Source organism: Geodermatophilus poikilotrophus (genome assembly GCF_900111455.1).
Classification (GTDB): domain Bacteria; phylum Actinomycetota; class Actinomycetes; order Mycobacteriales; family Geodermatophilaceae; genus Geodermatophilus; species Geodermatophilus poikilotrophus.
In genome coordinates this window covers 583,131-640,801 of record NZ_FOIE01000002.1, presented here as the reverse complement: position 1 = coordinate 640,801, position 57,671 = coordinate 583,131, and the positions used below count along the sequence as shown (strand labels likewise).

General features: G+C 73.4%; 48 protein-coding genes (2 of these 48 cut by a window edge). 31 read left to right on the top strand and 17 right to left on the bottom strand.

Annotated features, from left to right (window positions below; translation table 11 throughout):
- From BMW27_RS07430 to BMW27_RS07365, 13 genes are all read left to right on the top strand, one after another.
- Positions 1 to 30: the 3' end of an ATP-binding cassette domain-containing protein gene (locus tag BMW27_RS07430; RefSeq protein ID WP_091441324.1), read on the top strand. 2,352 nt of this gene lie to the left of the window's left edge; 30 of the gene's 2,382 nt are visible here — the last part of the coding sequence; the start codon falls outside the window, past its left edge; the stop codon is at positions 28 to 30.
- Positions 31 to 259: 229 nt separating this feature from the next.
- The gene (locus BMW27_RS07425) at positions 260 to 1,615 is read left to right on the top strand and encodes a TrpB-like pyridoxal phosphate-dependent enzyme (protein WP_217638066.1); all 1,356 of its coding nucleotides are present in this window, start codon (positions 260 to 262) and stop codon (positions 1,613 to 1,615) included.
- 348 nt (positions 1,616 to 1,963) lie between these two features.
- The gene (locus tag BMW27_RS07420; RefSeq protein WP_091441321.1) at positions 1,964 to 3,430 is read left to right on the top strand and encodes an aldehyde dehydrogenase family protein; all 1,467 of its coding nucleotides are present in this window, start codon (positions 1,964 to 1,966) and stop codon (positions 3,428 to 3,430) included.
- Positions 3,431 to 3,465: 35 nt separating this feature from the next.
- On the top strand, positions 3,466 to 5,109 hold the full coding sequence (locus tag BMW27_RS07415; RefSeq protein WP_091441319.1) for an APC family permease: 1,644 nt from the start codon (positions 3,466 to 3,468) through the stop codon (positions 5,107 to 5,109).
- A 98-nt stretch (positions 5,110 to 5,207) separates the two neighbouring features.
- Positions 5,208 to 7,043, top strand: coding sequence for a putative nucleotidyltransferase substrate binding domain-containing protein (locus BMW27_RS07410; RefSeq protein ID WP_175486408.1), 1,836 nt, complete (start codon positions 5,208 to 5,210; stop codon positions 7,041 to 7,043).
- Positions 7,043 to 7,720: a 3'-5' exonuclease gene (locus tag BMW27_RS07405; protein WP_091441312.1), complete on the top strand. Its 678-nt coding sequence runs from the start codon at positions 7,043 to 7,045 to the stop codon at positions 7,718 to 7,720. The genes BMW27_RS07410 and BMW27_RS07405 overlap by 1 nt, the downstream gene beginning before the upstream one ends.
- Positions 7,721 to 7,964: 244 nt before the next feature.
- Positions 7,965 to 8,534 (top strand): dihydrofolate reductase family protein, encoded by a 570-nt coding sequence (locus tag BMW27_RS07400; RefSeq protein WP_091441308.1) that lies wholly within the window; start codon positions 7,965 to 7,967, stop codon positions 8,532 to 8,534.
- 705 nt (positions 8,535 to 9,239) lie between these two features.
- A complete protein-coding gene (locus tag BMW27_RS07390; RefSeq protein WP_091441300.1) occupies positions 9,240 to 10,181 on the top strand; it encodes a phosphoglycerate dehydrogenase in 942 nt (313 codons plus the stop codon).
- An 84-nt stretch (positions 10,182 to 10,265) separates the two neighbouring features.
- A complete protein-coding gene (locus BMW27_RS07385; RefSeq protein WP_175486407.1) occupies positions 10,266 to 10,925 on the top strand; it encodes a GntR family transcriptional regulator in 660 nt (219 codons plus the stop codon).
- Between the two features lie 542 nt (positions 10,926 to 11,467).
- Positions 11,468 to 12,934 (top strand): GntP family permease, encoded by a 1,467-nt coding sequence (locus BMW27_RS07380; RefSeq protein ID WP_091441296.1) that lies wholly within the window; start codon positions 11,468 to 11,470, stop codon positions 12,932 to 12,934.
- Between the two features lie 27 nt (positions 12,935 to 12,961).
- The gene (locus BMW27_RS07375) at positions 12,962 to 13,837 is read left to right on the top strand and encodes a transketolase (RefSeq protein ID WP_091441292.1); all 876 of its coding nucleotides are present in this window, start codon (positions 12,962 to 12,964) and stop codon (positions 13,835 to 13,837) included.
- Positions 13,834 to 14,904, top strand: coding sequence for a transketolase family protein (locus BMW27_RS07370; protein WP_175486406.1), 1,071 nt, complete (start codon positions 13,834 to 13,836; stop codon positions 14,902 to 14,904). Before BMW27_RS07375 ends, BMW27_RS07370 begins: the two co-directional genes overlap by 4 nt.
- Positions 14,905 to 14,921: 17 nt before the next feature.
- Positions 14,922 to 15,683, top strand: coding sequence for an SDR family NAD(P)-dependent oxidoreductase (locus BMW27_RS07365; protein WP_091441289.1), 762 nt, complete (start codon positions 14,922 to 14,924; stop codon positions 15,681 to 15,683).
- A 117-nt stretch (positions 15,684 to 15,800) separates the two neighbouring features.
- Here BMW27_RS07365 and BMW27_RS07360 read toward each other — a convergent pair whose 3' ends face one another.
- A complete protein-coding gene (locus BMW27_RS07360; protein WP_217638065.1) occupies positions 15,801 to 17,267 on the bottom strand; it encodes a sodium:solute symporter family protein in 1,467 nt (488 codons plus the stop codon).
- Positions 17,268 to 17,291: 24 nt separating this feature from the next.
- Positions 17,292 to 18,878 (bottom strand): thiamine pyrophosphate-binding protein, encoded by a 1,587-nt coding sequence (locus BMW27_RS07355; RefSeq protein ID WP_091441286.1) that lies wholly within the window; start codon positions 18,876 to 18,878, stop codon positions 17,292 to 17,294.
- Between the two features lie 249 nt (positions 18,879 to 19,127).
- Here BMW27_RS07355 and BMW27_RS07350 point away from each other — a divergent pair, with 249 nt between their 5' ends.
- From BMW27_RS07350 to BMW27_RS07340, 3 genes are all read left to right on the top strand, one after another.
- Positions 19,128 to 19,874 (top strand): SDR family oxidoreductase, encoded by a 747-nt coding sequence (locus BMW27_RS07350; RefSeq protein ID WP_245743351.1) that lies wholly within the window; start codon positions 19,128 to 19,130, stop codon positions 19,872 to 19,874.
- Between the two features lie 8 nt (positions 19,875 to 19,882).
- Positions 19,883 to 20,686, top strand: a complete 804-nt coding sequence (locus BMW27_RS07345) for a hydroxypyruvate isomerase family protein (RefSeq protein WP_217638064.1) — start codon at positions 19,883 to 19,885, stop codon at positions 20,684 to 20,686.
- Between the two features lie 135 nt (positions 20,687 to 20,821).
- The gene (locus tag BMW27_RS07340) at positions 20,822 to 22,255 is read left to right on the top strand and encodes an aldehyde dehydrogenase family protein (protein ID WP_091441279.1); all 1,434 of its coding nucleotides are present in this window, start codon (positions 20,822 to 20,824) and stop codon (positions 22,253 to 22,255) included.
- A gap of 191 nt (positions 22,256 to 22,446) precedes the next feature.
- On the opposite strand, the gene BMW27_RS07335 is transcribed toward BMW27_RS07340, so the two are convergent.
- Both BMW27_RS07335 and BMW27_RS07330 read right to left on the bottom strand, forming a co-directional pair.
- Positions 22,447 to 23,892, bottom strand: a complete 1,446-nt coding sequence (locus tag BMW27_RS07335) for a gamma-aminobutyraldehyde dehydrogenase (RefSeq protein WP_091441275.1) — start codon at positions 23,890 to 23,892, stop codon at positions 22,447 to 22,449.
- 112 nt (positions 23,893 to 24,004) lie between these two features.
- The gene (locus BMW27_RS07330; protein WP_091441271.1) at positions 24,005 to 25,513 is read right to left on the bottom strand and encodes a helix-turn-helix domain-containing protein; all 1,509 of its coding nucleotides are present in this window, start codon (positions 25,511 to 25,513) and stop codon (positions 24,005 to 24,007) included.
- Positions 25,514 to 25,653: 140 nt separating this feature from the next.
- Here BMW27_RS07330 and gabT point away from each other — a divergent pair, with 140 nt between their 5' ends.
- The 3 genes from gabT to BMW27_RS07315 all read left to right on the top strand — a co-directional run bounded on the left by gabT (position 25,654) and on the right by BMW27_RS07315 (position 30,730).
- A complete protein-coding gene (gene gabT / locus BMW27_RS07325; RefSeq protein WP_091441268.1) occupies positions 25,654 to 27,009 on the top strand; it encodes a 4-aminobutyrate--2-oxoglutarate transaminase in 1,356 nt (451 codons plus the stop codon).
- 68 nt (positions 27,010 to 27,077) lie between these two features.
- A complete protein-coding gene (locus BMW27_RS07320; RefSeq protein ID WP_091441265.1) occupies positions 27,078 to 30,140 on the top strand; it encodes an NAD-glutamate dehydrogenase domain-containing protein in 3,063 nt (1,020 codons plus the stop codon).
- A gap of 98 nt (positions 30,141 to 30,238) precedes the next feature.
- The gene (locus BMW27_RS07315) at positions 30,239 to 30,730 is read left to right on the top strand and encodes an Lrp/AsnC family transcriptional regulator (RefSeq protein WP_217638063.1); all 492 of its coding nucleotides are present in this window, start codon (positions 30,239 to 30,241) and stop codon (positions 30,728 to 30,730) included.
- Between the two features lie 113 nt (positions 30,731 to 30,843).
- On the opposite strand, the gene speB (BMW27_RS07310) is transcribed toward BMW27_RS07315, so the two are convergent.
- Positions 30,844 to 31,800, bottom strand: coding sequence for an agmatinase (gene speB, locus BMW27_RS07310; protein WP_091441262.1), 957 nt, complete (start codon positions 31,798 to 31,800; stop codon positions 30,844 to 30,846).
- Between the two features lie 136 nt (positions 31,801 to 31,936).
- Here speB (BMW27_RS07310) and BMW27_RS07305 point away from each other — a divergent pair, with 136 nt between their 5' ends.
- The 8 genes from BMW27_RS07305 to BMW27_RS07270 all read left to right on the top strand — a co-directional run bounded on the left by BMW27_RS07305 (position 31,937) and on the right by BMW27_RS07270 (position 38,886).
- The gene (locus BMW27_RS07305; protein ID WP_091441259.1) at positions 31,937 to 32,524 is read left to right on the top strand and encodes a helix-turn-helix domain-containing protein; all 588 of its coding nucleotides are present in this window, start codon (positions 31,937 to 31,939) and stop codon (positions 32,522 to 32,524) included.
- An 81-nt stretch (positions 32,525 to 32,605) separates the two neighbouring features.
- On the top strand, positions 32,606 to 34,075 hold the full coding sequence (locus BMW27_RS07300) for an amino acid permease (protein ID WP_217638062.1): 1,470 nt from the start codon (positions 32,606 to 32,608) through the stop codon (positions 34,073 to 34,075).
- 22 nt (positions 34,076 to 34,097) lie between these two features.
- Positions 34,098 to 34,895 carry a carbon-nitrogen hydrolase family protein gene (locus BMW27_RS07295; protein WP_091441780.1) on the top strand — a complete coding sequence of 266 codons (798 nt, stop codon included), beginning with the start codon at positions 34,098 to 34,100 and terminating at the stop codon, positions 34,893 to 34,895.
- Positions 34,892 to 36,592: a flavin monoamine oxidase family protein gene (locus tag BMW27_RS07290; RefSeq protein WP_091441253.1), complete on the top strand. Its 1,701-nt coding sequence runs from the start codon at positions 34,892 to 34,894 to the stop codon at positions 36,590 to 36,592. The genes BMW27_RS07295 and BMW27_RS07290 overlap by 4 nt, the downstream gene beginning before the upstream one ends.
- Positions 36,593 to 36,684: 92 nt before the next feature.
- Positions 36,685 to 37,263: a GNAT family N-acetyltransferase gene (locus BMW27_RS07285; RefSeq protein WP_091441778.1), complete on the top strand. Its 579-nt coding sequence runs from the start codon at positions 36,685 to 36,687 to the stop codon at positions 37,261 to 37,263.
- A 245-nt stretch (positions 37,264 to 37,508) separates the two neighbouring features.
- Positions 37,509 to 37,856, top strand: a complete 348-nt coding sequence (locus BMW27_RS07280) for an ArsR/SmtB family transcription factor (RefSeq protein ID WP_217638061.1) — start codon at positions 37,509 to 37,511, stop codon at positions 37,854 to 37,856.
- Complete coding sequence (locus BMW27_RS07275) at positions 37,853 to 38,293, top strand: SRPBCC family protein (RefSeq protein WP_175486405.1); 441 nt, start codon at positions 37,853 to 37,855, stop codon at positions 38,291 to 38,293. Before BMW27_RS07280 ends, BMW27_RS07275 begins: the two co-directional genes overlap by 4 nt.
- The gene (locus BMW27_RS07270) at positions 38,290 to 38,886 is read left to right on the top strand and encodes a maleylpyruvate isomerase family mycothiol-dependent enzyme (protein ID WP_091441247.1); all 597 of its coding nucleotides are present in this window, start codon (positions 38,290 to 38,292) and stop codon (positions 38,884 to 38,886) included. The genes BMW27_RS07275 and BMW27_RS07270 overlap by 4 nt, the downstream gene beginning before the upstream one ends.
- Before the next feature lie 309 nt (positions 38,887 to 39,195).
- Here the strand turns inward: BMW27_RS07270 and BMW27_RS07265 are convergent, their stop codons facing one another.
- Complete coding sequence (locus BMW27_RS07265; protein WP_139206843.1) at positions 39,196 to 39,855, bottom strand: hypothetical protein; 660 nt, start codon at positions 39,853 to 39,855, stop codon at positions 39,196 to 39,198.
- Positions 39,856 to 40,471: 616 nt separating this feature from the next.
- Here BMW27_RS07265 and BMW27_RS22840 point away from each other — a divergent pair.
- Both BMW27_RS22840 and BMW27_RS07255 read left to right on the top strand, forming a co-directional pair.
- Complete coding sequence (locus tag BMW27_RS22840; protein WP_139206842.1) at positions 40,472 to 41,485, top strand: hypothetical protein; 1,014 nt, start codon at positions 40,472 to 40,474, stop codon at positions 41,483 to 41,485.
- Between the two features lie 626 nt (positions 41,486 to 42,111).
- A complete protein-coding gene (locus BMW27_RS07255) occupies positions 42,112 to 43,023 on the top strand; it encodes an HNH endonuclease (RefSeq protein WP_217638060.1) in 912 nt (303 codons plus the stop codon).
- A 224-nt stretch (positions 43,024 to 43,247) separates the two neighbouring features.
- Here the strand turns inward: BMW27_RS07255 and BMW27_RS07250 are convergent, their stop codons facing one another.
- Both BMW27_RS07250 and BMW27_RS23275 read right to left on the bottom strand, forming a co-directional pair.
- Positions 43,248 to 44,417 (bottom strand): protein kinase family protein, encoded by a 1,170-nt coding sequence (locus tag BMW27_RS07250; protein ID WP_091441238.1) that lies wholly within the window; start codon positions 44,415 to 44,417, stop codon positions 43,248 to 43,250.
- Positions 44,418 to 44,465: 48 nt separating this feature from the next.
- Positions 44,466 to 44,621 carry a hypothetical protein gene (locus BMW27_RS23275; RefSeq protein ID WP_175486404.1) on the bottom strand — a complete coding sequence of 52 codons (156 nt, stop codon included), beginning with the start codon at positions 44,619 to 44,621 and terminating at the stop codon, positions 44,466 to 44,468.
- Positions 44,622 to 44,963: 342 nt separating this feature from the next.
- On the opposite strand from BMW27_RS23275, the gene BMW27_RS07245 reads away from it, so the two are divergent.
- A complete protein-coding gene (locus BMW27_RS07245) occupies positions 44,964 to 45,686 on the top strand; it encodes a GAF and ANTAR domain-containing protein (protein ID WP_091441233.1) in 723 nt (240 codons plus the stop codon).
- Positions 45,687 to 46,013: 327 nt separating this feature from the next.
- Here BMW27_RS07245 and BMW27_RS07240 read toward each other — a convergent pair whose 3' ends face one another.
- From BMW27_RS07240 to speB (BMW27_RS07215), 6 genes are all read right to left on the bottom strand, one after another.
- A complete protein-coding gene (locus BMW27_RS07240; RefSeq protein ID WP_091441230.1) occupies positions 46,014 to 46,742 on the bottom strand; it encodes an enoyl-CoA hydratase/isomerase family protein in 729 nt (242 codons plus the stop codon).
- A 69-nt stretch (positions 46,743 to 46,811) separates the two neighbouring features.
- The gene (locus tag BMW27_RS07235; protein ID WP_245743350.1) at positions 46,812 to 47,639 is read right to left on the bottom strand and encodes an alpha/beta fold hydrolase; all 828 of its coding nucleotides are present in this window, start codon (positions 47,637 to 47,639) and stop codon (positions 46,812 to 46,814) included.
- 97 nt (positions 47,640 to 47,736) lie between these two features.
- Positions 47,737 to 48,378, bottom strand: coding sequence for a dihydrofolate reductase family protein (locus BMW27_RS07230; RefSeq protein ID WP_091441226.1), 642 nt, complete (start codon positions 48,376 to 48,378; stop codon positions 47,737 to 47,739).
- Between the two features lie 79 nt (positions 48,379 to 48,457).
- A complete protein-coding gene (locus tag BMW27_RS07225; protein WP_091441223.1) occupies positions 48,458 to 48,997 on the bottom strand; it encodes a hypothetical protein in 540 nt (179 codons plus the stop codon).
- Between the two features lie 34 nt (positions 48,998 to 49,031).
- Positions 49,032 to 50,972 (bottom strand): primary-amine oxidase, encoded by a 1,941-nt coding sequence (locus BMW27_RS07220; RefSeq protein ID WP_091441220.1) that lies wholly within the window; start codon positions 50,970 to 50,972, stop codon positions 49,032 to 49,034.
- On the bottom strand, positions 50,969 to 52,009 hold the full coding sequence (speB, locus tag BMW27_RS07215) for an agmatinase (protein ID WP_091441217.1): 1,041 nt from the start codon (positions 52,007 to 52,009) through the stop codon (positions 50,969 to 50,971). Before speB (BMW27_RS07215) ends, BMW27_RS07220 begins: the two co-directional genes overlap by 4 nt.
- A 405-nt stretch (positions 52,010 to 52,414) precedes the next feature.
- Between speB (BMW27_RS07215) and BMW27_RS07210 the strand changes: the two genes are divergently transcribed.
- Positions 52,415 to 53,947 (top strand): APC family permease, encoded by a 1,533-nt coding sequence (locus BMW27_RS07210; protein ID WP_091441214.1) that lies wholly within the window; start codon positions 52,415 to 52,417, stop codon positions 53,945 to 53,947.
- A gap of 74 nt (positions 53,948 to 54,021) precedes the next feature.
- On the opposite strand, the gene BMW27_RS07205 is transcribed toward BMW27_RS07210, so the two are convergent.
- From BMW27_RS07205 to BMW27_RS07195, 3 genes are all read right to left on the bottom strand, one after another.
- The gene (locus BMW27_RS07205) at positions 54,022 to 56,202 is read right to left on the bottom strand and encodes an MMPL family transporter (protein ID WP_091441212.1); all 2,181 of its coding nucleotides are present in this window, start codon (positions 56,200 to 56,202) and stop codon (positions 54,022 to 54,024) included.
- Between the two features lie 6 nt (positions 56,203 to 56,208).
- Positions 56,209 to 56,796 carry a TetR/AcrR family transcriptional regulator gene (locus tag BMW27_RS07200; RefSeq protein WP_091441209.1) on the bottom strand — a complete coding sequence of 196 codons (588 nt, stop codon included), beginning with the start codon at positions 56,794 to 56,796 and terminating at the stop codon, positions 56,209 to 56,211.
- Positions 56,797 to 56,918: 122 nt separating this feature from the next.
- Positions 56,919 to 57,671: the 3' portion of a helix-turn-helix domain-containing protein gene (locus BMW27_RS07195; RefSeq protein WP_245743349.1), read on the bottom strand. It continues 738 nt past the right edge of the window; 753 of the gene's 1,491 nt are visible here — the last part of the coding sequence; its start codon lies off the right edge, out of view — the gene reads right to left on this strand; its stop codon occupies positions 56,919 to 56,921.

Below are 57,671 nucleotides of genomic sequence, written 5' to 3'. Positions count from 1 at the left end.
GAGCACCTGGCGGCCTACGTCGGCGGCTGATCGAGGCCCTTCCCGACGCCGCAGGAGGGGCGGTCCGGGTTCCCCCGGGACGCGGCTGCGGCACCTCGTCGCTAGGGTGGCGGGCGTGAACCGTCGCGCGCAGTGGTGGGCCTGGTCGTCGAGGACGACCCCGGCCCGCTGACGCGCGCTCGGACCGTCCCAGACCCACCGGACGGTCCGAGGGCTCCTCCCCGGACGGCCGATGGGCCACGATCCCGGAGGAGCAGGAGTGACGAGCACCGACGTCCCGACCCCCACGTCGGCGATGACCAAGGCCGTGCTGGACGAGGCGGACCTCCCCACGCACTGGTACAACCTGGCCGCCGACCTGCCCGCGCCGATGCCGCCCCACCTGCACCCGGGGACCGGCGAGCCGCTCGCGGCCGGTGACATGGCGCCGCTGTTCCCGGCGGCGCTGATCGAGCAGGAGATGACCGGCGAGCGGTTCGTGCCGATCCCGGAACCGGTCCGCGAGGTCTACCGGCTGTGGCGGCCCTCGCCGCTGTACCGGGCGCACCGCCTCGAGCGGGCGCTGGGGACGCCGGCGCGCATCTACTACAAGTACGAGGGCGTCAGCCCGGTCGGCAGCCACAAGCCGAACACCGCCGTGGCGCAGGCGTACTACAACGCGGCCGAGGGGGTGCGCCGGCTGACCACCGAGACCGGCGCCGGGCAGTGGGGCAGCGCGCTGTCGTTCGCCTCGGCGCTCTTCGGCCTGGAGTGCGAGGTGTGGCAGGTCCGGGCCTCCTACGACAGCAAGCCCTACCGGCGGATGCTGATGGAGACCTTCGGCGGCGTGGTCCACGCCAGCCCGTCGGAGCTGACCGCGGCCGGCCGTGGCTTCCTCGAGCGGTTCCCCGGCACCACGGGCAGCCTCGGGATGGCGGTCAGCGAGGCCGTGGAGTCGGCGGCGCCGGACCCGGAGGCGCGGTACGCGCTGGGCAGCGTGCTCAACCACGTGCTGCTGCACCAGACGGTGATCGGCGAGGAGGCGCTGCGCCAGCTCGAGGTGTTCGGCGAGACGGCGGTCGACGTCGTCTTCGGGTGCGCCGGTGGCGGGTCGAACCTGGCGGGGCTGTCCTTCCCGTTCCTGCGGGAGAAGCTGGCCGGGCGCACCGACACGCGGGTGGTGGCCGTGGAACCCGCCGCGTGCCCGTCGCTCACGCAGGGGCGCTACGAGTACGACCACGGCGACGTCGCCGGGCTGACCCCGCTGATGAAGATGCACACCCTCGGGCGCGACTTCGTGCCCGAGGCCATCCACGCCGGTGGGCTGCGCTACCACGGCATGGCCCCGATGGTCAGCCACGGCGTGGACCTGGGGCTGATCACCGCCCGGGCCGTCGAGCAGCGCGAGGCGTTCGACGCCGGACTGCTGTTCGCCCGCACCGAGGGACTGGTGCCGGCGCCGGAGTCCTGCCACGCCGTCGCCGGCGCGGTCGCCGAGGCCCGCCGCCGCGCGGACACCGGGGAGGCCGGCGTCCTCGTGGTGGGCCTGTCCGGCAACGGCCAGCTGGACCTGCCCGCCTATGCCGAGCACCTCACCGGAGCGCGCACCCCGGCGACGGGCGACCAGCCCTTCTGACGGCGGATGCCCGGCGGACGGGCCCCGGACAGGACCACCCACAGGGGCCCGTCCACCGCGGGGGACCGTCGGCGTGCCGTGCGAGGGGAACCCCTCCACCTCCGGAGCCGAGGTCGGCTGCCAGGGGGAGGCGGGCCCGGCCTGCGCGCCGGCGGCGGCCCGCCTCGCGGAGGCCTCGGCCGCACCAGAGCGTCCCCGGGTCGACCCCGCGGGCGGCGACCCGGCAGGCTGGTGGGCGGCAGGGGCGTGTGACGGGCCCGCACCCGACTGGACGTGACCCGGGTCACCGGCCAGGCTGTCCCGCCGACCACAACTGTCCTATAGCAGCCCAACGGACCACGGAGTGTCATGGCCAACCTCTTCATCGGCGGCACCTGGCGGCCGGGGGCCTCGTCGGACCAGCGCGAGGTCGTCAACCCCTTCGACCAGAGCGTCGTCGCGAAGGTGGACGAGGCGACGGTCGAGGACGTCGCCGCGGCCGTCGGAGCCGCCCGGACCGCCTTCGACGCGGGGGAGTGGCCGGGCACCCCGGCGGCCGAGCGGGGTGCCCTGCTGCGCCGCGTCGCCGACCTGCTGGCGCGCGACCGGGAGGACATCGCCCGGCTGGAGACCCTGGACACCGGCAAGACCGTCGGCGAGAGCCGGCAGGACGTCGACGACGTGGCCTCCGTCTTCCGCTACTACGCGGACCTGGCGGACAAGGACACCGGCCGCCTGGTCGACGCCGGACGTCCCGGCGTCATCAGCCGCGTCGTCCACGAGCCGGTCGGCGTGTGCTCGCTCATCACGCCGTGGAACTACCCGCTCCTGCAGGTGTCCTGGAAGGTCGCGCCGGCGCTCGCGGCCGGGAACACCGTCGTCGTCAAGCCGAGCGAGGTCACCCCGCTGACCACCATCCGGCTCACCGAGCTGCTGGCGGAGGCCGGCGCCCCGGCGGGCGTCGTCAACCTCGTCCTCGGGGGCCGGGACGTCGGGGCGGCGATGGTCGAGCACCCCGACGTGGACATGGTGTCGTTCACCGGCGGCCTCAGCACGGGGCAGTGGATCCTGCGGGCCGCCGCCGAGACGGTGAAGAAGGTGACCGTCGAGCTCGGCGGCAAGAACCCCAACGTCGTCTTCGCCGACGTCGACCTCGACACCGCAGTCGACAACGCGCTGACGGCGGTCTTCCTGCACTCCGGCCAGGTGTGCTCGGCGGGGACCCGGCTCATCGTGCAGGACGAGATCCACGACGAGTTCGTCGCGGCCCTGGTCGAGCGAGCCCGGCGCATCCGCCTCGGCAACGGGTTCGACCCGACGACCCAGAGCGGACCGCTGGTGTCCGAGGAGCACCGGGCGAGCGTGGAGGAGTACGTCGCGGTCGGCGTCGGCGAGGGCGCCCGGCTGGTCACCGGTGGCCGCCGTCCCGATGACCCGGAGCTGGCCGGCGGGTTCTTCTACCTGCCGACGGTGTTCACCGACTGCCGGCGGGACATGCGGATCGTGCAGGAGGAGTCGTTCGGGCCCGTCCTCACCGTGGAGCGGTTCGCCACGGAGGAGGAGGCGATCGCGCTCGGCAACGACACCGACTACGGCCTCGCCGGTGCGGTCTGGACCACCGACACCGCCCGCGCCGAGCGGGTCGCCCGCGCCCTCCGGCACGGGACGGTCTGGATCAACGACTTCGGTCCCTACCTCCCGCAGGCGGAGTGGGGCGGGTTCGGGCGGTCGGGCAACGGGCGCGAGCTCGGCCCGTCGGGCCTCGCCGAGTACCGCGAGGCCAAGCACATCTGGCACAACACCGCCCCGCAGCCGGCCGGCTGGTTCACGGGCTGATCGGCGCACCTCGACCCCTGACGGACGGACGGCCCATGAGCGCGCACCCCACGCAGGACGGCGACACCCACCTCGCCGAGTTCGGCTACAGGCAGGAGCTCGACCGCAGCATCGGCAGGTTCTCCAGCTTCGCGGCCGGAGTCAGCTACATCTCTATCCTGACCGGCACGTTCCAGCTGTTCTACTTCGGCTTCGGCGCCGGCGGCCCGGCCTACCTGTGGTCCTGGCCGATGGTCTTCCTCGGGCAGCTGATGGTGGCGCTGTGCTTCGCCGAGCTGGCCGCGAAGTACCCCGTGGCGGGGTCGCTCTACAACTGGACCAAGCGGCTGGGCAGCCGGACGACCTCGTGGATGACCGGCTGGATGATGCTCACGGCCTCGATCGTGACGCTGTCGGCGACCGTCCTCGCCTACCAGATCACGCTGCCCCAGCTGTGGTCGGGCTTCCAGGTCGTCGGGGACGGCACGGGCACCTACGACTTCGCGGTCAACGCCGTCATCCTCGGCAGCGTCCTCATCCTGTTCACCACCACGGTGAACGCCTACGGCGTGAAGCTGATGGCGCGGATCAACAGCGCGGGCGTCCTCATCGAGCTGGTCGCGGCCGTGCTGATCATCGTCATCCTGGCCGTGGCGATGACCCGCAGCCCGGTCGAGGTCCTCACGGACACCGCCGGGATGGGGGAGGGCCGGGACCTGGGCTACCTGGGCGCCTTCCTCGTCGCCTCGCTGGCGTCGGCCTACGTGATGTACGGCTTCGACACCGCCAGCTCGCTGGGCGAGGAGACGATCGACCCGCGGCGCACCGCGCCCAAGGCCATCATCCGGGCGGTCACCGCGTCCTTCCTCCTCGGCGGCCTGATCCTGCTCTTCGGCCTCATGGCGGTGCAGGACCTCGCCGACCCGCAGCTGTCGTCGAACACCGGCGGCCTGCAGTACGTGCTGCTCCAGGTGGCCGGCACCGGGCTCGGAAAGGTCTTCCTGGCTTGCATCGTGGTCGCCATCACCGTCTGCTGCCTGGCGGTGCACACCGCGACGATCCGCATGATGTTCGCGATGGCGCGGGACAACAACCTGCCGTTCAGCGCCCGGCTGGCCAAGGTCGACCCCAAGCGCAAGACGCCGGTGGTGCCCGCGGTCGTCATCGGCGTCCTGTCGATCAGCATCCTGCTCATCAACATCCGGCAGCCGCAGATCTTCACGGTGATCACCAGCATCGCGATCATCATGATCTACCTGGCGTACCTGCTGGTCACCGTGCCGATGCTGGTCAGCCGGCTCCGGGGTCGCTGGCCGGTCCCCGGTGAGCGCACTAACAGGGAGTACTTCTCGCTCGGCCGCTGGGGCCTGCCGGTCAACGTCCTGGCGGTGCTGTGGGGCGCGGGCATGGCGCTGAACCTGGCCTGGCCGCGGCAGGAGGTCTACAACGCCACCGAGCCGTACCACTGGTACCTGCAGTGGGGCGCCTTCGTCTTCATCGGCGCCATCGCGCTCGTCGGGCTGGCCTACTACCTGCTGCGGGCCCGGCACAACAGCGGCGTGCTGCCCGAGCACGCCGTCGACCCGGTGCCGGGTTCCCCTGCCTCGGCGGGCGTCGCGACGGAGCTCCCGGCTGCCCGTCTCGGCGGCACGGACGAGGACCCGGGGCGCGCCGACGTCCCGGTCGGTGGCATCCGCTGACGGAGGACCCCCTGCCCCCACCACTCGCGGGCTCGCGGCAGGGCCCTGCAGGAGGGCCGACCGGGGCGGCGGCCGGACGGGCAGAGGGAGTCCGGGTCGTGAGGGACGTGGCGGAGTTCCTGCGGAGCCGGCCACCGTTCGACGCCCTCTCCGCCGAGGACCTGCAGCGGGTCGCCGCGGCCGCCGAGGTCGAGCACCTCCCGGCCGGGACGGTGCTGATCGAGCAGGGGGAGGCGCCCGTGGAGCACCTGCGGGTCGTCCGCCGGGGCGCGCTGGACGTCGTGCACGACGGCCGGGTCCTGGACGAGCTGGGTGCCGGTGAGCTGTTCGGGCAGGCGTCGATGCTCTCCGGGCTGCCGGCCCGGTTCAGCGTGGTGGCCGCCGAGGACACGCTCTGCTACCGCATCCCCGCCGCGGCCGCGCGGCCGGTGTTCGCCCAGCCGGCCGGCCTGCGCTTCGCGGTCCGCTCGCTGCTCGCCGACCCCGTGCCGCGCCGGCACGAGGTCGAGCCGGTCGTGGACGCCGCCCACCGGCCGGTCGCCGACCTGCTGCGCACCGACCCCGTCGTCTGCGACCCCGGGACGCCGGTGCGGCAGGCCGCCGAGCGGATGACCGAGGCGGGCGCGACCGCGGCCGTCGTGGCGGTGCGCGGAGGAGAGCTCGGCATCGTGACCGACCGGGACCTGCGGGCCCGGGTCGTCGCCCGCGGCACCGCGACCGACACGCCGGTCGAGGAGGTCATGACCTTCCCGGCGCACACGGTCGCCGCCGACGGCAGGAGCGGCGAGGTGCTCCTGGACATGCTGGAGCGCGGGATCCGGCACCTGCCGGTGCTCAGCCCCGACGGCCGCGTGCTGGGCGTGCTGGAGGACGCCGACCTGCTGGCCGCCGCTCCGCGCAGCAGCTTCCACCTGCGGTCGGTGATCGCCCGGGCCCGCACGGTGCAGGACCTGGTCGCCGCGTCCGCGCAGCTGCGGCCTGCGGTGCTCGCCCTCCACGACGCCCGCGTGGCCGCCACGGACATCGCCGGCATCCACTCGGTGGTGTCCGACGCGCTGACCCGGCGGCTGGTCCAGCTGACCGTCGCCGAGGTCGGCGAGCCGTCGGTGCCGTTCACCTGGCTGGCGCTGGGGAGCCTCGCGCGCCGGGAGGCCGTGCCGTCGTCCGACGTCGACAGCGCGCTGGTCTGGTACGGGTCCGCCGACGAGGGGATGCAGGCGGAGCTGCGCGCCGTCGCCGAAGCCGTGGTGGCCGGCCTGGAGGCGTGCGGTTTCCCGGCGGACACCGAGGGGGCGGTCGCCGCCGCACCGCTGTTCATGCGGTCGTACGCGGGGTGGCGGGCGGCCGCGCAGAGCTGGCTCGCCGACCCGACCCAGGAGAAGGCGCTCGTGCTCGTCTCGCTGGTTGTCGACGGCCGGCCGGTGTGGGGGATCCGCAGCGGGCCGGCCCTGCCGGAGGTCTTCCGGGACGCCCGCCGCCACCCGGGGTTCCTCACGCTGCTCGCCCGCTTCGCGCTGGGCCACCGCCCGCCGACCGGCTTCCTGCGGGACTTCGTCGTCGAGCACGGCGGGGAGCACGCCGGGCGGCTGGACCTCAAGCGCGGCGGGCTGCAGCCGATCGTCGACCTGGCGCGGTGGGCCGGCATGGCCGCCGGCGTCACCAGCGCCTCCACCCCCGCCCGGCTGCGGGCGGCCGCGGACGCCGGCACGCTCCCGGCGGACGACGTCCGGACCCTCCGCGAGGCCTTCGACCTGGTGCTGGAGCTCCGGGTGGACCACCAGGTCGAGCAGCTGCGGGCCGGCCGGCGGCCCGACGACCACCTCGCCCCGGCCGATCTGGACCCGGTGACGCGGGGAGCGCTCAAGGAGGCCTTCCGCGCGGTCTCCGCCGTCCAGCGGCGGGTGGCCGGGCAGCTGCGGCAGGGGGTGGTGTGATGCTGCCGCTCCCGAGGCGGCCGGGCAGCGACGCGGCGCGGGCCTACCGGGACGCCGCGCGGGTCCCCGCCGGAACACCGTGGCGGGACGCGTCGTTCTGCGTCGTCGACCTCGAGCTCACCGGCCTGGACCCCCGGCACCACGAGATCGTGTCCTGGGGGGCGGTCTGCGTGGAGGGCGGCCGCGTCGTCTGCGGAACGGCCGCGGAGGGTCTGGCCCGGCCGGAGCGCGGGGTGCCCGCCGAGGCGGTGCGGATCCACGGGCTGCGTCCTGCCGACCTCGCCGACGCGCCGCCGCTGCCGGAGGCGCTCGACCGGCTGCTGCCGCTGATGACCGGGCGGGTCCTGGTCGCCCACGCGGCCTGGGTGGAGCGGGGCTTCCTCGGCCGCGCCCTGCGGGCCCGGGGGGTGCGACTGCGGACGCCGGTCCTCGACACCCGCGCGCTGGGCCGGCTGTGGCTGGCCGGCACCGGGGCGACCCCGCCGTCCACCCTGTCCCTGGAGGGCCTGGCGGGCGCCCTCGGGGTGCCCAGCTCCCGGCCGCACGAGGCCGGCGGCGACGCGTTCACGACCGCCCAGGTCTTCGTCGCGCTGGCCACGCTGCTGGAGGCCGGCGGCCCCGAGACGGTGGACACCCTCGCCGCGGCCTCCGCGCGACTGAGCGTCCAGCGCGTCTGATCGGGTGGCCCATCTCCTGGCGCCTCCGGCCCTGGGAGCCGGGTGCGCTGTCGAGCGAGATGCGGGTGTCGTACCAGTCGCTACCGCTCGGCCTGGTCGTCACGCGTGGACGTGCCGGAGCGGCACTTCCCGACTGCCCCGATCGGCGGAACGATCTGGACCGTGACAGCGCGCTGAGGTCTCGCAGACGTCGGCTCGGGCAAGGTCAGACGTGCGGTGGTGACCCAGGGATGGCGGTTGTGAGATGAGCGGCAAGGTCGTCGTGAACCGGTGCATGTCGCTGGACGGCTTCATCGCCGGCCCCGGCCACTCGATGGACTGGGGGAGTGATCGCGCTCTCGCCGACTTCGTGGCACCGGACGACCTCGCGGAGATCGCAGCGGCCACCGGCGCCATGCTCGTCGGCCGGCGGACGTGGGAGGTGGGCGACCGGATGCAGGCCGAGCAGCCGCGCCGCGTCGACTACCCCTTCTCCGGACCCATGTTCCTGCTCACCCACAGGCCGCTGGTGCCGCCGAATCCGAACGTCACGACCCTCACCGGCGACATCGGTGGAGCGGTCGCCACGGCACTGGACGCTGCCGGCAGCAAGGACCTCGAGATCCTCGGCGCCGACGTGGCCGGCCAGTGCCTGCAGCGGGGGCTCGTCGACGAGATCCTGGTGTACATACTGCCGGTCCTGCTCGGCGACGGCATCCGCTTCTCGTCCCCTGGCCTCGCGAGGACAGACCTGGAACCGATCAGCAGCACGCGGTCGGGCGACGCGACCATCCTCCGCTTCCGCGTCCGCAGGCAGTCCGACCGGACTGTCTGACTACGGCAGTCGCAGCCGAACAGGACACACCCAGTCAGGCGTGGCCGGCGGCCTCGCCGACCGACGCCGGCCGGTGCCGGTGGAGCGACCGCGGTCGTGGGCTGCAACGCAGTCGTCGGTCGGCCCCGCGGCGGACGACCGGGCTCCCTCCGCACCGACCCGTCCGACCGCCGGGGTGCTCCCGACCGCGCCCGACGCCCCCACGGAGGTGTCCGCCACGACCGCCACCGACCTGCCCGCGAGCCCCGTCTCCACGCTGTCGGGCCAGTACCACACCGATCCCGCCGTCTCCCCGCTCGGGCGGACGCGGGTCTCCGAGACCGCGTGGTCCTGCGCGGTGCGGTCGTCCGAGCACCGCATCGGCACCGTCCACGACCGGGTGACGCAGCGCCTGGCCGATCGAGCCCTCCGTCCAGGGGCCGGGGACGAGCGTCCTCGGGCCCGGGTCGCTCCCGACGAGCGCTCGTGGGGCGCGACCCGCACCAGATGCAACGAGGGGTTGCGTTCGTTGCCGGTCGCGGTAGCGTCGTGCCAGGTCCTGGAGCAGCAGACGGCGTCCGGGACCCAGGCTCCGGCTGGTCGAACAGGCGGCTGTTCGGAGCCGCCTGCTGCCACCGGTCCGACCGGGGGCCGCGAACCCCTCGGTGCGTGCCGGCCCCGGGCCCGTGGCGCGACAGGGAGTGGCCGCCGGGAGAGGCTGGGGCGGTGAAGATCCTGCTCCCCGACTCCCTGCCGCTCGCCCCCGCGCTGCCCGAGGGGGTCGAGGCGGTGCGCTACGACGTGGCCGCCCCGGTGCCCGAGGAGCACCTCGACGCCGAAGCCCTGGTGGTCTGGGGCAACGCGCCCGCCGACCTGCGCGCCGTGGCCGGCCGGATGCCCCGCCTGCGGTGGGTGCAGACGCTGGCGGCCGGGCCGGACGCCGTCCTCGGCGCCGGCTTCCCCGACGACGTCGTCGTCACCTCCGGCGTGGGCCTGCACGACCGGCCGGTCACCGAGCACGCGCTGGCCCTGGTGCTCGCGCTGCTGCGCCGCCTGCCGGCCGGGCTCGCGGCGCAGGCCGAGCACCGCTGGGCCGACGAGCTCGGCGGGCTGCAGCCGCTGCACCCCGAGGGCGCGGTCACCACGCTGCTCGACGCGCGGGTGCTCGTCTGGGGCTTCGGCAACATCGGTCAGAACCTCGCTCCGCTGCTGCAGGCCCTCGGCGCGCAGGTGCGCGGCGTCGGGCGCAGCGCGGGGGAGCGGGCCGGGTTCCCCGTCGTCGCCGAGGACCGGCTGGCGGCTGAACTCGAGCACGCCGACGTCCTGGTCATGATCCTGCCCGCCACCGAGGCCACGACCCACGCGCTGGACGCCGGCCGGCTGGCCGCGCTGCCGCGGCACGCGTTCGTCGTCAACGTCGGGCGAGGCTCGACCGTGGACGAGCCGGCGCTCGTCGCGGCGCTGACCGACGGCGGCATCGCGGGCGCGGCCCTCGACGTCACCGAGGTCGAGCCGCTGCCGGCGGACTCCCCGCTGTGGGACGCGCCGAACCTGCTGATCACCCCGCACGCCGCGGGGGGCCGGCCGGTCGGCGCCGACGAGCTCGTGGCCACCAACCTGGCGGCGCTGCTCGCCGGCCGCGAGCTGCGCAACGTCGTGGCGCGCTGACCCCCGTGGGGGAGCCACTGTCGACAGTCGTCACGTCCGGTCGGTGCGCGCGGCTAGCATGACGGTCGACGAGGAGGCTGGTCCGTGAGCGTTGAGTCACTGTCTGCCCTGGACCGGAGCACGCTGCGCGAGCGGTCCCTCGAGGCGCTCCGGTCGGCCATCCTCTCCGGTCGGTACCGGCCCGGGGACCACCTCGGCGAGGTGGAGCTGGCCGGATCGCTCGGGGTCAGCAGGGGCACGGTGCGCGAGGCCCTGCGGCACCTCCAGCAGGAGGGCCTGGTCACCGCCGGCAACCGCGGGATGCTGCGGGTCAACAGCCTGAGTCCCGCCGAGGTGCACGAGCTCTTCCGCGTCCGGGCGGCCCTCGAGGGGCTCGCCGTCCGGGAGGTCATCGCCTCGCCGCGGCGGGAGTCGGCCGCGGAGAAGTTGCGGGCGGCGGTGGAGCGGCTGTCCGACGAGGACGAGCCGGCCGTGCGGATGGAGGCCGACCTGGCCTTCCACCTGCTGCTGTGCCAGCTGTCGGGCAACTCGATGCTCGTCGAGGCGTGGCAGCGGCTGGAGGGCCGGATGCGGGTCGCCATCCTCAACGGCGCGTCCTGGCAGGCGCCGATGATGGCACGCGACCGGCACGTGCCCATCGTCGAGGCCATCGAGCAGGGGGATGTCGACGCGGCTGTGCGGGTCGTCGACGAGCACATGGCCGGCGCCGCGGAGCACTTCGCGCGGGCGACCGAGTCCGCGTAGCGGAGGACCTCTCCTCCTCGCCCCTCGCGAGCGGGCCGCGCTCCCCCCGCTCGTGGGAGGACCCCGTCCTCCCGTCACCCTGCTCGACCGCTCGGAAGCGGACCGCGTCCGGGTCCCGCCCCCCGCAGGCTCGGGGCGGGACCCGGACGGGTCGGCGGTGCCCTGGACGCGGTCGCCCTGCTCGCCCGCGTGATCGCGGCGGGCCCCCTGGGACAGCCCGCTCGTCGGGCTGCCCGCCCCGACCTGCAGCGATGCAGGTGCCCCGAAGTGACCCTTGACACGGTGATGCGCACCACTCACTCTAGTCATCAGTTGACTGTCAACAGTCAACGGATAGCGGGGACCTGACGCCCATCGCCCACCGGAGATCACCATGACCGAGCGGCACCCAGCAGTCCGCCATCTACACCCCGAGGAAGTCGCCCTCTGGCACCCGTTCGAGGGCTCCCCGACCGAGAAGAAGGTCGCCGTCGGGTGCTCCGTCGATGCGACGATCGAGACCCGCGGCTCCGCCGGCTCTCGCAGGCCGGAGGGGGACTGACATGGCCGATACCACGCTGCTCCTGCTGCACATCGCGATCACGGTGGCGATCGTCGTCGGGCTCATCGTCTTCGCGAAGATCAACCCGGTCATCTCGCTGGTGATCGGGGCCCTGTACCTCGGCATCGCCGCGGGGCTGGGCTACGAGGGGACGACGACCGCCGTCGTGACCGGCTTCGGCAACCTGATGGCCGAGGTGGGGCTGATCATCGGGTTCGGCGTGATGCTCGGGACCCTGTTGTCGGCCATGGGGACGCTCCACCGCGTCGTGGACGGCATGCTGCGGCTCGTCGGGGCCAAGCGCTCCCCCTACGTCCTCGGCCTGACTTCGGGGATCGTCTTCCCCGCGATCTACTTCGACGTCGCGCTGGTGATCCTGGGGCCCATGGCCCGGTCGATCGCCCTGCGGACCGGGCTCAGCATCGCGCCGCTGGCCGGCGCCCTGGCCATCGGCCTCGAGGTGGCGCTGCTGATGGTCCCGCCCGGTGCAGCCGCGCTGGCCATCGCGGCCGCTCTCGACATCCCGCTCGGCACGATGCTCCTGTGGGGGATCCCCTTCGGCATCGTGGTGATCATCGCCAGCGTGGCGCTGCACAGCCTGCTCATGCGCTTCACCTGGAATGACGAGAAGGACGACGACCCGCTGACCGACCCCGAGCACACCGGTGAGATCGCCGGTTACGGCGGCCCGCCCGCCGCCGGGCCCACCGATGGGCAGCCGACCGTCTCGGGTGGCCAGCCAGCCGGGGAGCCGGGCCGCGGCGGGGGAACGACGGCCGTCGCTCGCGATCCGCACACCAGCGACACCGAGACCCCGGGCAGGCAGCTGCCGCTGCTCGTCGCCCTGCTGCCGCTGCTGGTGCCGCTGGTGCTCATCGTGCTGGACACCACCACGAGTGCCTTCGGCACGGAGGTGGGCCTGCTCGGGTTCCTCGGCAACCCCGTGGTGGCCCTCCTCATCGGACTGCTCGTGGGCACCGCTCTCGCCGTGCCGTCACTGGGCCGGGCGGGCGTCGAGGAGGTGATCGTGCGGGCCGCTGAGACCAGCGGGGTCATCCTGCTGTTCACCGGCGTCGCGGGTTCACTGGGGCAGGTCATCGCGGAGACCGACGTCGACAACCTGGTGGCCGGCCTCTTCAGCGCCAACGCGGCCTATCCGCTGGTGCTGGCCTGGCTGGTCGCGGCGCTGCTGCGCCTGGCCCAGGGCTCCGGGTCCGTGGCCGCCATCACCGCGGCGGCCCTGCTGGCGCCGGTCGTCGGGAGCCTGGGGCTCAACCCGGTGCTGATCTGGCTGGCCGCCGCATCCGGGGCCGCCTTCGGCGGGCAGGTCACCGACAACACCTTCTGGATCTTCAAGACGCTGCTGGGCCTGTCCGTGCGCGGCACCTTCCAGGTGTACACGGTCGCCCAGGGGCTGTTGTCCTTCGTCGGCCTGGGCGCGGTCCTGGTGCTCGGCGTCTTCGCCTGACCGAATCGAACAAGGGAGGAACACGTCATGACCTCACTGAGCACACCGCAGGCCGCACCCCCAACCGGGGACCGAGCCGAGCGGATCGAGCGGATCCGCCAGGCGGCCTACCGGATCCGGCGCAACGCCCTCGACATGGGGGAGGTGCAGGGGCAGGGCTACATCGGGCAGGCGCTGGGCGTGGCCGACGTCCTGGCCACCGTCTACACCGACCAGCTCCGGTACCGACCGGAGGACCCGCACTGGCCCGACCGGGACCGGTTCCTGCTCTCCATCGGCCACTACGCCATCGCCCTCTACGCGGCGCTGGCCGAGGCCGGCACCATCCCGGCCGAGGAGCTGGAGACCTACGGCTCCGACGACTCGCGGCTGCCGATGTCGGCCATGGCCTCCTACACGCCAGGCGTCGAGATCTCCGGCGGGTCACTCGGTCACGGGCTGCCCGTGGCCACCGGGATGGCCCTCGGGCTGCGCCACCAGGGCAACGGGGCGCGGGTCTACAACCTCCTCTCCGACGGCGAGCTCGACGAGGGCTCGACCTGGGAAGCGGCGCTGGCCTGCGCGCACCACGGCCTGGACAACGTCACCGCGATCGTCGACGTCAACGCGCTGCAGGCCGACGGCCCCACCGCAGGTGTGCTGCGCACCGAGCCGGTGACGGACAAGTGGCGGGCCTTCGGCTGGCACGCACTGCGCGTCGACGGCAACGACGTCGCCGCGCTCGTCGACGCCCTCGACGAGCTCCGCGCGCACCGCGGCTCGCCGTCGGTGCTGATCTGCGACACCCGCATCGGCTGCGGGGTCCCGCTGCTCGAGAGCCGGGAGAAGGCCCACTTCATGCGGGTGGAGGAGCACGAGTGGCAGCTCGCCCGCGACCAGCTGCACGAAGGGACGACCCGATGACCAGCACCGCGCCCAAGAAGCGGCTCACCACCTCGGCGATGATCGCCTCGTTCGCCGACCCCGGTCAGCGCACGACCAGCGCTCCGTTCGGTCACGCGCTCAACCGGCTGGCCGAGCAGCGGCCCGAGATCGTCGGGCTGTCGGCGGACCTGGCCAAGTACACCGACATGCACGTCTTCCGCGACGCCCACCCCGACCGCTTCTTCCAGATGGGGATGGCCGAGCAGTCGCTGCTCGGGACGGCGGCCGGGCTGGCGGAGGTCGGGCTGGTGCCCTTCGCCTCCACCTACTCGGTGTTCGCCACCCGGCGGGCCTACGACTTCCTCTGCTTGGACATCGCCGAGCCGAACCTGAACGTCAACGTGGTCGGTGCGCTGCCCGGCCTGACCACCGGGTACGGGCCCAGCCACCAGGCCACCGAGGACCTCGCGATCCTCCGCGGCTGCCCGAACCTGACCATCGTCGACCCGTGCGACTCGGTCGACATCGAGCAGGCCGTGCCGGCGCTGGCGGACGCACCCGGGCCCACCTACCTCCGGCTGCTCCGTGGCGCGGTGCCGACCGTGCTCGACGAGTACGACTACCGGTTCGAGCTGGGCAAGGCCGCCGAGCTGCGCACCGGCCGGGACGTCGTCCTCATCTCCACCGGGCTGATGACCATGCGGGCGCTGCAGGCCGCGGCCCGGCTCGAGGCCGACTCCGTCGACGTCGCCGTCCTCCACGTGCCGACGATCAAGCCGCTGGACACCGAGGCGATCCTGCGGGCCGCCCGCACCGACCGGCTCGTGGTCACGCTGGAGAACCACACCGTCGTCGGCGGCCTCGCCGAGTCGGTGGCCTCCACCCTGGCCTTCGCCGGGGTGGGCACCCGCGTGGTGCCCATCGCCCTGCCCGACGAGTTCCTCGCCGCCGGCGCCCTGCCCACGCTGCACGACCGCTACGGCCTGTCGACCGACGCCGTCGTCGCCCGCGTGCGGGCCGAGCTCGGCGGCGACGCCGGGCGCCGCCCGCAGGCCTCCCCGCACGTTGCCGCAGCGCCCGCCGACCCCGCTCCCGCCACCGCCTGAACCCCCTGGAGGAACCCATGTCCGTCTCCGACAAGACCGTCGTCGTCACCGGCGCCGGCTCCAAGCGCGGCATCGGCCGCGCCACCGCCCACACCCTGGCCGCCGCCGGCTGGAACGTCGCGATCCTCGACCTGGACGAGGCCAGCGCCAAGGACGCCGCCACCGAGGTCGCCGAGCGGAACGGCGTGCAGGCCGTCGGCGTCGGCTGCGACATCACCGACGAGGCGTCCGTGGACAACGCGCTCAACGTCCTCGACGGCGCGCTGCCGCCGGTCGGGGCCCTGGTGAACAACGCCGGGATCACCTCGCCGACGCCCTTCCTCGCGGTCAGCGGCGAGGAGTGGGACCGCATCTTCGCCGTCAACGTGCGGGGCGCGTACAACGTCACCCGCCGCCTCGCGCCCGGCATGGCCGAGCGCGGCTTCGGCCGGATCGTCTTCCTGTCCTCGGTCTCGGCCGAGCGGGGCGGCGGCGTGTTCGGCGGGGTGGCCTACTCCGCGGCCAAGGCCGCGGAGCTCGGCTTCACCCGGGCGCTGGCCCGCGAGCTCGGCCCGCACGGCATCACCGTGAACGCCGTCGCCCCGGGGCTGATCGACACCGACATCACCGGCGGCGCCCTCGAAGGGGACCGCAAGGCGGAGCTGGTCGCCGGGATCCCGATGGGCCGCAACGGCCGGCCTGCCGACGTCGCCGACCTCATCACGTACCTGTGCCGCGAGGAGACCGGCTACATCACCGGCGCGACGTACGACGTCAACGGCGGGTCGCACATCCATTGACGGAAGGACCGCCCTTCCCCCCACGCCTCGCAGGCTCGGCGCGGGCCCCTGGAGGGCGGCCGTTCCAGCAGCTCACCAGCGCGGCCCGTCCCCTCGGGGGCGGGCCGCGCTGCGGTGTCAGGAGGTGACGCCCGCCGTCGGTGTCCGAGGCGCGTCCTGTCCGGTGAGCCGGCGGTCCCAGGTCGCCAGCACCCGCGGGTCCGTCGGCCGCGAGGCGAGGCTGCCGGCCAGGTAGCCGACCAGAGCTGCGGCCAGACCGAAGTAGATGGGCTCGTTGGCGTAGATGTCGCCGACGACGACCATCGTGGCGAGCGTGGCCAGCGTCCCGGCGGCCACCGGGACCAGCGCGCCGACGTTCGTCCCGCGCCGCCACACCAGCCCACCGAGGATGGCGACGAGCAGGCCGCCGACCAGGATGTCGTAGGCGATGGTGAGTGCGGCGACGACGTCCTGCAGCGCGCAGGCGATGCCGATCATCACCACGCCGAAGCCGGCGACGTACAACCGGTTGCTGCGGACGTGCTCGTGCTCGCTGCCCGCCTCGGGGTCGCGGCCCCGCAGCCGCGCGACGATGTCCTGGCTGAACACGGTGGCGGTGGCGATGAGCGCGCCGCTGGAGGTGGACATCACCGCGGCGAGGGCGGCGGCGAGCACCAGCCCGGCCAGCAGCGCCGGCATCGTGGCCTCCACGACAGCGGCGAACGCGTCGTCGCGGGCGTCGAGCCCGGGCAGGATCACGCGCGCGGCCATGCCGATCACCGCGCCGGCCACGCCGTAGGCCAGGCAGTAGACCCCGGCGGCGGTACCCGCCCACCGCGCGACACCGGGGCTGCGCGCGGTGAACACCCGCTGCCAGATGTCCTGCCCGATCAGCAGGCCGAAGGTGTAGATGACGAAGTAGGTGACGATCGTGCCGCCGCCGATGGTGGTGAGCGACAGGGCCTCCGCCGGCAGCGCGTCGGCCAGGCCGCCGAACCCGCCGGCCTCGACCACGACGACCGGCAGCAGGATCAGGAAGATCCCGACGGTCTTGATGACGAACTGGACGAAGTCGGTCAGGGTGATCGACCACATGCCGCCCAGCGTCGAGTAGAGGACGACGACGGCGCCGCCGATCACGATCGACGGCACCCGCCCCAGGTCCAGCAGGGCGCCGAAGATGGTCGCGTAGGCGATGGTCGAGGTGACCGAGAGCATCAGCGTGTAGCCGAACATCACCACGCCGGACAGCACGCTGGAGCCGGGGCCGTAGCGCAGCTCGAGCATCTGGCTGACGGTGTAGACGCCCAGGCGCTGGATGCGGCCGGCGAACAGCAGCGAGAGCGCCAGGATGCCGGTGCCGATGGCGACGACCAGCCACATCCCGGACAGGCCGTACTCGTAGCCCAGCCCGACGCCGCCGATCGTGGAGGCGCCGCCGAGCACGATGGCGGCCATCGTCCCGGAGTAGAGCAGCGGGCCCAGCCGCCGTCCGGCGACCAGGAAGTCGGACTGGGTGGTGGCGCGGCGCTTCCCCCAGAAGCCGAAGGCGATCATGGCGGCCAGGTAGAGGCCGACGACGGCCGTGTCCCAGTGGCTGTCCACGCGACTCCTCCTCGTTCGTGCGGGTCAGTGACGGGCGTCCAGGTGGACGAGGGTCGGGCGGTCGGCCGACAGCGCGTCGGCGACGAGGGCCGTGAGCGCGGCCGGGTCCGCGGTGCGCAACCCGTGCGCGCCCATCGCGGTGGCGATGGCCGCGAGGTCGGGGGTGGGCAGGTCCACCGCGGTGGGCGGGATCCCACGGGCGGCCTGCTGGTCGCGGATCTCGCGGTAGCCGCCGTTGTCGACGACGACCACCGGGACGGGCAGCCCCAGCTCGGTGAGGGTGGCCAGCTCCTGGAGGGAGAACATCAGCGCACCGTCGCCGAGCAGCACGGCGACGGGGTGGCCGGGCCGGGCGAGGGAGGCGCCGACCGCCGCGGGCAGGCCGTAGCCGAGGGTCGCGTAGCCGGGGGTGTAGCAGAACCGGCGTGGGGCGGGCAGGTCGAAGAAGTGCACCGAGCCGAAGTAGGTGACCTGGGAGCTGTCCCCGGCCAGGACGGCGTCGGCCGGCAGCCCGGCCCGGACGGCCGCGTTGACCTCCTCGTTCCCGCCGGCGTCGGCGCGGGCCTCCTCCCGGCAGGCCGCGCGCAGGTCCGCGGCGCGGCGGGTGCCGTCGCGCGGGTGGGCGGGCGGCGCGGCGGAGAGGGCGCGGACGGCGTCCGCCGCGTCGGCCTGCAGGGCGACCGTGGCCGGGCAGTTCTTGTGCAGCTGGCCCGCCTCGACGTCCACCCGTACCACGGCCCGCGCGCTGATCCGGCCCTCCCACAGGTCGGAGTCGCCGAGCTCGCTGCCGACGACCAGCAGCGCGTCGCCGGCGGCTGCCTCGCGCTGCAGCGCGCGCAGCCGCACCGACGCCCCGGCCGACAGCGGGTGGTCTTCGGCGACAACGCCCTTGCCGTTCACCGTCGTGGCGACCGGCGCGCCCAGCGCCTCGGCCAGGGCGGTCACCTCCGCGGCGGCGTCCACGGCGCCACCGCCGGCGACCACCAGCGGGCGCCGCGCACCGGCCAGCAGCTCGGCCGCGCGGCGGACGGCGCCGGGGTCCGGCGCGGGCGCGGCGACCGGCCCGGCCGTGCGCACCGTCCCGGTCCAGGCCTGCTCGAGCACGTCGACCGGGACCTCGACGTGGACCGGGCGCGGCCGTCCCGCGGTGAAGGAGGCGAAGGCGTCGGTGACCGCCTCGGCGGCCTCGTCGGCGCTGCGCACCCGGCGGCTCCACCGGACCAGCCGCTGCATCGCGCCGCTGGCGTCCTTGACCTCGTGCAGCAGGCCGAGGTCGGCGCCCTCGGTGCCGGTGGGCACGCCGGGGGAGAGGACGAGCACTGGTTGCGACTCAGCGTGGGCGGTGGCGGCGGCGGTCATCGCGTTGGTCAGTCCGGGGCCGCTGGTGGTCACCACGACGCCCGGCCGGCCCGAGACCCGCGCGTACGCCTCCGCGGCGTAGCCGGCGCCCTGCTCGTGGCGGGGCGTGACCGGGCGGATCCCGGCGGCGCGGAGGTGCCGGTACAGCTCCAGGTTGTGCGTGCCGGGGATGCCGAACACCGTGTCGACCCCGTGCGCGGCGAGGGACTCGACGACGGCCGCGCCGCCGTTGCGGTGGTCTGCAGGGCTCACGACCGCGGCTCCTCGGAACGGCGTCCTCCAGGTGCGCCGAGGGTGCCGTGCCGGGACCGGGTGGCGACAGTGGACGGTGTGGCGTGCCTCACCGGGCCGGGTTGCCGGATCGTCGAGGAGCCTGGCCGACCGGTGCGCATCGGACCGGCGGCGCGGGTTGGTCGCGGCGCGCAACGAGGACCACGATGAGCGCGTGGACGACCTCCCCAGCCCTGGGCATACAGCCGGTGCCGTCGTGCGGTGCTCGTCGTGAGCGGCGACCGCCGCACCGCGGTGGTGACCGGCGCCGGCTCCGGACTCGGCCGCGCCATCGCCCGGGCGCTGGTGGCCGACGGCTGGTCCGTGGCGCTGCTGGGGCGCACCCGTCCGTCGCTGGAGGAGACGGCCGAGGGCGGGGACGGCGTCCTCGTGCTGCCCACCGACGTCGCCGACGAGGAGCAGGTGGATGCGGCGTTCGACACCGTCCGGGACACCTGGGGCCGGCTCGACCTGCTGGTCAACAACGCCGGCACGTTCGGTCCGGCGGGCGAGGTGGACGAGGTCGCGGTCGCCGACTGGCGGGCGACCGTGGAGGTCAACGTCACGGGCGTCTTCCTCTGCGCCCGCGCCGCCGTCCGGCTGATGAAGGCGCAGGACCCACCGGGCGGGCGGATCGTCAACAACGGCTCGATCTCCGCGCACGTGCCGCGGCCCGGGAGCGTCGCCTACACCGCCACCAAGCACGCCGTCACCGGCCTGACCAAGGCGATCGCGCTGGACGGCCGAGCGCACCGGATCGTCTGCGGGCAGATCGACGTCGGCAACGCCGCCACCGAGATGACCGCCGGGATGGCGCACGGTGCTCGCCAGGCCGACGGCTCCGTCCGACCCGAGCCCACCTTCGACCCGGCGCACGTCGCCGACGCGGTGGTGCAGGTGGCCCGGCTGCCGCTCGAGGTCAGCGTCCCGTTCACCACGATGCTGGCCACCGGCATGCCCTACCTCGGGCGGGGCTGAGCGCTCCGGTGCGCTGGGCCGTCAACACCTCCCTGCTCTTCGGCGACCTGCCGCTGGAGCGCCGGCCGCAGGCCGCCCGGGACGCCGGGTTCACCGCGGTCGAGTCGTGGTGGCCGTTCGACTCCGTCACGCCCGCCGGCCGGGCGGTCGAGGCCTTCGTCCGGTCGGTCGAGGACGCCGGGGTGCAGCTGGTCGCGCTCAACTTCCCGGCCGGTGCGATGGCCGACGGCGAGCGCGGGCTGGTGTCGCTCCCCGGCCGGGAGGCGGAGTGGCGTGACGCGGTCGCCGCCACGGTCGGCATCGGCGAGCGGCTGGGCGTGCGGCTGTTCAACGCGCTGTACGGCAACCGGTCCGACGGCGCGGCCCCTGCCGCGCAGGACGCGCTCGCCGTCGAGCACCTGGCCCTGGCCGGTCGGGCGACGGCGCGGATCGGCGGCACGGTGCTCCTGGAGCCGCTCAGCGCCGCGCCCCGGTACCCGCTGCGGAGGGCGGAGGACGCGCTCGCCGTCGCCGACCGGGTGGCGGCGGAGACCGGGGTGGGCGCGATCGGCCTGCTCCTCGACCTCTACCACCTCGCGGTCAACGGCGATGACCTCGACCGGGTGGTCGCCGTGCACGGACCCCGGGCCGCGCACGTGCAGGTCGCCGACGCCCCCGGGCGGGGGGCGCCGGGCACCGGGGAGCTCGACCTCGTGCCGCGCCTGCGCGCGCTCGAGGACGGCGGTTACGCCGGCTGGACCGCCCTCGAGCACCTGCCGGGTGACGGCGACCCGTTCGCCTGGCTGCCGCGGGAGGACCGCGCCGGCGGCTGACCGGGGGAGCCACACCGCAGCGGTGTGCCAGGTCGGTGCGTGGGAGCCCCTGCGGGTGGACGGACCGGCACTGGCCGGGAGGCACCGGGTCTCGCAGATTCAGCGTCGACACCGCCCACGTCCCGAGGAGGACGCATGACCACCCCCTACTGGGTCGCCGGAGAGCCCCGGACCGGCACCGACGTCGTCGCCGTCCGCTCGCCGTTCGACGGCGCCGAGGCCGGCCGGACGACGAACGCCACCCCCGAGGACGTCGAGGTCGCGGTGTCGGCCGCCGCCGCGGCCCGCGCCGCCTGCGCGGCCCTCCCGGCCCACGCGCGGGCCGCTGCCCTCGACCACGTGTCCCGCCGGCTGGCCGAGCGCAGCGAGGAGGTCGCCGCGCTGATCACCGCCGAGTCCGGCAAGCCGCTGAAGTGGGCCCGCCTCGAGGTGACCCGCGCCGTGTCGACCTTCCGCTGGGGTGCCGAGGAGGCACGGCGCTGGTCGGGCAGCCTGCAGCGGCTGGACACCGACCCGGCCGCGGCCGGCCGGATGGCGCTGGTGCGTCGCGTCCCGCGGGGCCCGGTGCTGGGCATCGCGCCCTTCAACTTCCCGCTCAACCTGGTGGCCCACAAGGTCGCACCGGCGATCGCCGTCGGGGCGCCGATCGTGCTCAAGCCCGCGCCGGCCACGCCGCTGTCGGCACTGCTGCTCGGGGAGGTCCTGGCCGAGACCGACCTGCCGGCCGGCGCCTGGTCGGTGCTGCCGGTGCCCAACGAGGTCGCCGCGCGGCTGGTGCAGGACCCGCGGCTGCCGGTCGTCTCCTTCACCGGCTCGGTGCCGGTCGGCTGGTCGATCCGCGAGTCGGTGCCGCGCAAGCACGTGACCCTCGAGCTCGGCGGCAACGCCGCGGCCGTCGTCGCCCCCGACCAGGACGACGCGGCGCTGGACTGGGCGGCGTCCCGCATCGCGACCTTCGCGATGTACCAGGCCGGGCAGTCCTGCATCTCGGTGCAGCGGGTGTTCGCCCACCGCGCGGTCGCCGGCCCGCTCACCGACCGGGTGGTCGAGTCGGTGGACAAGCTGGGAACCGGCGACCCCACGGACGACGCGACCGACGTCGGCCCGCTGATCGACGAGCAGGCCGCCCGGCGGGTGGAGAGCTGGGTGGAGGAGGCGGTGGCCGCGGGCGCACGGGTCCTCACCGGCGGCACCCGGGACGGCGCCTCCTACGCGCCCACCGTGCTCACCGACGTCCCGGCCGACGTCAGGGTGTCCTGCGAGGAGGTCTTCGGTCCGGTCGTCGTCCTGGAGACCGTGGACTCCGTCGACGAGGCGTTCGCGCGGGTCAACGACAGCCGGTTCGGGCTGCAGGCCGGCGTCTTCACCCGGGACCTGCAGGTGGCCTTCCGCGCGGCGCAGGTGCTCGAGGTCGGGGGAGTGGTGGTCGGCGACGTGCCGAGCTTCCGCGCCGACCAGATGCCCTACGGCGGGGTGAAGGACTCCGGCACCGGCCGGGAGGGCGTGCACGCGGCGATGGAGGACCTCACCGAGGAGCGCGTCCTCGTCCTCACCGGCATCGACGTCTGACAGCCCTGGAGACCCCCGGCCGCCGCTGACGACCTCGAGGCGGCCGGGATGCAGCGAGGCCCCGGTCCGATCGGACCGGGGCCTCGTCGCGTCCCGGCGGCTCCCCGACCGGGACACGGGGAGGGGCTCCACGGCGGTCGGGGACGGGCTCCTCGCCGCGGTGTCGGCCGGTGGGCCGACGACGACTCAGCTCAGCTCTCCAGGTTGGCCATGACGTGCTTGACGCGGGTGTAGTCCTCGAACCCGTACATCGACAGGTCCTTGCCGTAGCCGGAGTGCTTGAACCCACCGTGCGGCATCTCGGCGACGAGCGGGATGTGCGTGTTGATCCAGACGCAGCCGAAGTCCAGCGCCTTGCTCATCCGCATCGCCCGGCCGAAGTCCTTCGTCCAGACGCTGGAGGCCAGCCCGTAGGGGACCCCGTTGGCCCAGGCGAGGGCCTGCGCCTCGTCGGAGAACCGCTGCACGGTGATGACCGGGCCGAAGACCTCGTTCTGCACCATCTCGTCGTCCTGCCGCAGCCCGGCCACGACGGTCGGCTCGACGAAGAAGCCGCGGTCGCCCAGCCGGCGGCCACCCGCGGTGATCTCGGCGTGGTCGGGCGCGCGGTCGAGGAAGCCGGTGACGTGCGCGAGCTGGTTGGCGTTGTTCACCGGCGGCACGAGCGCGTCCTCGTCGCCGGCACCACCCTCGTACGTCGTCCGGGTGCTCCTCGCCTGCTCGGTCAGCGCCGCGACGAAGTCGTCGTGGATGCCCGGCCCGGCCAGCACCCGGGTGGCGGCGGTGCAGTCCTGCCCGGCGTTGAAGTAGCCGGCCACCGCGATCGCCTCGGCGGCGGCCTCGAGGTCGGCGTCGTCGAAGACGACGACCGGGGCCTTGCCGCCCAGCTCCAGGTGCACCCGCTTGACGTCGCGCGCGGCCGTCTCGGCCACCGCCATGCCGGCCCGCACCGACCCGGTGATCGAGACCATCTGCGGCGTCCGGTGCTCCACGAGCGCCCGGCCGGTGTCCCGGTCGCCGCAGACGACGTTGAGGACGCCCGGCGGGAGGAACTCCGCGGCCAGCTCGGCCATCCGCAGCGTGGTCGCCGGGGTGGTGTCGCTGGGCTTGAGGACGACGGTGTTGCCGGCCGCGATCGCGGGCGCGAACTTCCAGACCGCCATCATCATCGGGTAGTTCCACGGCGTGACCTGCCCGATCACCCCGACCGGCTCGCGGCGGACCCACGAGGTGTGCCCGGCCAGGTACTCGGCGGCCGCCTTGCCCTCGAGGTTGCGGGCGGCGCCGGCGAAGAAGCGGATCTGGTCGACCATCGGCGGGATCTCCTCGCTCGCGGTCAGCCCGAGCGGCTTGCCGGTGTTGCGGCTCTCCAGCGCCACCAGCTCGTCGGCGTGCGCCTCGATGGCGTCGGCGATGCGGAGCAGTGCCAGGGAGCGCTCCGAGGGGGTGGCGTCCCGCCAGCCGGGGAACGCGCCCGCCGCCGCGGTGTAGGCCCGGTCGACGTCCTCGGCCGCCGACACCGGGGCCGAGGCGAACACCTCGCCGGTCGCCGGGTCGACCAGGTCCATCCGACGGCCGTCGGTGGCGTCGACGTGCTCTCCGCCGACGAAGTTGCGCAGCTCGAGCTTCTCGCTCACCGGGAGGTCCTCTCGTCGTGCATCCCGGAGTCGCCGGGACCGCTGATCCGGTGGTCATCGTCACTGTCAACCGCTGATCTGTCCAGTCTCCCAGGTCAGGACGACGGATTCCTCAGGTCGAGGGAGGGTGCAGGGCGAGCCAGAGCTCGGCGCGCACGCCGGGGGAGTCCAGGTCGCGGCCGATCAGCTCCTCCGCCCGCCGGATCCGCTTGCGCAGCGTGTGCCGGTGGACGCCGAGGCGGGCCGCGGCCGGCTCCCACTGCCCGTGCGCGGCCAGCCAGATCCGCAGCGACTCGACCAGGTCGCCGGGGCCGGCCCGGTCGGCGGCGACCAGGGGCGCCAGCGCGGCCTCGGCGAAGGCCGCGGTGGCCCCGGGGTCGAGCAGCGCGGACAGGCCCCGGCCGGCGAGGTCGGCGAAGGCGGTGACCGGCTGTCCGGCGGCCCGCCCGTGCCCGGCCGCCTGCCGGGCCTGCCGCACCCCGTCGGCCAGCCGGTCCCACGGCACCGGCGGTGCCGTCCCGAGGACGGTGCCGGGCACCCGCTCGGGCAGCACGGCCAGCCGCCCGGCCAGCGGGCCGTCGGCGGACACCAGGACGACGAGGGTGTCGTCGAGCTCGGCCGACAGCACCGGCTCGCGGGCGTGGGCAGCCGCGTCGGCGGCCACGTCGACGGCCGCGGCCCGCTGCTCGGCGGTGCCCAGCACGGCCAGCGCCAGCACCGGCTCGGCCGGCAGCCGCTCGCCCAGCGCCGCCACCACCGGGCCGGCCGCGGCGGTCTGGCCGGCGAGCAGCAGGTGCAGGATCGCGGCCCGCAGCGCCGCAGTGCCGCTGTCCAGGGCCCGGGACTGCTCCAGCCGCAGCGTGAGCAGCAGCGCCGCTGCGTTGACCACGTGCCGGTCGCCCGCGGGGAACGGCCCCGGCCGCCCGACGGCGAGGAAGCCACGCACCCGCGAGCCGGTGCCCAGCGACTGCAGCAGCACCGTCTCGCCGGGCTGGGTGAGCGCCGCCCCGGCCGGCGGCCGGGCCGTCCGCAGCCGGTCGACCGCCGCGGTGAGGTCGCCGGCGCGTCCCCGGGCGGACGACGGCGCGGCCTCCAGCGGCGTCCCGGCGGCGTCGACCAGCAGCGCCCAGCCGCCCAGGTGCCGGGCCAGCCGGTCGACGACGGTGCCCGGAGCCCCGGGGGCGACCGCGGCGCGGGTCAGCTCCCGCTGCACCGTCGAGGTCCGGGTGACCGCCGCGTACTCCTCGGCCGCCAGGGCGCTGGAGACCGCGCGGGACAGAGCGATGAACGGCGTCTGCCGCGGCACCTCGAGCACCGCCAGCCCGTGCTCGTCGGCCGCGGCCACCAGCCCGGCGGGCACCTCGGCGTGGCTGAGGCCGGTGCCGAGGCCCAGGCCCACCACCCCGGCCGCGGCCAGCCGGCGGACGTACCCACCGGTCCCCTCGGGTGCCAGGGCCAGGCCGGTGGTCAGCAGCAGCTCGCCGCCCTCGAGGAACGGCGTGGGGTCGGCCAGCTCGCTGACGTGCACCCAGGAGACGGCACGGTCGACCGGCGCGCTGCGGGTGTGCAGCGTCAGCTCGAGCGACGCGGTGCCGAGCAGGGTCGCGACGGTGACCGGCACGGGGAGGACCTCTCGACGATCTGGACACCCGGACGCCCCGGGAGTGCCGATCCGGACGGTACCGGGGGAGACGTGCGCCACGGACCCTGGACGCGAGGACCTCCCCCGTCGGGGGAGGCCGCCCCCACGAGGAGACCGTGATGACCGACCTGCTCACCGGCCCGCACACCGTCGCCCAGGAGCGGCGCCTGATCACCGAGCTGCCCGGCCCCCGCTCGCGCGAGCTGGCCGCCCGCCGGGCCGCCGCGGTCACCTCCGCCGTGGGCAGCGTCCTGCCGGTCTACGTCGAGCGCGCCGCGGGCGGCGTGGTGGTCGACGTCGACGGCAACTCCTTCATCGACCTGGGGTCGGGCATCGCCGTCACCAACGTCGGCCACGCCGCGCCCGAGGTGGTGGCCGCCGTCCAGGCGCAGGTCGCCGCCTTCACCCACACCTGCTTCATGGTCGGACCCTACGAGGGCTACGTCGCCGTCGCCGAGGAGCTCGACCGGCTCACCCCCGGCGACCACGAGAAGCGCACGGCGCTGTTCAACACCGGCGCCGAGGCCGTGGAGAACGCGGTCAAGGTGGCCCGGGTGGCCACCGGCCGCTCGGCGGTCGTCGTCTTCGACCACGCCTACCACGGGCGCACCAACCTCACGATGGCGCTGACGGCGAAGAACATGCCGTACAAGCACGGCTTCGGGCCGTTCGCCGGCGAGGTCTACCGGGTGCCGATGTCCTACCCGTACCGCGACGAGCCGGGGATGACCGGCGAGCAGGCGGCCGCGCGGGCCATCGACCTGATCGAGACGCAGATCGGCGCCGCCAACGTGGCCGCCGTGCTCATCGAGCCGATCCAGGGCGAGGGCGGCTTCGTCGTCCCGGCGCCGGGCTTCCTGCCGGCCCTGACCGACTGGTGCCGCCGCTCGGGTGCGGTCTTCATCGCCGACGAGGTGCAGACCGGCTTCTGCCGCACCGGCGCGTGGTTCGCCTCGGAGCACGAGGGCGTCGTCCCCGACCTGATCACCACGGCCAAGGGCATCGCCGGCGGCATGCCGCTGGCCGGGGTGACCGGCCGCGCCGAGCTGATGGACGCCGTGCACACCGGCGGGCTGGGCGGCACCTACGGCGGCAACCCGGTGTCCTGCGCCGCCGCGCTGGCCAGCATCCGCACGATGCGGGAACTCGACCTGAACGCCGCCGCGCGCGGGATCGAGGCCACCATGCTGCCGCGGTTGCGCGCGCTGCAGGAGCGCACCGGCGTGGTCGGCGACGTCCGCGGCCGCGGCGCGATGCTCGCCGTCGAGCTGGTCGAGCCGGGCACGAACGAGCCCGACGCCGCGCTGACCAACGCGATCTCCAAGGCCTGCCACGCGGAGGGCGTCATCACCCTGACCGCCGGCACGCACAGCAACGTGCTGCGCTTCCTGCCCCCGCTGGTCATCGGGCAGGACCTGCTCACCGAGGGGCTCGACGTCCTCGACGCCGCCTTCGACGCGCACGCGGGGAAGTGAGCGCCCCGGCCGCCGGTGGGCACCGCCGGCTGACCCTGACTCCGGAGGGCCCTGCGGGGAGCGGCCGGGTGGCCGGTCTGGTCACGTGGCCGGCCGCCCGGCCGCTGCTGGCCGACGTGGTGCCGGTCTTCGACCGGCTCGGTGTGCGGGTGGCCGACGCCGTCGCCGTCCCGGGGGACGACGACGCGCCGGCCACCCGGCTGGAGCTGCTGCTGCCGCAGGGGACGGCGCCGGCCACCGCGCTGCCCCGGCTGGAGCAGGCCCTGGCCGCGGCCTGGGCGGGGGAGACCGAGCTCGACGGCCTCTCCCGGCTGACCGTCGGGGCCGGCCTGCCGGTGCGCGACGTCGCCGTCCTCCGGGCCGCCTGCCGGTACCTCGCGCAGGTCGGGCTGGGCCTGTCCAGCGGCTACGTCGAGGAGACGGTGCTCGGCGCGCCGGAGTTCGCCCGCGCGCTGCTGGCGCACTTCGCCGCCCGGCACGACCCCGACGCGGCCGACCCCGCGGCCGCGGCGTCGGCTGCCGAGCACCTGGCCGAGCTGCTCACGCGGACGACCAGCCTGGACTCCGACCGCATCCTCCGCGGTCTGCGCGACGTGCTCGCCGCCGTCGTGCGCACCAACCGCTACCAGGTGGACGCCGCCGGGAGACCACGGCCGGCGCTGGCGCTGAAGATCGCCTCCGCGCAGCTGGACCTGCTGCCCAGGCCGCGGCCGGAGGTGGAGACCTTCGTGTGCTCGCCGCGCATGGAGGGGCTGCACCTGCGCGGTGCCCGGGTGGCCCGCGGCGGGCTGCGCTGGTCCGAGCGCCCGGAGGACTTCCGCACCGAGGTGCTCGGCCTGGTCAAGGCGCAGATGGTCAAGAACGCGGTGATCGTGCCGGCGGGGGCCAAGGGGGCCTTCGTCGTCCGCGACGACCTGCACGGCCTGGACCGCGCGGCGGTGCAGGAGCGGGTGGCCGGCGCCTACCGCACCTTCGTGGACGCGCTGCTGGACGTGACCGACGACCGCGACGGCGACCGCGTCGTCCACCCGGCCCGCACCGTGGTGCACGACGGGCCCGACCCCTACCTGGTGGTGGCCGCCGACAAGGGGACGGCGACCTTCTCCGACCTGGCCAACGAGGTGGCCGAGCGCCGCGGCTTCTGGCTCGGCGACGCGTTCGCCTCCGGCGGCTCGAGCGGCTACGACCACAAGGCCATGGGCATCACCGCCCGCGGCGCCTGGGTCTCGGTGCGCCGGCACCTGCGCGAGCTCGGTGTGGACCCCGACGGTCCGCTGACGGCGGTCGGGATCGGCGACATGTCCGGCGACGTCTTCGGCAACGGGATGCTGCTGTCCGACGAGCTGCGCCTGGTGGCCGCCTTCGACCACCGGCACGTCTTCCTCGACCCGGACCCCGACCCCGCCCGGTCCGCGGCCGAGCGCCGCCGGCTGTTCGCGCTGCCGGGCTCGTCGTGGGACGACTACGACCGCTCGGCGCTGTCCCCGGGTGGTGGCGTGCACCGCCGCGACGCCAAGAGCGTGCCGGTCCCGCCGCAGGTGCGGGCCCGCCTCGGGGTGGACGCCGAGGAGCTGTCGCCGGCCGAGCTGGTGCGGGCGGTGCTGCGGGCGCCGGTCGACCTGCTGTGGAACGGCGGCATCGGCACCTACGTCCGCGCCGCCGACGAGACCGACGCGCAGGTCGGCGACCGCGCCAACGACGCCGTCCGCGTGACCGCCGCGGAGCTGCGCTGCCGGGTGGTGGGGGAGGGCGGCAACCTGGGCCTGACCCAGCGCGCCCGGATCGAGGCGGCCCGGGCCGGGGTCGCGCTGAACACCGACTTCATCGACAACTCCGCCGGCGTGGACACCTCCGACCGCGAGGTCAACCTCAAGGTCCTGCTGGCCGGCGTGCCCCGCGCCGAGCGGGACGCGGTGCTGCGCGCGGTCGAGGACGAGGTGGCCGCCGCGGTGCTGGCCGACAACGCGCTGCAGGCCCGGGCGCTGTCGGTGTGCGCGGCCCAGGCACCGTTCCTGCTCGACCGGCACGCCCAGCTGATCGGCGACCTCGAGCGGCACGGCCTGGACCGGGACCTCGAGCAGCTGCCGTCCGAGGCGGAGGTCGAGCGGCTGCGCCAGGCCGGGGCCGGGCTCACCCGGCCCGAGGCCGCGGTCCTGCTCGCGCACTCCAAGAACCTGGTGCGCGAGGAGCTGCTGCGCAGCGACCTGCCCGACGACCCGTCGGTGGCCGGCGTGCTGGCCGCCTACTTCCCCCGGGCGGTGCGCGAGCGCTGGCCCGAGCGGGTGGCCGCCCACCCGCTCGCCCGGGAGATCACCGCCACCCAGCTGGCCAACGACCTGGTCAACCGGGTGGGCCCGGGCTTCCTGCTGCGGCTGGAGGAGCGCTCCGGCGTCCCCACCCCGGTGGCGGCCCACGCCTACACGGTGGCCACCCAGGTGCTGGACCTCGACGCCGTGTGGGCCCGGGTGGACGACGACGTGCCGCTGGCCGTCGAGCGACTGGCCCTGCCCGAGCTGCAGGCGGCCACCGAGCGGACGGCCGACCGGCTGCTGCGGGCCCACCCCGCCCCCGCGGCGCTGACCGCGGCGGCACCCGCCCTGGCCGCCGTCGTCGCCGAGCTGGAGCCGGCCGCGTGGCTGGACCGGCCCGGCGCCGCCGGGGACCGGGCCCGCGCGCTGCAGGCCGAGCTGACCGCCGCGGGCGCGGGTCCGGAGCTGGCCGCGCGGGTCGCCGTCCTCGGGAACCAGGCCGACCTCGTCGACCTGGCCGGCGTGGCCCGCGCGGCCGGGGTCGCCGTCGACCGGGTGGTCGGGGCCGACGCCGCCGTGGAGCGCCTGCTGGCGCTGCCGCGGGTGCAGGCCTGGACCGCGGAGCAGGCCGGCATCTCGCACTGGGTCGTCGCCGCCCGTGCGGCGCTGCGTGACGAGGTCGACCAGCTGCGGTGGGCCCTCGTGGCGGCGCTGCTGCGGGACGCCGACGGCGACGCGGACGCCTTCGCCGGCCGGCACGCGACCGCCCTGGCCCGCTTCACCGCCGTCCGCGAGCAGGCCGCGTCCGCCCGCGACGACGTCCTGGGCCGGGCGTGCGTGGTGGTGGCGGAGCTGCGCCGGCTGGTGCGGACCGTCGGCTGAGGCTCCCCCGGACGGAGGGCGCCGGGCTCCCGGGTGGTCGTTACCATCCGGGAGCCCGGAGCCGCCGGGTCAGTCGGAGCCGAGGCGGGAGGGCCGGGGTGACCATCCGTCGGCAGTTCGTGCTGGACGACGTCTCGCGGGCCATCATCGAGCAGCTGCAGGAGGACGGCCGCCGTCCCTACGCGCGCATCGCCGCGGCGGTCGGGCTGTCGGAGGCGGCCGTGCGGCAGCGCGTGCAGCGGCTGCTCGACGCCGGCGTCATGCAGATCGTCGGGGTCACCGACCCACTGCAGGTCGGCTTCTCGCGGCAGGCGATGGTCGGCGTGCGCACCAGCGGCGACGCCCGGGCCGCGGCCGACCGCATCGCCGCGTTCGGCGAGGTCGACTACGTCGTCATCACGGCCGGGTCGGTCGACCTGCTGGTCGAGGTGGTCTGCGAGGACGACGACCAGCTGCTCGACGTCGTCGCCCGCATCCGCGCGGTGGAGGGCGTGGAGTCCACCGAGACCCACCTCTACCTGGGGCTGGCCAAGCAGACCTACGCCTGGGGCACCCGCGGCCCGCAGGGCGCAGCCGACGCCGGTCTCTGAGGCCGGCGTCCGCGCCCGCGAGGCGTCTCCCGCCTCGGTGGGCTCGTGCTCCGCCCACAGCGGTGGGCAGGGCACGAGGACGTGCGGCACGGAGGTGGTCCGCGCCGCGCCGGTCAGGCCGGGGCGCGGTTGAGCGCGAGGACCGACAGCAGCTCGTAGCCCACGTGGGCCGCGGCGATGCCGGTCAGCTCCGCGTGGTCGTAGGGCGGGGACACCTCGACGATGTCGGCGCCGACGACGTCCAGCCCGACCAGCCCGCGCAGCGTGTTGAGCAGCTCCCGGCTGGTGAGCCCGCCGGCCTCCGGCGTGCCCGTGCCCGGCGCGTGCGCGGGGTCGAGCACGTCGATGTCGACCGACACGTAGACCGGGCCGCCGGCCAGCCGGGCGCGCATCCGCTCCACGATGCTGCGCACGCCGTCGACCTCGTAGTCGTCGGAGCGGATGACCTGGAAGCCGAGGACGGCGTCGTCCTCGAGGTCCTGCTTGCTGTACAGCGGGCCGCGGATGCCCGTGTGCAGCGAGCGCTCCAGGTCGATGAGCCCCTCCTCGCTGGCGCGGCGGAACGGCGTGCCGTGCGTGTAGGGGGCGCCGAAGTAGGTGTCCCAGGTGTCGAGGTGGGCGTCGAAGTGCAGGACGGCGACCGGTCCGTGGTCCCGCGCCAGCGAGCGCAGGATCGGCAGCGCGATGGTGTGGTCCCCGCCGATGGTGAGCAGCTGGGCGCCGTCGGCCCGCAGCGTGGTCACCTCGCGGTCGATGGTCTCGATCGCCTCGCCGAGGTCGAACGGGTTGACGCCGATGTCGCCGGCGTCGGCCACCTGCTGCGTGCCGAAGGGCGTGGCGTCGAGCGCCGGGTTGTAGGGCCGCAGCAGCTTGGAGCCCGCGCGCACGTGGCCGGGGCCGAAGCGGGCACCGGGCCGGTAGCTGACCCCGGAGTCGAAGGGCACCCCGAGGACGGCGACGTCGGCGCGCGACACCTCGTCGATCCGCGGCAGCCGGGCGAAGGTGGCCGGCCCGCCGTAGCGGGGGACACGGGTGGCGTCCACCGGGCCGATCGGGGTCTGCTCCTGCACGGGGTCTCCTGGAGGTCTGCGGGGACGGACGACGGCGTGGCGTCCCCCGTCCGGGTCGGCCGCCACTGTCAACTCGTGTTTCACATTTGTCAACGCCGGGCGAGGAACTACTGTCCGCGGGGACCGGGGAGGTGCGATGGAGGCGGTGTCCGAGGTGGAGGTGCCCCGCATCGGCGGGCGGCTCAAGGCGGTCCGGCAGGCGCGCCGGCTCACGCTCACCGACGTGGCCGAGGCCAGCGGGCTGACCAAGGGGTTCCTCAGCAAGCTCGAGCGGGACCAGGCCAGCGCCTCGGTGGCCGCCCTCGTCCGGGTGTGCGCGGCGCTCGGCATCTCGCCCGGGAGCCTCTTCGAGGCCGCGCCCGGCGGGGAGGCGGTCCGCGCGGGGAGCTACCCGCCCATCGCCTTCGGTGGCCGGGGGCTGTCCGAGTACCTGCTCACCCCGTCCGGGGAGCGGCGGCTGCAGGCCATCCTCTCCGAGGTCGCCCCGGGCGGCGGGAGCGGCGAGGAGACCTACGCCCTGCCGGCCGAGGTCGAGTTCGTCTTCGTGCTCGAGGGCGACCTCGAGGTCACCGTCGGCGGCGAGGTCACCGTCCTGGGCGCCGGTGACGCGTTCACCTTCTCGCCCGGCACCGAGCACGGCTTCCGCTCGCTGCGGACGGACGGGACCACGCGGGTGCTGTGGGTGTTCGCCCCGGCTCTGCCGGTCGGACGGGAACCGATCTAGGAAACGCTGGTTGACAATGAAGCAACTTGTGGTGATGCTCGCTGCGATCCAGACCACAGGCACAGCCGCAGAGGAGCTCCCGTGAGCCCAGTGAGCGCCGGCCCGGGCAGCGCAGCCCCGGCCCGCCGCAGTCAGTTGTTCCGGCTCAAGCCGGTCGACGTCATCGTCGCCCAGCACGAGGAGGTCGGCGGCTCCGGGCTGCGCCGGTCGATGGGCCTGCTCCAGCTCACCGCGCTGAGCATCGGCGCGACCCTGGGCACCGGCATCTTCGTCATCCTGGGGGAGGCCGTGCCGCTCGCCGGGCCGGCGATCGTGCTCGCCTTCGTCCTCGCCGCGGTGACCGCGCTGTTCTCGGCGCTGTCCTACGCCGAGCTGGCCGGCAGCATCCCGGTCTCGGGCTCCTCGTACAGCTACACCTACGCCACCATGGGCGAGCTCGTCGCCTGGGTGTGCGGCTGGCTGCTGATGCTCGAGTACGGGGTCTCGGTGGCCGCCGTCGCGGTGGGCTGGGGCGCCTACATCGACGACCTGGCCGCGAACACGGTCGGCGCGGTGCTGCCCGAGGCGCTGTCCGCCCCGCCGGGCGACGGCGGGGTGGTCAACGTGCCCGCGATCGTCGTCGTGCTGCTCGCCATGGCGCTGCTGCTGCGCGGCACCAGCGAGAGCGCGCGGGTCAACACCGCGATGGTGGTGCTCAAGGTCGGCGTCCTGCTGTTCTTCTGCGTGGTCGCGTTCACCGCCTTCCGCGCCGGCAACCTCGCACCCTTCGTGCCGATGGGCGTCGCCGGCATTACCGCCGCGGCCTCGCAGGCGTTCTTCTCCTACATCGGCTTCGACGCCGCCTCGACGGCCGGCGACGAGGCCCGCGATGCCCGCCGTGACCTCCCGCGGGCCATCGTGCTGTCGCTGCTGGTGGTCACCGTCGTCTACTGCCTGGTGGCCCTCGCCGCCGTCGGCGCGGTGCCGTGGCCGCAGATCAGCGGCTCGGAGGCGGCGCTCGCCGACGTCCTCACCCTGGCCACCGGCCAGACCTGGACGGCCGTGCTGCTCGCCATCGGCGCCGTCATCGCGATCGCCAGCGTCGTGCTGACCGTCCTCTACGGGCAGACCCGCATCCTCTACGCGATGTCCCGCGACGGCCTGGTGCCCCCGGTCTTCTCCCGGGTCAGCCGCCGCCGGCGGATCCCGGTCGCCAACACGGTCATCGTGAGCGTGGTCATCGCGCTGCTCGCCGGCCTCGTCCCGCTCGGCGAGCTGGCCAACGCCACGAGCATCGGCACGCTGTTCGCGTTCGCGCTGGTCAACGTGGGCGTCATCATCCTCCGCCGCAGCCGTCCGGACCTGCCGCGCACCTTCCGGACGCCGCTGTACCCGCTCACCCCGGTGCTCGGCGTGCTGTTCTGCCTGCTGCTGGTGGCCGGTCTGGGCTCGGCCACCTGGCTGGTGTTCCTGGCGTGGATGCTGGTGGGGCTGGCCGTCTACTTCGGCTACGGGTACCGGCACTCCGCGCTCCGGACGACGGCCGTCACCACCCCGCCCGCCGGTGCCTGAGCGCCGGCCCGAGGGGGAGCCCGTGCGCGTCGCGCTGCTGCAGGGCCCGGCCGAGACGCCGGACCCCGAGGCCGGGCTGGCGGCCGTCGCCGACGCCGCCGCCCGCGCGGCGGCGGCCGGCGCCCGGCTGCTGGTCACGCCGGAGATGTCGCTGACCGGGTACGCCATCGGCGCCGACCGGGTCGCCGAGCTCGCCGAGCCGGTGCCCGGGCCGCTGACCGACCGGGTGGCCGCCATCGCCGCCGAGCACGGTCTGGCGATCGCGGTCGGACTGCCGGTGCGCACCCCGGCCGGGGTGGCCAACACCGTCGTGGTCGTCGGCTCCGACGGCAGCCTGCTCGCCGGCTACGCCAAGGCGCACCTCTACGGCGACGTCGACCGCGACGCGTTCGTGCCCGGCGACGTCGGCGTCGTGCAGTTCCGGCTCGACGGCCTCGTCGTCGGGCTGCTGGTCTGCTACGACGTCGAGTTCCCCGAGGCGGTGCGGGCGCACGCCCTGGCCGGCACCGAGCTGCTCGTCGTCCCCACCGGGCTGATGGACCCCTACGGCCACGTCGGCACCGTCCTCGTGCCGGCCCGCGCCTACGAGAGCCAGGTGTTCCTCGCCTACGCCAACCGCACCGGTGCCGAGGGGGAGTTCGTCTACTGCGGCGCCAGCTGCGTCATCGTCCCCGACGGCACCGAGCTGGCCCGCGCCGGCCGGGGCGAGGAGCTGCTCGTCGCCGACGTCGACCCCGCCGTCCTCACCGCCTCCCGCCGGGTGAACACCCACCTGGCCGACCGCCGCCCCGAGCTCTACCCCACGGAGACCCCCGCATGACCTCCGCCATCCCCGTCGCCGCCCACGAGCCGGGCGAGGAGCGCCCGGCCCGGCCGCTGACCATGTTCGGCCCGGACTTCCCCTTCGCCTACGACGACTGGCTGGCCCACCCGGCCGGGCTCGGCGAGGTGCCCGAGGCCGAGCACGGCACCGAGGTCGCCGTCATCGGCGGCGGCCTGTCGGGCATCGTCACCGCCTACGAGCTGCTGAAGCTGGGCCTCAAGCCGGTCGTCTACGAGGCGCACGAGATCGGCGGCCGGCTGCGCTCGGTCGGTTTCGAGGGCCACCCCGGCGTGGTGGCCGAGATGGGCGCGATGCGCTTCCCGCCGTCGTCGACCGCCCTGTTCTCCTACGTGCGCGACCTCGGCCTGCGGACGACGCGCTTCCCGAACCCGCTCGACGTCGCCACCCCCAGCACCGTCGTCGACCTCAAGGGGGAGACGCACTACGCGCACACCCTCGACGACCTGCCCCCGCTCTACCGCGAGGTCGCCGACGCGTGGCACGAGACGCTGATCGGCGGCGCCCGCCTCGAGGAGATGCAGCGGGCGATCCGCGACCGCGACGTCAAGACGATCAAGGTGATCTGGGACGAGCTGGTCGAGCAGCTCGACGACACCACCTTCTACGGGTTCCTCGCCGCGTCGCCCGCGTTCCGGTCCTTCCGCCACCGCGAGGTCTTCGGGCAGGTCGGCTTCGGCACCGGCGGCTGGGACACCGACTACCCGAACTCGATGCTCGAGATCCTGCGGGTGGTCTACACCGCCGCCGACGACGACCACCTGTCGATCGTGGGCGGCTCCCAGCAGATCCCGGTCGGGCTGTGGCGCCGCGAGGTCGAGGCGCCGGTGCACTGGCCGGCGGGCACCAGCCTCGCGTCGCTGCACCCGGGCGGGCGGCCGCTGCCCGGGGTGACCCGGCTGCACCGGACCGCGCCGAACTGCCTGACCGTCACCGACGAGGCCGGCGGCATCCGGACGTACGGGGCGGCGGTGTTCACCGCGCAGAGCTGGAACCTGCTCTCCCGCATCGTCTGCGACGAGAGCCTGTTCCCCATCGACCACTGGACGGCGATCGAGCGCACCCACTACATGGGCTCGACGAAGCTGTTCTGCCTGGTCGACCGGCCGTTCTGGCAGGACGTCGACCCGCAGACCGGCCGGCACCGGATGAGCATGACGCTGTCGGACCGGATGACCCGCGGCACCTACCTGCTCGACCAGGGCGAGGGCAGGCCGGGGCTGATCTGCCTGAGCTACACCTGGGCCGACGACTCGCTGAAGTGGCTGCCGCTGTCGGCGACCGAGCGCATGGAGGTCATGCTGGCCTCGCTGCGCGAGATCTACCCCGACGTCGACCTGCGCCGGCACGTCATCGCCTCGCCGGTGACCGTGTCCTGGGAGTCCGAGCGCGACTTCATGGGCGCGTTCAAGGCCAACCTGCCCGGCCACTACCGCTACCAGCGGCGGCTGTTCACCCACTTCAAGCAGGACGAGCTGCCCGAGCAGTACCGCGGCCTGTTCCTCGCCGGCGACGACATCTCCTGGACCGCCGGCTGGGCCGAGGGCGCGGTGCAGACGGCGCTCAACGCGGTGTGGGGCGTCGTCCACCACCTCGGCGGGCGCAGCCACCCGGACAACCCCGGCCCGGGCGACCTGTTCGACGAGCTCGCGCCGGTGCGGCTGCCCGAGGACTGACCGCGGGGTGCCGGCCGGTGCTCCGCGGGTCGGCTCCCGGGCCGTCCCCGTGGGCGTGGTCGGCCACCGCCGCCGGCGCTAGCGTGGGCGAGGTGGGTGTCGAGATCGAGCCGGCGACGAGGGCGCGGTTCGACGACGTCGCGGTCGTGCTCGGCCCCAAGAACCCGACGTCCAGCGTCTGCTGGTGCCTCAGCCACCGACTCGACTCGAGGACCAACCGGGAACTCGTCGGACCGGCCCGCCGGAAGTACGTCCGCGAACTGACCGGCCGCCCGGTCGCCCCGGGGGTGCTCGCCTACGACGAGGGCGAGGTGGTCGGCTGGGCCGCGGTCGCTCCGCGGGCGGAGCTGCCGTTCGAGCGCTCCCGGAAGATCCCCCACGTCGACGACCTGCCCGTGTGGTCCCTGTGGTGCATCCGCGTGCGTCCGGGTCATCGCGGCCGGGGCATCGCGCACGCGCTCGTCCGCGGGGCGGTGGACTACGCCGCAGCCAACGGTGCCCCCGCCGTCGAGGGGTACCCGGCGGACAACGGGAGCCGGCGGGTCGACCCGACCATGGCCTTCGTCGGCACCCGGAGCCTGTTCGAGAAGGCCGGGTTCACCAAGGCCGCGGACACCGACGCCGTCGCAGGCGGGTTCCCCCGGGTGCTGATGCGCCGCCCCCTGCCCTGAGCTCGCGTCCCGCGTACGAGGGCCCTCGCCCGCCGGGTGCAGACCCGTCAGGAACACCTCGGCACGACGGACGAGGGTGGCGGATCCGGCCGGATCCGAGCACGCCCTCGTCCCGACTCGCGTGGTCGATCCGGCGCCGTCGGCGGTCGCCCCGACGACCTTCCCGTGCGTCGGAGCTCCCACCACGCTCGGCAGGCGGCGTCCTCAAGTTGCAGCTTGATAAAGCATCTGCTTGACTAAGTCTCGTGGAGGTCACAGTCGACGACGAGCGGCTCGACGCGATGTTCGCCGCGCTCGCCGACCGCACCCGGCGCGACATCGTGGCCCGGCTGAGCGAGGGCGAGGCGACGGTCGGAGAGCTCGCGGCCCCGTACGCCATGAGCCTCCAGGCGGTGTCGCAGCACATCGGGGTGCTCGAGCGGTGCGGCCTGGTCAGCCGCAGCCGGCACCGGCAGACCCGCCCGTGCCGACTGGAACCGCAGGCGCTGGAGGCCGCGGTGTCCTGGATCGAGGAGAGCCGGCGGGCGTGGGCCGACCGGGTGGACCGGCTCGAGGCGCACCTGGCCCGCCTGCAGGAGGGCTACCAGCGGTGAACGCCGACGAGCTGGTCCACCGGCGGGTCCTCCGCGCGCCGCGCGAGCTGGTGTGGCGGTGCCTGACCGAGCCCACGGAGCTCGCGCAGTTCTGGGGGCCGCGCGGGATGACCACCCCGCTGGACGGCATCGTCGTCGAGCTGCACGCCGGAGGCCGGTTCGAGACCCTGATGGTCGGCGACCACGGCAGCCACCGGATGGTCGCCAGGTTCACCGAGGTCGTGCCGCCGGAACGGCTCGCCTGGGCCGAGCCGGCCACTGGTGTGCACACGACCGGCACGCTCACCGACCTCGGCGACGGCTGCACCGAGCTCGTCGTCCACCAGCGGCACCTGCCCGAGCCGATGCGCTCGCCCGAGGCCCGCGCCGGCTTCCTCACCTCCCTCGACGAGCTCGAGGAACACCTCGCCCGCCTGATCCGAGAGGAGCGACCGTGACCGACCTGCAGTCCTGGGTGGCGCCGACCTGCGACGGCCTCGCCGACCTGCTCGCCTCGGCGCCCGCCGAGGCCTGGGACGCCCCGTCGCTGTGCGAGGAGTGGCAGGTCCGGCACGTGGTCGCGCACATGACGATGCCGGCACGGCTGACACCCGAGCAGTTCGGCGCCGAGATGGCGGCGGCCGGCGGGGACTTCACCGTGCTCTCCGACACCGTGGCCGCGCGCGACGCCGCCATGCCGCTCGCCGACCTGCTGGACGCGCTCCGCTCCCCGCTGCTGCACGCGTGGCAGCCGCCGGGCGGCGGCGCGGCCGGTGCGCTCAGCCACGCCGTCATCCACTCCCTCGACATCACCATCGCGCTCGACCGGCCGACGGTCGCGCCGAGAGGGGCCGTGGTCGCCGTCCTCGACCAGCTGGCCGCTGCCAACGGCGCACTGTTCGGCGTCGACCTGACCGGCGCCCGCCTCGAGGCCGCCGACACGGACTGGAGCTGGGGCAGCGGCGACGGCGTGCGCGCCGACAGCGGCCTCCTCGTGGCGCTCCTGAGCGGCCGCACCCTGCCCGACGGCCGGGCCCTGCCTCGAGGCTGAGCCACCCGACAGACCAGATGCTGGCCGAGAGAACCCGCGTCTCCAGCCGGTCCTCCCGCAGAGCGGCGTCCACGACGAAGGGCGCCCCTCGCGGTCGGCGTTCCAGCCGGACGCCATCATCCTCGCCCGCCGTACTCGGTAGCCCTCGAGCGATCCACGCCGGGAGGCGCTGGCCTTGCAGCGGGACACGAGGCGCGTCCCTGGAGTCACCCGTGTCCCTGAGCGGCCCATTCAGGGACACCGAGCGGTCTCCCGTAGAGCTCGCAACGTCGCCCTAAAGTCGATCATCTCGCGGTGGGCGCACTCGATTCACCGCGGAATTCTCGCTGCTCCGCCCATCGCCCCGGCCAGGGCCACACCCGCGAACAGCGGAGCCACTCCCAAGATGCCGGTGATGGACAAGAGGCCCGCAATCCCGGCGAGCGAGAATTCTTCAGGACCAGCCAACAGGGCCCACGACAGCGCGAACAACGGCAGAGTGACCACCCCGGTCCCCAGCCCTGCGGCCCATCCTGCGCGGCGCCCGCGACCACCGAAAAGCAAGCCAGCAAGGACGGCCGGGGTGAAGGTGAACAGCCAGTGGAAGATCGGGATGATTGCGCCAAAGACACGGTCCGACAGTGCGGACGCGTACAGCGCGTTCCACACCAGCGCCGCGGCAGCGACCACAACGACCGCGAGCCACGCCCAGAACACCGGGCTCCGAGCGCTAAGACCCGTCTCACGCCTCAGCAGGACCACGGCGGTCCCGAGACAGAGCGGAGCCGTGGAGAGCACGAGAACCCATAGCGGCCCGGGCACGTCGTCGACCAGCCAGGTGGTTCCCGGCACCAACAGCGGCTGCGGCCATGGCAGTAGTCCCACCATTATCGCGAGCAGACCCAGCACTACGGTCGCCGCCATCAACGTTCGCGGCAGGCCTGCGCGCGCCGGATCCGGAGGCGGCCTAGGGCCGCCGGCGGGGAACATGCACAACACTGTGTCCGCCCGGGCCCGCAACGTCGAGCGCAGGTCCCCGAACAGGTGACGGTCGCTGAAGCAGCTCGATCCCACTTCGAAGTGACGCCACCCGGGGGCCGCGGGCTGGCTCCTGACGCCAGTTCGTGTCCCTGAGCGGCCCACTTAGGGACAGCCTCCTGTCCGTGGAGCCTGGCTGCACACGTCCTGAACCTGGTGACCATGGATGCAAGCGTCCGGGCGAAACCGCCGCAAGCGGCGGCCCATGCGCTTGCGTGAACCTGCGGCAGGAGATTGTGGCTGGCTCGCGAGCCCGCAGGACCCGCCCCGCCAACTCCGCGGGCCGCCTTGGGACGTTCGAGTTCGCACGAGATCGCTGACCGAAGCCCCGAGACAGGTGGTCGACCGGACGTCTGGCGCCGCTGGCGTGCTTCGTCGGCGGCCTACTGGCCGCCATGGAGCGCAGAACGCCGCCGGGCCGAGGTGCGGCGGCGCAGGTGGCCGACGACCGGGAGGCCGGCAAGCGCCGACTGCAGGGCGAGCGGCCGGAAGGAGATACAGATGATGTTGCGAGGGTCTGTCGGACCCACCTCTGAGGGTCGAACTCAGCCTGCATGCTTTCGCTCAGGTGCTGCGCGTCGAGGAGCACTCGCCGCAGGAGGTGGCCTTGAATGGAGCCCTCGGCACAAGCAAAGCCGGGGGGCATAGCCTGTCACAAGCACACCGGCCGAAGGAGCGGAAGTCACCTATGGATGCACCGGAATCGATCTTGGCTCAGCCATATGATGACCGACAGTTGCTCGTTGTCGCAGACGAGATTCGGCCGCCGGAAAAGGCGCCTGAGCCGTCGGAGTTATTCGGGGTGAACAAGTCGATCTGGGAAGTAGCAGCCGCAGTCATTCCCGTCGTCCTATCGCCGGGCGCCGGACTGGCTGCCTTGGCCGTGCAGCGCCTCATCAGCTGGAACGAGGAGAGGGCGCGCCGCGCAACAGAAGAAGGCGTCCACATTCGATCAGTCACAAGGGCCGACATCCAAGGGCTGCTCTTCCCACCAGGCCACCCGCGGCGCAAGGTGGTCTACGTGGGACACCCGTCCTTGAAGCGGCAGTACATCCCCTTCGCCTCCTTCCATCGTGCCCTGTTCGAACAGAAAGCAATTGAGGCGATGGAGCTTCTAGCTGGGTTAGGAGCGACATCCATCAAGATTCGTCAGGTCGCGGGCACGGCGACCTCGGCGTCGATAGCCGCCTCATTGGGTGTCCCTATTCAGGGCGTGACGGTGGACGTTGGCTCAGACGTCGGGAAGCAGGCGTCTCAGAATAGCGAAATCCTGCTCTCAGCCACGCTAGCCCCCACGCAGGCGCCTCGTGTGCCAGATGGACTTATCTGGTATCCGCACGAGCGCACCTGGCAGGGCGTGGCGAAGATGCGCCTCAAGAACGGCCTGGAGACATACGCCTTAGAGGTCGACTACAAGGACGACTACGGCATCAATGCCAAGGTGTCCGCAAAGATCGCGGACATCGGCTTCGACATCGGTGGCTCGTGCAGCAACATCGAGTCGACTAAATGGATAATGCAGGGCGAGTTCGCCCCCCTCCACACTCTCCCGCCTTTGCACCCCGGTGACAATGAGCGATAAATCCAACATGGTCTAGCCGTCGGCGTACGCCGATACGATTTAGGCCTTCGTCGATCCCCACTGCGCAGTAGCCGCAGCCCTCCGGAATCGCTGCAGTTTCGGCACCACCCGAGGTAAGCCGGGGCCAGGAGGGCAGCCAAGCGCCGCTCGTGGGTCGAGGCAGAGTCAGAGAGCGACCACAGAGACCAGCTCCGCTCGGCCCCTGCCGCACATGGGCACATCGTCGCGCCGCCGAACACGTGGACATACCACATCCGCTCCGTGTGGCTTCCGCTGTTGTTCGTTGCTGGGAGGGTGTCCTCGATGACCAGGGGGAGACCGCGTCCCTGAAGCCGCCTTCAGAGACACGCACCCGCTCGCCGGCCCGCCTGAACCCTGCGCAGTCAATGATGTCCGATCCGCGGGGTGCCGCCGAGCCGCCCGGGAGGGGGCGACGCGCCCAACCGCGTGCGGCCGGAACCGTGCCTCTTCGGAACGAACTCGTTACTCTGTGCGCCCAAAGAGGACCATGTGGGTCTTCGCCAGGCAGTCACAGGGGGTCCGCGTTGCAGTACATCATTGTCCCGATGCTCTTTCTCGGGGCGATAGGTCTTGCAATCCAGTATTGGTATGTATCCTTGACCGTCGTGCTCGCCGCAGCGTTGCCTCGCATCATCAGGCACATCCGCAAGCAGCGGTACTTCGCCAGCGAAGAATTTATGGCGCTCAAGGCCGACATCGCCGACTTCGTCGCCGAGCACAATGAGGTTGCGGAGTACATCGCGGAGATCCGTAATCAGGGATCGTTCCAACTGGGCACTTCGTCCACGGGCGCCCATGCGCATCTGGCGTCCACTCAGAACACGAGTAGGTACAACTACCGTCGAGACCGCAACGTGGCGGACTTCCGGTCGACGAATGTGCACAACTGTTCGTTGCAAGTCGTGCGGAACGCCAGCGCCGACCCCCTCAAGTACCTGATCAAGTACTTCAACGTCAGAGCCGACGAGTTTCAGTTGGCCGCCGCGGAGCGGTTGGGCGAAGACATCTCCCGGCTGGAAGAAGCCATCGCGAATCTCCGCCACCGCGAAGAGATCATCACGGAGATGGTCGATCCGCCAGCCTTCATCCTGAAGCACTACGCGGATGAATTCATGCACCACGTGGGTGTTGAGCTCTCGCCGGTGAGTGTTCCTTATCTGGTGTACGTCTTCGAGTACGTCAGTGCCGGTGGAAACAGCTCACAGCGGACCACCGTCACGTTGGACACCCATGCCCTCGACGCGCTGACCGCGCTGCTGTCCGAGAAGATCCGCTACAGGAAGAGTGCTGCCGGGCAGCGCGCCTTGATGACGGTCGGTCTTCGTCAGTACATCAAAGAACGCGATGACTACACTTGTCGGTATTGCTCGGTGTCGCTCATGGACGAACCGCACCTGCTTCTTGAGGTGGACCACATCGTCCCCGTGTCGAGAGGTGGCCTGTCGACAGAGGAGAATCTGCAGACGCTCTGCTGGCGCTGCAACCGGGCCAAGTCGAACAAGCTGCTGTCGGCGTGACCGGATCACGAGTTTGGGGATACCCCGGCGACGCCCCGATCGTTTACCTGGGTGAACTAAGGGGCCTTGCCCGGTGCTGCTGCGGGCCTCTTGAGCATGTCTGGGGTTGCCGGCCTGGGTACAGCCGGGGGGTAAACAGCCACGTCGCTCGATTGGCGCATCGCCCGCTGCCCAAGGTGATCTGTCAGGGGCCGGGGCTATCCGGCGCGGAAGTGCCCTCGGCTCTAAGCGGTTGCCTTGGCGGGTGACTCGACCACCTGTTCCACGTCTTCTATCAGCCCCAGCACGGTCTGGTAGCGCTGACTGAGGTCATTGCTGGCGCACTTGTGGATGATTCTACCGATGGCGTCGTCGCTGGGGGGAAGCCTCTCCTTGCCGGTGAATATGTAGGCGAGGACCCAAGCGATCGAGTACATCTCGTTGACGACCGCGTAATCCTTGAAACTCGCGAGCAGTGGGTCGCGGTAAGTTCCCTTCATGGCGGTTTGAGTGTGGGTGAAGTTTTTGCTCGGGTCCTTTACCAGGCCAAAGTCCGACAGCTTGACCAGCACGGCACTCTCTCCGTAGACCTTCAGCAAGGTGTTCTGAAGGCTGATGTCTCGGTGCAGATAGTGGTTCACATGCAGGTAATTGATGCCATAAAGAAATTGGAGCGCAATGCGCTTCCGAGTGCCGAACTTGAGCGTTGAGTTCTTCTTGCTGATGTAGTCCCGTAGCGTGGTGTCGCAGTACTCCATCCGGTACTCGTTGCGCTCGTCGTTGTATTTGTAGACCTGCACCACGTAGGGAGAGCTCAGCTTCTTCATCACGTCGAACTCCTGCTTGAACCGCGCCAGCTCGCGCTCGTCCAACTCCTTCTTGGCCCTCTTGACAGCGAACTTGATGTCGTAGTCAGGGTCCACGTAGGAGTAGACGTGGGCGTAGGAACCACTGCCCACCATCGTGAGCGGTACCGGCTCCTGCCCCTTCTTCAGCTTCACGCTCGCGGCCAAGAGGGTGAAGACTGGTTGGTAGTCGATGAGCTCAATGAGCTCGAAATCCTCGGGGACCGTGCTGCCCCCCGAGGGGGAAAGCCAGGGCCTGCAGCGATCCAGCGCGTCCTGATAGCCAGTGTCGAATTCGACCTCTACGCCGCACCTCTTCAGCGTATGGAGGTCGTTCTCGATCTCGTCGATAAGCGCGAGTAGGTCGCGGCTGGGGTCCGCCCAGTAGTGGTGGGTGGACTTGGCGCGGCCGTTGATGTCACTGAAGTGCTGGTTCAGCCGCTTGTGGAGAACCGCGAACATGTGGCCCCAGTCGGGGTCGTCGTACAGGCGCGAGAACCTTGGAGACGCGGGCATCACCGCGTACTTCTCCCGCAGGTCCGCCACCATCAACGCCACCGGATCGGCCATCGTCTCAGCCCCTTCGAGTCGAACGCCATCCTCTCATCGGGGTCCGACTCAAGGCGGTGATGAGCCCGGAAGAACGACAATGGCCACCGCGCAGTTGTTGTGCCGCGCCATCTCCGCCGCCATCAGGCAGCAGCGCTCCCGCATCTCGAGCGGGAGGTCGAGCGTGGTGGTGAGGACCGGCACCTCCCGGCACGCGGCGGTCATCGGGCGTCCGTCAGGAGCGCCGCGAGGCGGGCACGCTGCTCGGCGGTGATGGGGGGCGCGGTAGCGAGCGCCAGCCCCGTCCCCTGTCCCTGAAGCCGCCCTCACGGCGAGCCGGCCGGCTGTCCCGAAGCGACCCACTTGGGGACGCATGGGACGGTTGCCGTCTACGGTCGGATCGAGCCGGGACGCCTTCTGGGAGCGGTAGTCTGAGTCCGAGCGTCGGGCGGGCCCGCGTTCCTTGTGCGTCACTTCGGCGGCGTACCCGAGCACCGGCCCCGGCTTGCGGGGTCCTGGAGCCGAGGTCGATCCGCCGCCTTCGGTGGATGACCGGAGGTTGACGCCATGTCGACTACCGACCCATCGGACCCCCTCGACCCGGTCGAGGCCCTGGAGCGGTTGGGCCGCCTCGCCCTTCGCGAGCACTGCATGAAGTCCCTGCTGCAGTCGGTCGCCGAGCTGGCCACGGAGGTCATGCCCGGCAACCTGGAGGCGTCGGTGTCCCTGCTGATCAACGACCGGTCCAGTACGGCGGTGTTCACCGGCCGGCTGGCTCTCGACTGCGACGAGAGCCAGTACGGCCGCGGCTACGGCCCCTGTCTGCACGCCGCCGGCTCCGGCGAACTGGTCGAGATCGCCGACGCGCGCATCGAGACGCGGTGGCGGGACTACATGGAGCACGCCGTGGAGCACGGCGCTCTCAGCTCGCTGTCGGTTCCGCTGCCGATCAACGAGGGCATCGCGGGGGCGATCAACGTCTACGCCCGCAAGCCGCACGCCTTCGACGAGGACAGCCGGTCGGTGGGCACCCGGTTCGCCGCCTACGCCGCCGTCGTCGCCGCGAACATGTACGCCTACGAGGAGGCGCGCGACCTGATCGAGCACCTCGAGCGCCGAGTCGAGTCTCGGGCGGTGATCGAACGGGCCACGGGCATCCTGATGGAGCGCTACGAGCTCACCGCCGACCAGTCGTTGCAGGCCCTGACCCGGGCGGCCAGGTACACCGACACCAAGGCCAGGGACATTGCGGACACCCTCGTGCGAACCGGCGAGTTCCCGGAGCTATAGGCCCATCGCCCGATGGATCAGGGGAAGTCACTGACTGCCACTCGAGGTGGCGTGCCCGGGCGTGCAGACGGTGTGCGTCTGAGGCCGCCCTCAGAGACGACACCTCGAGAACCGGCACACGGGCAGCACCAGACGTAGCCGCCCGGGTCGCAGTTGGCGGCGCTCGTGCTCCGCTGCCTGCGCTCGTGCGCATCGGCACGTCGGCGGTCTGGGGGACCACGGCGAACCGCCACGAATGCGATCCTGACGGCCTGGCAGTGCGGGGCCGATGACCGGTTCCGAGATCCCGCTCAGCGACCGATTGACCAACCTGCCCGGGCGGTGCCCCTAGCGCCGGGCCAGTGCCGCGAGCGCGGCCTCGATCCGCCGCCGGGTGTCGTCGGAGGTCCAGCCGGCGAGGACGGGCGCGTCGCCGCCGGCGGCTGCCTCGATCGCCGCGTTCGCGGGGCGGTGGAGTTGGACCTTGGCCAGCCGGTAGGACTCCGGCGACCGGGCTCCCAGCTCGGTGGCCAGCGCGAGCGCCCGGGGGAGCAGTTCGTCGGGCTCGGTGAGTTCGTCGACCATGCCCAGGGCCAGCGCCCGGTCGCGGTCCGCGGTCTGCGCGCCGAGCAGCACCTGGCCGGCGCGGGAGCCGAGCGCGTGCCGGACGATCTCCAGGGCGGACGTCGGGAAGGGGACGCCGACCACCAGCTCGGTCAGCCCGATCCGTCCGCCCGACATCAGCCGCAGGTCGCAGGCCAGGGCCAGCACGCAGGCACCGGCGATCGCGTGCCCGTTGACCGCCGCGACCGTCGGGCGCGGGTGGTCGAACACGGCGCGGAACGTGCGGGACAGCGCAGCGAGGAGTTCCTCGGTGTACGGCCGGCCGCCGTCCAGGATCCGGCGCAGGTCCACCCCGGCGGAGAAGGACGAGCCGCTGCCGGTGACGACCAGCGCCCGGTCGGACGCGGTGACGGCCTCGGTCAGGGCGTCCAGCAGCTCCACGTCGAGGGCGCCGACCCGGCCGTGCTCGATGCGCAGGACGGCGACCTCATCCCGATCCTCGGTGACCAGCACCGGGCCATCATCACGCAGCCCGGCGTCGTGCCGGACGACGGGAGTCCCCGCGGGGGAGGGAGCCGCTGCTCAGCCGCGCAGGTGCTCGGCGACCACCGGTGCGAGCACGTCCGGCGGCACGACGTGGCCATGCCCTTCGATCACGTGGAGTCGGCCCTCGGGCAGGAGGTGTGCCAGCCGCCGGCCCACCTGCACCATGAACGGGGGGCTCGCGCCGCCGACCAGGACCAGGCCGGGCCGGGTGACCCGAACTGCGACGTCCTCCGGGACCGCGCCGCCGGTCTCGATGTCGCCCATCACCGCTGAGTCGTACGCGAGGGTGGGTGCCAGCGCGGTCAGCTCCGCCCACCTGTGCGTTCCGCGCATCCCGTCGATCACCTCCTCCGGCATCCCGGTGAGGCGGCAGAACGTCTCCAGCGCAGCGGCCCGCCGCTCCTGCGCGAGCAGGCTGCGGATGGTCCGTCCGTAGCGGCGCGCCCCGGTCCGTGAGGACTCGTCAGGCGAGTACGGCGGGTCGTGCAGGACGAACTCGTCCACGGGCAGCCCTGCAGCGACGGCGCGGAGCACCAGGCCGGCACCCGAGGAGTGCCCGTAGAGGTGGGCCGGGCCGCCGATCCGGTCGATCAGCGCGGCGATGTCCTCGATCTCCCGATCGACCGCATACGGGAGCGTGTCGCCGCTGTCGCCGCGACCTCGCCGGTCGTAGTCGACGGTCGTGAAGTGCCTGCCGAGCGCCTGGGCCGTGGGACGCATCAGGGCGCGGTCGCACGTCGCGCCGCAGACAGCGATCAGCAGCGGGCCGGCGCCGAAGACCTCGTAGGCGATGGGGGTGCCGTCAGCGGAGGCGACCGTCTCGTACGTCATGCGGTACAGACCGGAGGACGAGGCGCGGGTCATCGGACGTCGAAGCCGCCTCGTGTCCCGTGGCGGCCACGTGAGGGCCGACCCCGCCCGAGCCGTCATCGGCTACCGACAGGCAGAGTGATCCGCGCCGTCATGACCGCGTGAACGTGACGTGGGTGACGCCGCTGGGTGTCGAGACCGCCTCGACGTCGTAGCCCGCCTCCAGGGCTTCGAGGCCGTCCCACAGCCGCACCCCGCGACCGAGCACGATCGGCACCTGGACCAGGTGGACGTGGTCGACGAGCCCCGCCGCGAGGAAGTCGCGGGCGACGGTCGGGCCGCCGCCGATGCGCACGTCCTGGCCGGCTGCCGCCTCGCGCGCGACGTCGAGGGCCTCGGCCGGCGAGGCGTCGAGGAAGTGGAACGTCGTCCCGCCGGCCATCTCGATCGGCGACCGCGGCCGGTGGGTGAGCACGAAGGTCGGCGTGTGGAACGGCGGGTTCGGACCCCACCACCCTCTCCAGTCGGCGTCGTCCTGCCAGCCCGGGGGGCCGAACTTGCCGGCGCCCATGATCTCGGCGCCGATGCCCGGCTCGTGCTGCTGGGCGAAGGCGTTGTCGACGCCGGCGGTGCCGCCCGTGCGTCCCACGATCGGGGCGCCGAAGCGGGTGGCGATCATCCACTCGTGCAGCCGGTGGCCGGCGTGGCCGAAGGGGGCGTCGAGTGCCTGGCCCTCACCGGTGGCGAACCCGTCCAGCGAGATGGAGAGGTTGTGGATGCGGGTCCGTGTCATCTGCTCGCTCCGTCTGCTCGGCTGCTTGCCGCAGGTGGAGACCTCCGCCGGCCTCGGCACTCATCGGTCCCGGTGCGGCTCAGCTCCGTCCGGGCTGGAGCATCCCCGGTTCCATGCACCCCTCGGGTCCCTGTGCGCCCACCGGTCGGCGGGCCACGGCCTCGGCAGAGCAGGTCGCCCCGGCCTCGGTGTCATCGAGGATGGCCTCGGGTGACCACTGCCCAGCACACCGCTGTCGGAGGTCGGCCGACCGGCGCACCCCACCGCATCCCCGCACCCCGGCGAGCAGGAGCGCGACGACCGCCAGCAGTCCCGCGACCGGTCCGGCCCACCCGGCGGGGCCGGTCGCGGCGTGGTGGGCGGCCACCACCGGCGCGTGCGCGGCCAGCATCGCCGTCGTGAGGACGACGTGCAGGCCCCACGCGGCCCGCCCGGGCCGGCGCCACAGGTGCACCGCGCACAGCAGGCAGGCGGCGGCGAGGGCGGCGGTGCCGGCCGCGCCCGGGTGCGGCGCGGCGACCAGGGCCAGTCCGTGCACCGCGGCGCACCCTGCCGCGGCCCCCGCCGCGCTGCGCGCGAGGAACCGGGGCAGGGCCGCCGCGCCGAGCGGCTGCGTCATGCCGGGCGCCCCTGCAGGGGGGCCTCGCTCAGCATCAGTGGCATCGGTCCGGCGCGGGCGGCACGTCGAGCGCGGGGTTGCGGTCGAAGAAGCCGACCGGCTTGAGCTCGAAGGACACCACGTCGACCGGCATGACCGGCCAGTCCTCGGGGCGCGGCACGTGGTGGATGCCGAACACGTGCCAGAGCACCAGGTCGGTGTCGGCCACCGGCCGGTCGGCCTTCGTCCACTCCGGCAGGCCGGCGTCGCGGCGGCTCTGGTTGCAGAACTCGCCGGAGGGCCAGCGCTCCTCCTCGTCGAACCGGCTCACCCACACCGGGTGGTCGATGACCTGCGCCCGCAGCCGGAACGGAGCGTCCGCGTGGGCGATCGCGGGCAGTGCCGAGTTCGGGTACAGCTTGTAGCCGGGCGCCGTCCCCAGCCGGTTCGGCTTGGTCCGGTTGACCACCTTGAAGCTGCGCTGGGTGGCGAAGTCGACGTCCAGCCGCCCCTCGGCCTCGGTCTCCACCGCGCGGCTGCGGGTCACGACGGCGAGGCCGTACGGGTTGTCGTCCGACACCGGCAGCGCCTCGCTCTCGGTGACGACGACGGTATTCTCCGGGCCGTCGACCTCCATGTCGAGCCGCGCGACGACGAAGTGCTGGTGGATCGGCGCGTAGGTGCGCTCGTCGACGACGGTGCCGTAGGCGGGCGGGGTGCCCTCGTAGGCGCTGGTCACCATGATCCCGGTGGCGCGGACCTCGCACTGGATCGTGCCGTCCTGGTAGAAGCGCCAGTAGGTCAGGTACTCGTAGTTGGCCACCGTGGCGTGGAAGGAGACGACCATCCGCCGCGAACGGCGCACCTCGGCGCCGGCCTGCTCGTCGACGTGCTTCCACAGCACGCCGTCGTCCTCCTCGTGCAGGCAGATGGCGTTCTCGATCGTGTAGGGCTCGCCGCGGGTGTCGTGCAGGACGGCGTCGACGTAGGTGATCTCGCCGAGGCAGTCGCAGCCGAGCTTCAGCGACGTCGTCATGAAGCCCAGACCCCACTCGCCGACGTCGAACGCGGTGCGGCGGTGGTGGTCGGGGCTGGGGTCGCGGTAGGGCACGACCATCTCCGCGAACGACATCCGGTGCGCGATCGGGCGCCCGTCGTAGGCGACCCGGTGGATGACCAGGCCCTCGCGGTGGTTGAAGCCCAGCCGCATCGTCCAGTTCTGCCACCGCAGCTCGTGCCCGTCGAGGGCGAACGAGACGCCCTCGGGCTGGGTGATCTCCAGCGGCTTGACGTCGGTGCGCGGCTGCAGGCCCGGCACCAGGGAGGGCACGTACTCGCCCATGACCGGGGCCTGCGCCGGGGGCGGGTTGTCCTCGACCTGGAGCAGCTCCATCGTGTTGAGGTCGACGACGAAGTGCAGGCCCATGACGGGGTTGGCGTAGGGGTTGCCGCCGTGCACCGAGCGGCGCCAGACGTCGGTCCAGCCGACCCGGCGGTCCTGCAGGCCCTGGGGGATCAGCGAGTGGCCGTAGGCCCAGGTGTCGATGAGGACGAGGTCGAGGTCGGTGATGCCGCGCTTGGTCAGCGCCTCGACGACGGCCGGGTGCTGGATGAGCACCTCGTGCGCCTCGTGCCACTCGTCGAGGGTCATGTTGGCCTGCTCGCCGGGCACCGCCTCCCAGGAGACGACGGCGTCATCGGTGAGCGAGACGACCGCCTTGTACGGCGTCCCCTCGTCGCGGCTCCAGACGGTCACCCGGGCCTCGCGGCGGATCGGGTCGCCGGGGGCGAACGCGCGGACGACGTCCTTGGCCGGTTCGCGCAGCTCGATGGACGCGAACCGCCAGCGCTCGTCGACGTCCCTGTCCCGGCGCAGGATCGCCGCCGCGGCGCGGAACTCGTCGGCGGTCAACGGGTCGAGCGGGTGCGGGGTGCCGGTGGCCGCGGGCCCGCCGGCCGCGCCGGAGGCGTGGCAGGACGTCGCGAGCTCGGTCATGACGGGTTCTCCTGGGTGGTGTCGGGGCGGTTCGCGAGCAGGGGGACCGACGGGTCCCAGCGGGTGCCGTCGCGGGCGTCGCGACGGCGGCGGGCGATGGCCGAGAGCGCCTCGAGCACGACCCGGTTGGCCAGCGCCGCGGTGATGTCGGCGTGGTCGTAGGGCGGGCTGACCTCGACGACGTCGACGCCGACCACGGGCAGCTCCAGGCAGAGCCGGCGCACGGCGTCGAGCAGCTGGCGGGCGGTGAGCCCGCCCGGCTCCGGCGTCCCGGTGCCGGGCGCGTGCCCGGGGTCGCAGACGTCGATGTCGACGGACAGGAACACGCCGTCGCACTCGTCGGTGGCGATGGCCGACGCCTCGGTGAGGCAGGCGTCGAGGCCGCGGTGGCCGATCTCGGTCATCTCGTAGGACCGCATCCGCTGCGCGGCCATCCAGTCCAGCGTCTCCGGCGGCGGCCAGTAGCCGCGCAGCCCGACCTGCAGGAACCGGTCGCCGCGCAGCGCCCCGGACTCGATGAGCCGCCGCATCGGCTGACCGTGGCCCCACAGCGAGCCGAACTCGATGTCGCCGGTGTCGGCGTGCGCGTCGAAGTGGATCATCGAGACGCGCCCGTGACCGAGCACGTTGGCCACGCCCTTGGCGTCGGCGAAGGCGATGGAGTGGTCCCCGCCCAGGACGACGGGGATCGCGCCGCTGCGAGCCACGGTCTCCACCGCGGCCTCGAGTGCGCCCAGCGCCGTCTCGATGTCGCCGGAGTACATCTCCACGTCCCCGGCGTCGAGCACCCGCAGGTCGCGCAGGCCGTCGGTGCGCAGCGCCAGGCTGGGCCGGGACCCGTCGTGGGCCAGGTAGTCGGTCATCCGGATCGCCTGCGGGCCGAAGCGGGTGCCCGGACGGTGCGAGGTGCCGCCGTCGAAGGGGGCGCCGAGGACGACGACGTCGGCGCCGGCGTACGACGCCGGGTCGGACAGGTCGCAGCGGTCGACGCCGAGGTAGGTGATGTCAGGCCCGAACTGGGCGCCGTAGCGCGTCATGGGGTCGAGGTCCGATCGGTCGTGCGGGAGGAGAAGGCGAGGACGAGTAATCAGAACCCACCTGGACAACGGAATCCGTGTCCGGAGACACGCTAGACGACGGTTTCCGGCATGCCAAGCCCCGGACTGGCGTGTTCGGATCCAGGGGTCTGCACCGTTCGCTATCACACGACGGAATGAGCGCGGTGCTCGAAGACACACGCGCGAAACGGTCGTGGTGCATGCTCCTCGCGCTCGGATCCGTCGGCCGCGGTCGTGCCGGAGTGTCGACGGAGCTCGAGCCGGGTGTACAGCGTGGCCTCTTCCCCGTGGGGCGGGGGACTGGCCTGCTGTCCCGTGTGAGGCGCGGCACACTGCCGTGCCGCCGACCGGCCGCTGACAGCGGTGCGACGACAGGAGGGCCGCATGGCGGTGGGACAGGACCGGGGGACCGGGCAGCAGACCGATCTGCGGACGAAGGGGTTGTCCACCAACTCGGTGGGTCTGCTGGCCAGCGTGGTGCTCGGGGTCTCGAGCATCGCGCCGGTGTACGCGCTGACGGCCACCCTCGGTCCCACGGTGACCGAGGTCGGCCTGCAGATGCCGGCCATCTTCCTGGCCGGCTTCCTGCCGATGCTGCTGGTCGCCTACGCCTACCGGGAGCTCAACCGGGTGGCGCCGGACTGCGGGACGTCCTTCACCTGGACGACCAAGGCGTTCAACCCCTACGTCGGCTGGCTGTGCGGATGGGGGGCGCTGCTGGCCACCGTCATCGTGCTGTCGAACCTCGCCGGCGTGGCGGTGTCCTTCTTCTACCTGCTGCTCGGCGAGCTCACCGGCTCGGAGTCGGTGGCGACGCTCGGCGACAACACGGTCGTCAACGCCCTCACCTGCGTGGCGTTCGTCGCCGTCGCCACCTGGATCACCTACCGCGGGGTGGAGGCCACCAAGCGGGTGCAGTACGTGCTGGTCGGCTTCCAGATGGCCGTGCTCGCGGTGTTCGCCGTCCTGGCGCTGGTCAAGTCCGGTTCCGCGCCGGGTGCCATCCCGTTCGAGCTGTCCTGGTTGGACCCGACCGCCATCACCAGCTTCAGCGCCTTCACCGCCGGGCTGTCCCTGTCGCTGTTCATCTACTGGGGCTGGGACACCTGCCTGACGGTCAACGAGGAGACCGCCGGGAGCGCCCGCACCCCGGGCCGGGCCGCCCTGCTGACCATGCTCGTCATCATCGTGACCTACGTCGGCGTGGCGATCGTCGTGCAGGTGTACGCGGGCATCGGGACCGAGGGCACCGGCCTGGGCAACCCCGACACCGGGGACAACGTCTTCGCCGCCCTGGCCGGCCCGGTCATGGGCCCGGGTCTGGCGTTCCTGCTGTTCCTCGCCGTGGTCGCCAGCTCGGCGTCGTCGCTGCAGACGACGTTCCTGCCGACCACCCGGACCATGCTGGCGATGGGCACCTACGGGGCACTGCCCCAGCGGCTGGCGGAGGTGCACCCGCGCTTCCGCGTGCCGTCGACCGCCACCCTGGTCGCCGGGGCCGCCACGGCGGCGTTCTACGTGGGCATGACGATCATCAGCGAGAACGTGCTCATCGACACCATCTACGCGCTGGGCCTGATGATCTGCTTCTACTACGGGCTGACCGCCTACGCCTGCGTCTGGTACTTCCGGCACGAGCTGCGGCGCAGCACGCGGGACCTGGTGTTCAAGGGCGTCTTGCCGCTGCTGGGCGCCCTGATGCTGACCGCGGTGTTCGTCCAGACGGCGGTCGACACCCTCGACCCCGCCTACGGCAGCGGCTCCTCGGTGTTCGGCATCGGCAGCGTCTTCGTCGTCGGGATCGGACTGCTGCTCCTCGGCGCGGTCCTGATGCTCGTCTGGCGGGCGCGGCACCCGGAGTTCTTCCGCGGCCAGACCCTGCGGGTCGACACCCCGTCGCTGGTCCTCGACGAGTGACGCCGGACCGGCCCGAGTAGCAGCGCGGCCCGCCTCCCCGAGGGGAGGCGGGCCGCGCCGTTCGTGCGGGAGGGTCAGCGCTCGCCGGCGCCGACCACCTCGCGCTGCTGGACCTGCGGCCGGGTGGCGGACCGCTCCAGCGCGGCACCCTCGACGTCGAGGGCGGGCAGCCAGCGCAGCCAGCGCGGCAGCCACCAGGCCCGGTCGCCGAGCAGGGCCAGCGCCGCCGGGACGAGCACCATGCGGACCACGAACGCGTCGAAGGCGATGCCGGCGGCCAGCGCGAAGGCGATCGACTTGATGGTCGCGTCCCCGGAGGGCACGAAGCCGGCGAACACCGAGAACATGATCAGCGCGGCCGCCACCACGACCGGGGCGGCCTGCCGGAACCCGGTGCGGATCGCCTCCAGCGGCGCGGCGCCGTGGCTGTGCGCCTCGTGCATCCGGGACACCAGGAAGATCTGGTAGTCCATCGCCAGCCCGAACAGGATGCCGATGACCAGGATCGGCGTGAGGCTGATCAGCGGGCCGGTGCTGTCGAGGTTGACCAGGTCGGCCAGCCAGCCCCACTGGAACACCGCGACGGTGGCGCCGAGCGCGGCCCCGACGGTGAGCACGAAGCCGAGGACGCCGACCAGCGGCACCAGCAGCGAGCGGAAGACCAGCACGAGCAGCACCAGGGCCAGGCCCACGACCAGTGCCAGGTAGACCGGCAGCGCGGCGTCCAGGCTGGTGGCGACGTCGACGCTGACCGCCGTGGCGCCGGTGACCGAGGCCTGCGCGCCGTCGACGTCGGCGAGCAGGTCGCGCAGGCCGGCGACCAGCTGCTCGGTGGCCGGGTCGGTCGGGCCCGACTGCGGGATGACGCTGACCAGCGCGGCCGTGCCGTCGGCATTGGGCACCGGCGGGGTCACGAGTGCGACGTCGTCCAGGCCGGGGATCTCGCCGGCAGCCGCCGCCGCGGCCGGCACCGCGCCGTCGCCCTCGAACAGCACGGTGAGCGGGCCGTTGAAGCCCTCGCCGAAGCCGGCGGCGAGCAGCTGCTCGGCTCGCGCCTGCGTACTGTCCTCGGGCGGGGTCTGCACCAGCGTGGTCTGCATCGAGAAGAACGGGACGGCGACGGTGCCCAGCGCCACGACCGTCAGCAGCACGGCCACGAGGCGGTGGCGGGTGACCGTGGCGACCCAGCCGCCCAGGAAGCCGCGACCGGCCGCGTGGTGCGTCGGCGCGGTGGTGCGCCGCCGCTTCGGCAGCGCGCGCATCCCGAGGAAGCCCAGCGCGGCCGGGACCAGGGTCAGGGCGACCAGGACGGCGACGACGATGGTCCCGGCCGCGGCGAGACCCATCTGGGTCAGGAACGGGATGCCGGCGACGAACAGGCCGGTGAGCGCGATGACGACGGTGAGCCCCGCGGTGACGACCGCGGAGCCGGCGGTGCCGACCGCCGTGGCGACCGCGGTGCCGATGTCGGCGCCCCGCCGCAGCTCCTGGCGGAACCGGCTGACGATGAACAGCGCGTAGTCGATGCCGACCGCCAGGCCGAGCATCGCGGCCAGGATCGGGGTGGTCGACGACAGGTCGGTGAAGCCGGTGGCGACCGTGATGCCCAGGACGCCGATGCCGACGCCGACGACCGCGGTCAGCAGGTTCATGCCGGCCACGACCAGCGAGCCGTAGGTGACGGCGAGGACCACCAGCGCGACGACGACACCGATCGCCTCGGCGGGACCGCCCACGTGCGGGGGCTCCTGGATCGCCTGGCCGGTGACCTCGACGGTCAGTGCGCCGTCCCCGGCCTCCTCGACGGCGGCGGTCAGCGCGTCCTGCTGCGCGGGGGTGACCTCGCCGACCGGCGCCTCGTAGGTGACCGTGCTGTAGCCGGTGGTCAGCTGCTGGTTGACCGACGGCGCGGCCGGGTCCAGCGGGTTGCTGGCCGACGCGACGCCGGGCAGCTCGCCCAGCTCGGCCACCAGCGCGCCGACGGCGGCGGCGCTCTCCGGCGTGGCCAGGGTCTGGCCGTCCGGGGCGACGAGCACCACCTGCGCCGTCGCGCCGCCCGCGGCCCCGAACTCCTCGCTGATCCGCTCCAGGGCGGTGGTCGACTCCTGGCCGGGGATGGCGAAGCTGTCCGACGTCTCGCCGGCCAGCGTCGCCGCCCCTGCGCCACCGCCGACGAGCAGCACGAGCCAGACGAGGACGACGGCCGCGCGGTGCCGGTGCGAGAACGCACCGAGCCTGGACAACAGAAGAGCCATGGGGGATCAGGCCTCCACCTGGTCGGGGTCGGACGGGGTGGCGCCGGCAGCGTGGTGGCCGAGCGCGTCGAAGCAGGTGGCGACGATGTGCCGCCGCCATGCGGTGGTCTGGTCCTGGGCGTGCGCCGCGAGGGTCAGGACGGCGAGTGCGGCCAGCGCGCCCACCACCCGGACTGAGCGCGGCGGCTCCGTGGTCCCGGGGTCGACGCCGAAGGCCTGCAGGACCAGGTCGGTCACGGCCGGGTTCGGCTCGGCACCGCTGTCGGTCGCCGGCACGAGGAGCAGCGCGACCAGCCCGGGGTGGGCCAGGGCGACGTCGACCAGGACCTCCAGCGCCTGCCGGTCGCGGGCCGGACCGGGGGGCAGGTCGCCCAGCTGGTCGAGCACGCGCCGGCCCAGCGTCTCGGCCTGGGCCAGCACCGCCTCGTGCAGCGCGTCCTTGCTCGGGAAGTGGTGCAGCAGGCCCGCCTTGGACAGGCCCACGGCGTCCGCGATGTCCTGCACCGACGTCTTGGCGAACCCGCGGCGGGCGAAGAGGGCAGCGGCCCGGTCGAGGATGCCCTCGTCGGCCTGCTGGCGGAACGGTCGTGCCATGCAGGAGACGGTACGGGCTCACCGACCAGAACGGTCGGCCGACCGACCGTTCTGGTCGGTGTCGTCACTCACACGTCAGGCGCGGCCGTCCCGGCTCCGGCCGGGCGGGGACGGTCGTGCCGTCAGTCCGTCGAGCGCGGCGGCACCGTGATCTTGTACTGGGCGATCTTCCGGTAGAGCGTGGCGCGGCCGATGCCGAGCTCCTCGGCGGCGCGGGTGACCGTGGTGCCGGGCTCGGTGAGGCAGCGCACGATCTCGTTGCGCTCCAGCTGCTCCAGCCGGCCGAGGGGGCGCGTGCCGCCGTCGAGGACCTCGGGGGCGAGGTGGTGCAGGTCCACGACGTCGGCGCGCGTCGCGGCGTCCCGGACGACGCGGCGCAGCTGCGTGGCGTTGCCCGGCCAGCCGCAGCTGCCCAGCGCGCGCGCCGCACGGGGGGTGAAGTCGACCGCACGGTGGCGCTCCTCGCGCGCGAACCGCTGCGCGAGCGGCAGGACGTCGTCGGTCCGGAGCCGGAGGGGCGGGGCCTCCACGACCGTGTCGGCCAGCCCGGTCAGCTGGTCGGGGATGGCGGAGAAGCCGGGTGCCGTCAGGACGAACGGCTGCGGCCGGCCGGCGCGGCGAGCGGTGGTCAGGATCTGGGCCAGCTCGCCGGCGGCCCAGGCCGGCAGGTCCTGCAGCCCGGACACGATGACGCAGGTGTCCGCGTCGCGCAGGCCGGGGGTCCACAGCTCGAGCCAGGCCGTGACGTCGCCGGCCTCGGGTGCGCGGGCGCGGAGGATCCGCTGCCGGGATGGGAGCCGGCGGCGGGCCAGCGCGGCGAGCGTGGCCTTGCCCGATCCCGGCTCGCCCACGACGGCCGCCACCCGCCCGGCGGC

Bases quoted from the DNA above. Each gene is read 5' to 3' on its own strand.
- BMW27_RS07340 (WP_091441279.1), top strand. From the start codon at position 20,822: ATGACCACCCCCTACTGGGTCGCCGGAGAGCCCCGGACCGGCACCGAC.
- BMW27_RS07230 (WP_091441226.1), bottom strand. From the start codon at position 48,378: ATGACACGGACCCGCATCCACAACCTCTCCATCTCGCTGGACGGGTTC.
- speB (WP_091441217.1), bottom strand. From the start codon at position 52,009: ATGACGCGCTACGGCGCCCAGTTCGGGCCTGACATCACCTACCTCGGC.
- BMW27_RS07305 (WP_091441259.1), top strand. From the start codon at position 31,937: ATGGAGGCGGTGTCCGAGGTGGAGGTGCCCCGCATCGGCGGGCGGCTC.
- BMW27_RS07245 (WP_091441233.1), top strand. From the start codon at position 44,964: ATGTCGACTACCGACCCATCGGACCCCCTCGACCCGGTCGAGGCCCTG.
- BMW27_RS07210 (WP_091441214.1), top strand. From the start codon at position 52,415: ATGGCGGTGGGACAGGACCGGGGGACCGGGCAGCAGACCGATCTGCGG.
- BMW27_RS23275 (WP_175486404.1), bottom strand. From the start codon at position 44,621: ATGACCGCCGCGTGCCGGGAGGTGCCGGTCCTCACCACCACGCTCGAC.
- BMW27_RS07200 (WP_091441209.1), bottom strand. From the start codon at position 56,796: ATGGCACGACCGTTCCGCCAGCAGGCCGACGAGGGCATCCTCGACCGG.
- BMW27_RS07420 (WP_091441321.1), top strand. From the start codon at position 1,964: ATGGCCAACCTCTTCATCGGCGGCACCTGGCGGCCGGGGGCCTCGTCG.
- BMW27_RS07400 (WP_091441308.1), top strand. From the start codon at position 7,965: ATGAGCGGCAAGGTCGTCGTGAACCGGTGCATGTCGCTGGACGGCTTC.
- BMW27_RS07290 (WP_091441253.1), top strand. From the start codon at position 34,892: ATGACCTCCGCCATCCCCGTCGCCGCCCACGAGCCGGGCGAGGAGCGC.
- BMW27_RS07205 (WP_091441212.1), bottom strand. From the start codon at position 56,202: ATGGCTCTTCTGTTGTCCAGGCTCGGTGCGTTCTCGCACCGGCACCGC.
- BMW27_RS07375 (WP_091441292.1), top strand. From the start codon at position 12,962: ATGACCTCACTGAGCACACCGCAGGCCGCACCCCCAACCGGGGACCGA.
- BMW27_RS07225 (WP_091441223.1), bottom strand. From the start codon at position 48,997: ATGACGCAGCCGCTCGGCGCGGCGGCCCTGCCCCGGTTCCTCGCGCGC.
- BMW27_RS07365 (WP_091441289.1), top strand. From the start codon at position 14,922: ATGTCCGTCTCCGACAAGACCGTCGTCGTCACCGGCGCCGGCTCCAAG.
- BMW27_RS07415 (WP_091441319.1), top strand. From the start codon at position 3,466: ATGAGCGCGCACCCCACGCAGGACGGCGACACCCACCTCGCCGAGTTC.
- gabT (WP_091441268.1), top strand. From the start codon at position 25,654: ATGACCGACCTGCTCACCGGCCCGCACACCGTCGCCCAGGAGCGGCGC.
- BMW27_RS07380 (WP_091441296.1), top strand. From the start codon at position 11,468: ATGGCCGATACCACGCTGCTCCTGCTGCACATCGCGATCACGGTGGCG.
- BMW27_RS07235 (WP_245743350.1), bottom strand. From the start codon at position 47,639: ATGACCCGCGCCTCGTCCTCCGGTCTGTACCGCATGACGTACGAGACG.
- BMW27_RS07220 (WP_091441220.1), bottom strand. From the start codon at position 50,972: ATGACCGAGCTCGCGACGTCCTGCCACGCCTCCGGCGCGGCCGGCGGG.
- BMW27_RS07370 (WP_175486406.1), top strand. From the start codon at position 13,834: ATGACCAGCACCGCGCCCAAGAAGCGGCTCACCACCTCGGCGATGATC.
- BMW27_RS07265 (WP_139206843.1), bottom strand. From the start codon at position 39,855: ATGTTCCCCGCCGGCGGCCCTAGGCCGCCTCCGGATCCGGCGCGCGCA.
- BMW27_RS07405 (WP_091441312.1), top strand. From the start codon at position 7,043: ATGCTGCCGCTCCCGAGGCGGCCGGGCAGCGACGCGGCGCGGGCCTAC.
- BMW27_RS07250 (WP_091441238.1), bottom strand. From the start codon at position 44,417: ATGGCCGATCCGGTGGCGTTGATGGTGGCGGACCTGCGGGAGAAGTAC.